Raw genomic sequence first — 54438 nt, forward strand, 5'->3', positions numbered from 1 at the left:
CTGTTTTGGAGGGTTTGGATGGATGACCGCCTTAGACGCGAACGAACACGGAAACGATTACGATAACGTGAACGATTACGATAGCAGGAACGAAAACGTTGTTGTGGGGGTGTCGATAGGCGACTTTCCACTTTCACCATATCCGTTAGTGTTTACGTATGCGATTATGATAACGAAAACGTAAACGATGGCACGAACGATTTCATACACGGTCTACAGCGAGGCCGGCGGCGTCGGCAAAACGACGCTCGCAGCGAACCTCGCACATGGCCACGAAGAGAACGGTGACGACGTCCTCGCTATCGACCTCGACCCGCAGGAAGGATCCCTGACGCACCTGCTGGACGTCGGAGAGAACCGCGCGGACCCGGACGCAGACAACATCGTCCGACACCTCATCGGCCAGCCGAGAGGAGACGTTGAGGACCTCATCGAGGAGACCGAGGAAGGCATCGACGTCATCCCGAGTCATCACATGCTGGAGCGGCTCACCCGTCTCCTCTACGAGGCAGAGGACCGCGCTGACGGTGAGTTCCATCCGGAACGCCAGTTACATCGCGTGCTCGGCGAATCAGGCATCCCGAGCGAGTACGACGTGATTCTGGTCGACCCACCGGCGACGAGCGGCGACCATCTCTACAACGCGATTTACGCGACGCGCTCGCTCGTGCTGCCGCTAGAACTGTCCGGGAAGGGAGAGCAAAGCGTCGAAGGCCTCGGTGAGCTCGTCGACGGGCTTGAGCGGAACGTCGGCATCGACGTCGGCGTGCTCGCGGTCGTGCCGAACGGTGTCAAGCACACGACCGACCAGGAGGAGTACCGCGAGGAGATCGAGGACCTCGGCTACAACGTGCCCGTGGTCATCGACGACCGGACGTCGCTGATGCAGGGCATGTGGCGCGAGCAGTGTACGGCGTTCCGCTACGTCGAGGAGCACCGTTCGCGGCGCCGCGACTACGAGGTCGAGACGCTTGAGGAGATTCGAGAGCTCGTGCAGTTCATTACACGCGAAACGCGGGGTGTTGAGGTATGACTGGTATGAAGTCCGGTGCTGGCGAGGATCCATGGGACGACGAACCCGAGGAGCCGGAGTCTCAGAGCGAGGGCGAGGAGGCGCTGTTCGACGAGGAAGCTGAGGAAGACGTCTCCGAAACGACGCCGGCGGACATCATCGCGGAGAAGCTGGGAGAGATTGAGGCCGGCGAGCTGCGGACGAACGTGAATTTCCGGCACGAGAAGTCGAAGGCAATCCTCGCGGCGATGGATGAGTCCGAGGAGCTTCGTGAGGAGCTTGCAGCGCTCGGTGATGCTGTCGGCGTGGACCTCGACCCGGACGAGTTAGACCAGTCGTCCGTGGCGCGTGCGGCGTTCCTCGCTGGACTGGCGTCTGTGGCGCCGGAAGTGCTGGAGACGTTCGACGAGGCGGAAGACAAGCACGAAGGCGACTCGCTGCTCTAGGAAGCACCATCGCGAGTCGTCTGAGTGCGTCGACGGTGGATTTAGGGTGGTGTCGCCGACGGTGACGTCTTTTGCGGTGACTGTGAAAGACGGTTAGGCGTGCCAGAGACCAGGTGCGCGAACTTCGCGACGCACGTGATGCTGTATGCTGCGATAACGACCAGGGCAATGGCGACGAAGCCGGTGTTGGCGTAATCGAGTATGTCGCCTAACGAGACGTCTTCGAGGGCTCCGTCAAGCCGATCAACGACGCGGTCGTCGTGTAGGCGGCCGGCGTTTAATCGTCGCTGGATTCCTTGCTGTTCTCGTCTTCGCCGGACGCTGAGTGGTCTTGGGTGTTCGTGGAGAAACTAGCCGTATCGGCGTCTGACCGACTCCACTCGTCGGAGGATTCCGTGACGTCGCTGCTGTCCATCCGTGAGTCGTCTGGCTGGTTGTCCATAGCTGGCTCCGCGTCTTCCCGCGCCTCCGTGCTGTCGTTGGTGGCTGTGGTACCCTCGTATTCTTCGAGGTCCGTCTGCGCGTGGTTCTCGGACTCCGGTTCTCCGTTTCCATCATCATACTCGTCGATGGAAGCCTGCCGCCTCGCGTTGCCGCCGTCGTCGTCGTTCGACCAGTATTTCTCGCGGAGCTGTTCACTCCGGAGTGCCATATTCTCCTTCGCTCGCATGCGATACCGGTGCATTCCTTCGGCCGCTGAATTTGCCGTATTGACGGTTGCGTCCGTCGCGTCACTAGCAATGCCGCGGGCTGTGGACTCCTCTGCGCGCCGGTTTCGCGCAATTGTATCCGTGGCTCGTTCCGCCCCACTCTTTGTTTTCTTCCCAGCTGTCACCGCACCTTTCCCAGCTCCTTTTGCGGTCCCTTTGGCGGCGCGTTTACTCCCGCGTGCAGCTTTGCGTGCGCCTGACCCGACGCGTTCGGCACGCTGCTGACGACGACGTCGCTGCGACCGCATCCGCCGTGACGACGAGAAATCCGTCTTCGGGTCGTGCTTGTGTTCCTCGCTCGTCCCACTCGACGTTCCGCCACTACGGCTACCGCCACTTCTGTTGCCCGAAGCCTGTGACGAACCATTGCTTGCTGCCGCTGCGCCTGCCCCTGACGCCCGCATCCCACGAGACACCCCACGGCCTGTCCGCGACCCCGTCCGGACAGCACTTGACACCTGCGACGAGAACGAAAACACGTACTTCGGAACCAGCGCTGCACCCGCAATCGTCGCGAATCCAAGAACTGTTGACGTCATCCCTGCCCCAATTCCGCCGGTTCCTGTGGCAGCGGCCCCTCCGTTGCCTTGGAGGAGTAATGCGCCAATTCGGAGTAGTAAGGCGGTCGGGAGGGTCATTAAGACGAGCGGAATGAATTTCCCCATCATGCTCTTTGCCCATCCTCAGTACCTCACAAAGCATCGCCAGTTAGCCTGACCTGAGCCATCTGTTCTGTTGTGATGAGTCGTCAGTAACGGTCGAGCAACGCTGATCGAAGAGGGAGCTGTCGCTGTCGGCGGCAGTCAGCCGCCGACGCGACAGCGTTGCCACTCCTGAAGGGAGCTTGCTCGGTCGGTGACTACCGGTGGAACCGGTCGTCAGGTGGCCGATTCGCGGGGACGGCCCGACGCACCGCGAGGGCCGTCCACGCAGCCCGCCGAACCATATTCACGAACTCCTTGTACGGCCACCACCAGAGGCGACGCCCGCCTCGGCGCGGCGTCGCCACGTATTCGTAGTGCAGATACCGCCACGCATTCTGCAAGAGCAGACTCACCACAACGTACAGAAGTCTCACCGTCGCGTTTCGCGTCGTTGTCGTCGCTATCGCTTGCTCGGACAAGCGATAGCTTGACTCGATACCGAAGCGTTTCGAGTAATGGTATCGAGCCTGGCGTGGTGTCTCGATAAACGGCGCGTCAGCGGCGTAGCCGTGACGCGCCACACCGTGGTCGTCGTACCGTCCGTTCAGGTACGTACAGTCGATGTAGACGGGAAACTCGACGGTCCAGCTGTGACCGTCGAGTTTCCCCGTCAGATCGTGTTGAATGACGCGACTCCACCCTTCCGCAAGTTCCTGCTGAATCGTCTTCCCCCACTGAATGATCGGGACCACGTAGGCGTAGTTGTGCGCCTGCAACAGCGTGAGACACTTGCTGTCGTAGAATCCGCGATCAAGGTAGACGGCCTTGACATCGGCGTCAAGGCCGTCGAGTACACCAAGAAACTCAGCGAGGACACTGCTGGCGGTGTCGCCGTCTTCGAGACGGCGCACCGCCAGCGTATATCGTTTGTTCTTCACACGCGCGTAGAGTGTGGCGTAGGCGTGGAATGCGGTGGTTCCACGCTTGGCTTCCGAGTGATAGAGGTTCTCCGTGTCGTCTTCATCACCGTAGTAGGGCCGCAGGTGGAGGTCTGCGCAGACCTCCACCTGCTCAGGAAGCAGTTCGACGATATCTCGTCGAAGAAGCGTGTTAGCGACTCGTTCGAGCCGTTTGGGCTCGAACTTCGTCCGGAGATGGTAGAGGATCGTGTTGGCAGCGGGGCCGTTCTGACTCGACGCACAGAGCGTAGAGACAGAGGTCCCGTCGGCGCAAGCGCCGACGAGGACCTCATAGATGCCCTCAGTAGTGATTTCAGCGTTATTGGCTAAGGAAAGCGGAACTTCCTCCTCAAGGGTGTTGACGAGAAAGTTAAGAAGCTGGTCCTCGTGAATCTCACTGTCTGCTTGCTGGGTCGTAGACACACCTTCAGCAAGCAGACGTTCTAACTAAGCGGCTTTGTGATGTACTGATCCTTCAACGGGCTTGATGGGGACTATCCAGAACATCAACAGAATGGGCATCGCGACCATATAGGCGTAGATGCCGACTCGCCGGAGTAGGAAAACAGCAATAACTACCAGTAGGACGCTTGAACCAGCGATATAGATAAGCAGGGCGACGATGCCCGTGCCGGCTGCAGAAGTGGCAGATCCGGTGATTGCTGATGCAAATTGGTCTGCTGCACCTCCGAGAATGACGTCTGCGAGGTCGTTGTTGAATTTGAGGAACCAACCGCCAAACCACCACCATGAATAGGCGAGCGGATAGGCGAAGACAGCTCGACGAATGCTCGTCTGCTTCTGTTTTGGCGTGAAAATGTTGAAGAACATCGCGAGCCCGAGCGCTAGCCCGAATAGTGTGGGAAGAAGCAGGATGACGGTGTCGTTGTATATGTTCTGGAAGAGGGTCGCCCACGGATCCTTCGTCGGGCTGCCAAATGAATAGAGATTATCGGGGTAGGGGGTGCTGGTGAGGTAGTCCGCTGCGAGGCTGAATAACCACTTGACGAATCCACGGACTGGCTCGACGAGCCCACCAATAACGTCGTAGATGGCATTTTTAACTGTCTGTCCGATTCCCGGCATAGATTAGTTCACAATTTCTATCTCTATTATATTTTTGTCGATAAAACGTTCTAGAAAATGAGAATGGGCTACGACTCGCTAACAGTCCAATCCTGAATCGACGACTTTTGACAGCCAACACTCCCCACAGATTGCACTTGACTACCAAACAAGGTGAAATCGAGATCTACGGTCGCCACATGCTCATGTGCCGTCTCAAGAACGACATCTGCACTTCGCGACTCACCCGTACACAACTCGTCCGAATCCCCCGTTAACGGTGACCCACGAGACGTTACTGTCATCGATTCGCCCGGGTTAAATTCCGCAGTCGCCCTTCCGCTAATCCTTGGTCGTTCGAAGCGAGGCGGCGTCGGATTCGGGACGTCCCCCTCAACACGTAGTACCTCAATTTGCGTCGGGAGATCTCCCGTATTCGACAGTTCCAGAGCAATCTTATCAGTCACCTGCTTATCTGAGCCAACCCCGCTGGACTTGGCGAGAGTAATATTGTCGACCTCGAAACTCCGTTCAAGCGTAATCGACTGCTCTCCGACAACATTTCCGTTTTTGACGGCAACGACGTCGAACGCACCGGCTTTAAGCCCGGTAAGAGGCAGCTGTGTTGCGGTGCCGGTAGCGAGTTCACGGCGGGCAACCTCGGATCCGTTACTGTTGCGGAGGGTAACTGCGGAGATCGATGTGTCCGTGAGTGCGACGTCCAGGGCTGCGCCTTCCTCGTTCTCGGTGGGGAGGCTGCCAGTGGTCGGCTCGACCGCCTCGAAGACATCTGCGTTCGACGACTGCGTGGACGTCGACGTGTTTGTTGCGGCTGTGGCATCTCCGCTCTCGGAGTCGTTGGAATTGTTGGAGGTGGAGTTACAGCCGGCGAAGACCGTGACGGCGGCTGTACCGATGGAAGCGAGGGCCGCACGGCGGCGCTGGTCTGGCATAAATCGGATAATCTATGCGACCGGAAAATCACTTTCGGGTACTCGAGCGCTAACCAACATATTCCATGCGTTGACTACGTTTGTTGGTTAGGATGGTGGTCTGTTACTATAACGGGGACACCCCGTTCACCATGCCGTTAGGGCTAGCCCTAACGGTTATTATGTTAGGGATTATACTAACACTTGTGGATGAGCGATGAGGTCATCGTTCTCGAAGACGAAATCGAAGCCTACGCGGACAACACAGTCGCCCGAATCCGCATCCTCGACGTCCCCGAATCCGACAAATTCCCTGAAGGCGTCAAATACGCGTTCCACTACGGCGAAGCCGGCGGCGACACGCCCATCATTCGATTCGACAACCTCTACCGAGCGTGGCGGGCAGCACTCCCCGAAGAGAAACGCACCAACTGGTAGCCACTAACCAACACACCATGACTCAGACACTCCACGTCACGATTGGCTCCCCCGACCGTAGCGGCCTCGAAGACCATCTCAAAGCGATTGATGCTGGTGAGGACGTCACGGCCCACAATCCGACGCTTGCCATCGAAGACCTCGAAACGTTCGGGCGGGTGTTCCGCAGCACGAACCTTGAGCTCCTAGAAGCTATCGTCGAACACAATCCCAGCAGCATTCGGGAACTTGCGCGTCTCGTCGACCGGAACCCCCCGGAGGTCTTGGAGAACGTCAACGAGCTCGCAGACTACGGCCTCCTAGAACTCAAGGAAGATGGACAGGCGAAACGCCCGGTCGTCTGGTACGACAAGATCGACATCGACCTCCCGCTGACGTCGACGGGAGCCCAACGGGACCCGGCAAACGCCTAGCGCCCGGTTCTCGCCCTCAGTGTTAACCAACACCGGCCGAATCTGTCGGCAGGTGTTGGTTAGAGTAGTATTGGCCGAGCGACCCTGAACGAGCCGCGGTTGCCCGGTTGTGTGAACAAGAATGTCCTCAGGACACAGTGTCGCCGTGAATCAGCGTCTAAACGGATGAACCTTCTAATCTTCCCACGAATTCGTTCACAAAGGATTCCCGATCTCGTGTGCACATCTCGAAAATCAGTTATCTCGACGTGGAGCCCCGTGAGGAGACAGAAAGAAGACGGAACATGAGCTGACCAGCACACTTTTTATTCGCCTTCCTAGATTCGGAAGCATGGTTAACCGCCGTAGGCTACTTGCTTCAGGCGCGACTGCCGTTATCGCTGCCTCATCGGGCTGCTTAAGTAAGAATTCAGACGCCAGCAGCGCGATTAGTGAATATCGTCTCGGTCATGGTTACTTCCAAGACGCTGAGGAAACCTCTCCTAACGTTTCAGAAACGAAAGACCGCAAAGAGCCAGCATTATTCAGAGAATCGGCCAATTTGTTCAAGCAGGCTCAGCAGAAATTCTCGGAGGCGAAACAGTTAGCGAATACTGAGCGCGCGAAGAAGATTGCACAGATTGCTCTTGAAAAGTCTGCTCTCAAATCACAGGAGATGAATCAGCTTGCCCAAGATAATACCCAAATGGCAATCACGAAATCACAGTTAGCTGGTGACCGCCGACTCGCATCCGTTTCTGAATTCAAAGACGCGACGAATAATTCCTATTTCTCCTTCTAAACCACCTGGTCAATCTGGTAACTCTGGCCTGAAACCATACCAGATTTGATAGAATACCGCTATCGGCCTTGAATGGTTTCGCGCTCGCCAGCAGGGCTGGTTGCGGGTGCGGCTGCGGGGCGGTGGGGAGTGTTTTGGATTGGTGGCCTTAGGCACACGTTCTTTGGTTCCGTTTGGCGACTCAAGTTCTAACCAACAGGCTACTCTTCCGTCCTTAGATGTTGGTTAGGATTCGTCACGCAATTCCGTAACATCGGCTGGCGTGATATGAGACGAGCGACCCCACTGTTTCCGCTGTTCTTTGGTTCGGGTGGGATGTATATTTGACTACCCTCCCACCCCACTGCTTCCGCTGTTCTAGTGAAGAAGTGATGGGGATAATTCCAGCATCCCCATCATTTACCGAATAAAGATGGACTACGGATTAATTTTACATTCAACGTCATAAAGGTATCTTCTAGAAATAGACACAACCAGCACTAAACAGGAGACGACAACAGCAAGAAACCAACTAGGTGGCTGTCCTACGAGCAGCATCCTCAAGAAACTCGAAGAACAGCGGAAGCAGTGGGGTGGGGGTGTCCAGTACGACTCTTGCAAAACACCCCACCAAAACCGCGACCAGTACCTCAATCCCCAATACTCGCTAATGCGGATTGAATCGTCTTCACTTCATACACCAGCTCGTGTTTCGTGAACTTCCCACCACTCCGTCCCTGATTAATCTCGTTCCGAGACGCAATCCCAAGCTGGCTAAGAGCCGCAAGATTATCCCGAATCGACCGCACCGACACAGGGTCCTTCCCCGTCTCCTCACAGATCTTCCGGTAAATCGGAATAATCTCTTGAGTCCGTGCCGGCGTCGCACCCTCGTTAGTCATATTCATCAACGTCCGCAGGAGAACCCGTGCGTGCTCGGAAAGATCCGAAATCCCCTCCGCGATAATCTCCTTCTCAATCTCTTCTTTCCCCCGATTGACGTGCTCCTCTCGAATCATCTCATCGTGGTTCTTTCTCGCGAGATCGCCCGCCATCAAGAGCAGATCAAGCGCCCGTCGCGCATCACCCGACTCACGCGCTCCATGCGCAGCACAAAGCGGAATTACATCCTCACTCAGCGTGTCGTCGTAGAACGCCACTTCTTCACGCTGTTTGAGGACTTCTCGGAGCTGTCGCGCATCGTAGGCGGAGAAACTGACCACGCGCTCACAGAGGGATGAACGAACTTTTGACGAGAGATTCTCGCGGAACGTCAGGTCGTTCGAGATGCCGATAATACCGAGGTTGACGTCGGAGATGTTGCCGTTGTCTCGAGCTCGGGTGAGCTGGTAGAGAATTGAATCGTCGTTGAGATGGTCAACTTCGTCAAGGACGATGAGGACCGTCCCATCACAGGCGTCTAGTTCCTCCCAGAGGAACTGGTAGACCTTCGACTGGGGGTAGCCAGTCGAAGCAATCTGGTCTTCGTGTGGCCGGAGCTGGTTGACAATCTCGATGGCGGTCTGGTAGCTGGTGTTGAGGCCGTCGCAGTTCACTTCGACGACAGTGACGCTGACGCCGGGGACTTCTTCAACGTCTTCCTGGAGTTGGCCGAGAAGATATCGGGTGGCGGCTGTTTTCCCGACGCCGCTTTTCCCGTAGAGGAAGATGTTGGAGGGGTTTTCGTCGTTGATGACTGGTTGGAGGGCCGCGTGGAACTCCTCGAGTTCGTCGTCGCGCCCGACGAGTGTGTTCGGAGTGTAGTCCTCCGTGAGGGCGTCTCGATCCCGGAAGATCTGGGTGTCCTGTTCGAACGTGAAGTCGGCCATGGCTGCACGTGGAAAGGATGAGACAATAAATCCACCGACCACCCACTTCCGGTGTTTCCGTTGAAATGAATGTATATAAACAATCCCGGGTATCCCAACCCCAGTACTTCCGTTGTTCTCTATATTTCCCCTCCTTGCTATCTTAGCTACTTCTCTGGCGACCCTGAACGAGCCGCGGTTACCCAACCGGGTGAACACACGTACGCTCACCGCACGGTGTCTCTGTGAATCAGCGTCTGAGCGGGTGAATATTTTAATCTCCAATTTGTTTACTCAGAATCCCCAATCACGTGTGAACATCTCGGAAACGAATTCTCTTAGCGTGCAACCCGGTGGTTCACGCGGAAACTCGTTTCCTGGGGATTCGATGAATCGCTAAGTACACGTTATGTACTGATTGTTACCTGCCCATCGTTGTCGATGCCGATTGTGGTTGCAGAATCATCGCTTGGGAAGGTGTACGTCTTGACAGTCGTGTTCCCATCGACGGTCACCGCGACCTGGTACTCGCCGTTTTCGCCGAACGCTTCCAGCTGAGTATCCGATTCGGCGTCAAGCGTCCGACCGGCCGAATACACCAGCTCTCCGCCACTGGTAATTTCAACCATAACTGCGTGGCTGACATTATCTTGATTGACCAACTGCATCGTATCGGTCGGGGTACTACTGTTCTGGAACGCACTACAACCCGCCGTGACGACGAGCAGACCGACGAGCAGGCCGAGTGCTATTTGTTTCCGTGGAGGGCTCACAGGCTAACGTCGCAAACAAAACAGAAAAAATTTGCCAAGATACCGTAGTTAGACCCCCATTTTGCGCCCATTTCACGAGGACTGCTAAGGAATTTATACGTCAAGGTGGTCCGAGGTCACGTGCCCGCCGCAATTCTGGCATTCGTTTGGTCAGGTGGGTGCGGGTTCGTCGCTGGATTCGGCTCCGGCCAACTCAACATCCAGGTGCATTCGCTCGTAGGGAACGTACGGCCGCTTCGCCTGTCCATCGTCAGCGATGAACAACAGACCGTAGTCTGCGAGTCGGGTGACGTCGTCGTGGACGGTCCGGTAGTCGCGGTCAAGCGCCTCCGCGAGCGCAGAGATACTCTCTGCGGCACCCTCGGCCGCGACAAGCACGCGCAGCAGTTCGAGACGCCGGTTCATGAAGACGTTCCAGAGTTCACCCACCGTTGCGAACGAGACGACTGCCGGCTGCTCATCGCCATCGCTAACCGCATCAGCAGCGGCAAGCGTCTGCTCGCGTGTGTGGTCGAAGCCCTCGACGGTGACGCGAAGGACGTCAGGGTGAGGGCGGTCGCGAGGGTCGCGGTACTTCTCGGGCCAGCCGTCGCCAGACGTGTCAGTCATTGTTCCGTAGCAAAGACAGAAGAGGGGAGAGGCGGCTACTCGAGTTGGTTGAGGAGTTCGCGGTCCTCGTCGATAATTTCTCGAACCCGCTCCCGGTGCTTGTCGGATCCGTCTGGTTCGCGGTCTTCGTAACTCATGATATCATGTGTCTGACTTCGAGCACCGTGAATTTTCTCACGGTTCGGGGTCTTCGCCGATGTTACTGGCCCCTGCCACTTCACAATCGTTTCTGCATTATCTATAGCGAGGGTGTCATAGAACGATTACCACACCAAAGAGCAGGGTGAATGCTGAGATGGTATGGCCTCAGCGACCCTGCAAGATGATCCTTCGGTAGAGACGTTCTTCAATGTCGCGGAGACCGAGACGCTAGCGCTGTTTGAGCACCTCTCCTTCGAGTTTCTCGAAGAGTTCGACGTGTTCGCCCCGGCGCAGACGGGGCGAACACGAGAGCACGAACCACCAGAGCTGATGCGTGGCTTCCTCCACTGCTACTACAAGGACATCTATGGAATTCGTCCAGTTGAACGAGAGCTTCGGAACACGGTTGTCTGGCTGAGCTGTGGCTTCGATCGACCGCCGTCGAGAGACGCGGTCGATCGCTTTCTCACCGACCTCGAACACGTCGTCGACGAAGTCTTTGACCGACTCGTCGAGCAGGCCGCCGTCCGCGGCCTGCTCGACTTGACCTACTGTATCGATTCAACGGACGTGAGGGCGATGCCTGCCGATCAAGACGCGTCGAAGTGCTACGATCCAACCGACGACGAGTACTACTACGGCTACGGCTGTACGATCGTCTCGACCGGGCAAAAGATCCCAATCGCGGCGGAATTCACAGAGAGTAAACAAGCGCCAGAGGAGACGGCGATGCGCGTCACGCGTGACGCGCTCGCCGTCGCCAAGCCGATCTGGATGGTCGGTGACAGCGCCTACGACACGCTCGACTGGCACGACCACCTGCTGGCCGCAGGGGTCGTGCCAGTCGCGCCGTACAACGCGCGAAACACTGACGACCCGAAAGACATCGAGTACAGGGTCGAAGACCGCATCACCGAACACAGCGAGGACGTTCAGCTGAAGCAGTCCACGTTGGATGAGACGTACAACCGCCGTACTGGAGTCGAACGAACCAACGAATCAGTGAAGGACTGCGGCCTCGGGCGAACGCACGCCCGAGGCCGCGTCCACGCACGGGCGCAGGTGTTTGTTGCCCTGTGCCTTCGCCTCGTCGTCGCTATCACCAACTACGAACGTGGAGACAATCCGGGAAGTACGATCATCACGGTGTGAGAAGAGTTCTATGACACCCTCGTGCTATAGTAATCACAGTCAGCAGCGAAGAGCTAGGATAAGAGCTGATGTCCGTAATGAGGGCGTTTAGAGAGATTGAGAAGGGTCGGTTCGAGACGGGAAGTTTGTAACTCCCGAGTGGGGTGAGGTGGGATTGAAAAGGGATGTGACGGCCACGACCCAGCACGGTGTTGTCCTGGCGTGGTCGCCCCATCACCTCCCGCCTCTGAATCACATGCAATATCTTCCCCAGTGGCAACACACCGCCACCAAGTTGTATCAACCCCTGACCCAGCCCGTACTGTTTCGAGGGCCACGATGACGCGGCGGACGCGTCCCGAACAGGGACAGACCACACGCGAAGCACTCGAGATGCACCTCGCACAAGCACTCACTCGCTGTGAGTCAGCCGTCGTCCGTGCGCATCTGGAGGCTGCGTTACGGCAGTGTCGTGACCTCCCGCCGACGCCGCTCGTCGAGTGCCCGGTCTGTGGGCGAGTCGGATTGCCAGAGCGAATTCAAGCACACGACTGCTCGGAAGCGTCTCGCGACAGCTGACGACACAATCACAGCTCTCCACGCCTATTCTCTCATCGAAGAAGGCGAACCCGCACACCGCTGGAGAGAACGTCCCAATCCACCGTACCAGAGAACACGCGCCGAAGGCAAGTCGAAGCGTCTGTACTCCTCGCGACAAAGAATACGCTGACTATAGCCCATTCTCGAGCCGACGCCAGCACGAATACCGACAACGTCGGAGTCATTCTCGACGACGTGTAACAGCCAATTCAAAGCCTCTCTCGGATGATGGGTTTCGGTGTCTTCCACGGACGCGAGTTCATCACGCTTCGTGAGGACGGCCAGATTGCGCCGAACTCTACAGTCGGTGAACAGTACCTCGATGACAAGGAAGCCGTCATGCTCGCGTACAACGACAGTGGCAACGAGATCGCAATCATTCCCCTTGAGGAAAACTACGATCGGGGAGATGTCTACGCCCACCGCGCCGGTAAGACCCACACAATCTCGGCGCGAGGCTTCCTCAAGAACAACGACATCATGCCCGACGAAACCATCCGCTACACGCCAGAGTGGGACGACGACATCGGCGGCGACAACGTCGAAGGCGGCTTCCGACTTGACCTCGACCAAGAGGGCGAAGTCGTAACTATCGACTCATCCACGGAGGAAGTTACCGACGACACCAACGACGACGCCAGCGACGACACCGCAGCACCCGCTCAGTAACCGCCACCTGGACATCCCGAGTCGGTACCGCCCACCGCTAGCGCGCCATCCGACTCCTCACGTTGTTCTCTCCTCGCGCGGTCTCCTACCGGCACGATCGGTTACGAGCGCCACGGCGAGCACACGCTACGCTCAGGCGCACGACACAACGACACCACAGCCACGACGAATGAACGCCACCAGCACAGTCGATGGGTCTCCACACGACTTCGGGGGTGATGCACGGCGCAGTCCGCACAGGAGAATGCCGAACCCGTACTCCAGCAGCCACCACCGCGTGTTCGACACGATGCGGGTGGCGTGTACTGGTCGCGGGCGGTGGGGTCGAATCCGCTGAATCTGATCTGGCGTCTACACCGCCAGTACCGACAGTATACTGTTCGCACAACGAGCCCACACGCACGAAAGCCGAACGCAGTAACGTTTCTACAACGACGACGGACGTGAGAAACCTCAACGACACCCCGATCCCACAACCAGCACACCATCAACAACGAATCGTCCACAGTGACGCCCAGTACCGAACGCGAGTGCTCGGCAGTCGCCGCCCGAGCTCACCCCACGCTATCGCTGAGGTTGTCTTCCCCGTGATCATCGGCGGTGTTCTCCCACCGCTCTCGCCATACCTACCATATTCGATATAGTTTAGCCGGTGTTTTTCGGTTCTAAGTACACGACGGGGGCCGGATTCGGGGGTCTCATGTTTATGTCCGTAATTGCCAGATGGCAGTCGGATTCCGGGGGGTGCGTGTTTACTGCCACAGTAGAACTGCGGCGCAGACAGTAACTCGCGTAATTACCAGACGGCGTTGGGATTACGGGTGTCTGTGTTTACTCCCGTAAGTACCGGACGGCCCCAGAGTTTCACGGGGGTTGTATTTACTCGGTCAGAGCCCCCTCACAGAATCGCCCCGGCACCCTAATCACCAGACGGCGGCCGGATTCAGGGGGTGTATGTTTAGTACCGTAATCACCGGACGGCAGTAGGATTCGGCGTGTCTGTGTTTAACTCTTGAACCGGCTTCAAAACCCCGTGTAATCACCAGACGGCAATCGAATTGGGCGCTTCCATGTTTATTTATGCTTTCTACCTGTTAGTTTGTGTAATCACCAGATGGCGGTGCAATTCAGGGGGTAATCTGTTTAATTCGCCACCCCCAAATTCAGCCACATACGTTCAGCCACGGAACGAGACGCGATTATAGGGTCTATACAGAGTTCTCCACTTGTCTAATATGACCAGCGGAATTCACACAATTAGGGTTCAGGGAGGTTGAAGTTCCAGTTGGTAGTCGCGTGGCGGTTGATTCAGGCGGAGCCGGGTTGGAGGCGAGGAGGAGAGGGGGAGGGAAGGAGTGATGGGAGAGTGGACTACCAGATTGTTGATACTGGTGGGAACCCTCGGGGGAGCACACGAGTAGGAGGTGGAGTTCGGTCGTTACCGGCGAGGTATTTGAGCGAGAAGGCAGAGGGGGTCAGTGGTCGAGTGGCGAGGGTGGATGGCTGGCGGGGAGAGTAGCAGTGGTGGGGGTCAGACTGGACTCAGTAGAGACGGGGAACTACTGCGGTCGTGCGGCGGCGAGATGGGGACTGGCTGGACTGAGCGAAGTAGGGGATGCATCGCCGCAGCGAGAACGAGAGTTGGTGGGGTCGAGTAGCGAGATGGGAGTGGCGATGGTGAAGCGAGACGATGGGGTTCGGGGGTGGGTGCTGCAGGACTTGGGACTGTGGCGGCGACAGCGATGGAGGAGGGGTGAAGGGAGCGAGGACGACGACGATGTGGTGGGGCGGCAGCGACAACGACGACGACGACAGCGAAGCGGGAGCGGGGGGAGCGAGAGCGAGAACGAAGACGACGACGTCGGGGGTCGAGGGCGATGCGGGATGGGGGCGATAGCACGAGCAGGCAGCAACGACACAACACGGCTCGGGAACGCAACAGCAACAACGGACAGCGAACATCGACAGCGGACAACAGACAGCGAGGGGGACAGCTTGAGGGCCAACGCGGTTCGACGTCCGGGAACAAGACATCCCCTTCTAGGAGGGCTCTAGAAGGGGGATGAGAGTGGGGGTTGGTATTAGAGCAGGAGAAGATCTTGCCCGGCGTTGCCGTAGGCGGGACTCTCAGGGCGGAGCCAGCGTGTCAGTCGGGGCGGGGCCGGATGGTGGGCGCGGCGGCGGGGAGTAGCCGGGGCCGGCAAACAACAACTAGAACAAGACTAGGTCGGCAAAATGTGGGGGCCTCGACTCAGCGAACGGGATTGTCAACCCAGGTCCCACGGCCAAGTCAGGCACGTGGCTAATACGTGTGGCGTCGGCTCAGGCGCTTTTGCTCGCTGGGGACGCTGTTTGGATGGTCTGTGTTCTCCATATCGCTTACAACGCTCTGCGGACCGAGACGACAGCAAGGCCTCGGTCCGATGTGATGATTACGGGGAGCCGAACAGGGGGACGCTCGTGATGACTTTGACGATATTTCGGTACGACTCTGTGAAGTACCTCGGGGACAAGCCCCGAGGCACTCGCCCTGTTCAGCCTGTAGAGGCGTTATGCGTCTATCGTGGTTGTCCTGGTCTCTGAGTTGGTGCGACTGAAGTGTGGACGGACGAGATCTGTGACCCTCGTTCAACGAGTAGTCCCTCATCGAAGTTTTCAGTGGTATCAGAGATCACGGGTTCATGGCTAACGCGCCCAGCCTCGGTTGAGTGGAAGTCACGGTCACGGTCACGGTAGTTCTGTCTATTGGTGAATCATTCAGAGAAATGCGGATTGACGTTGAATTGTGGGCTCCTATATCCCTCTACCTCCTCTTCTAACTACCTATTAGATGCGACTCTAGGACCGCAATATCTAATAACTAATTAGTCATTAGTTCATAGTGAGGACGTTATCGTATGGACTTGAATGAGACAGACCAGCTGATTTTAGCGAAGCTCAGAGAGGGCAGGTGCACCCCGCGGTATTTAGCAGATGAACTCACCCGAAACAAATCGTATGTAAGTCAGCGGTTACGGCATCTCCAAGATGAAGGATACGTTGATCGCGTCCATCGAGGATTGTACCGACTTACCGCTGTTGACCCATCTCACGTTTCCGCCGATGAGCTAGTAGAATCGTGTGAGCCAGAGGAGTTAGTTTCCCCGTGTGAAGACTCCAGTCAATACGATTCCACAGCGAATGAAGTCCCGTCTGAGATATCCTCACTACGTATCGAATTCGGCACTGACGATATTGCGAGCGTGGCCTCACGTGTCTGTCAATCCGGGACGGACGAAGAGCAACTGGCCCTGGAGTCACTCATTCACGATATCCTGTGGGTACTCATTCAAGATGGGGAGCTACCGGGGAAGGCCCTTCGGACCAAAATAAAGCAGCTGAACGATCTCGACGTCGTTGATTTCAGGGATATCCACCAGTACAAGGTTGCAATCACGAACAGACTCACAAACCACCCTCAAATTAGCGTGCGACGTAATTCACGATCGAGAGACGTGGTCTATACTGGCGAATCACCTGTGGTCCGTTTGTAACGTCTCGGGTGCCGCGAGCGACGCGGTTTCTCGCCGGACAGGATGTTGACTGTCAGGATAGTTTCGCATTAATGGTTATCGTGGCATGATTCAAATCGTAATGGGGTGAGTCGAGTCTGTATTGGGTATTTGGTATTGTTGTCTAAGAAACCTAATTGCCGGGGATTTCATACCGCAAGGGGTGGATAATTAGGGAGAATATTTCTGTGTATTAATCTATTATAGCGATATCTCTTGTAGGGAACAGTCCAATTTCAATAGATAAAACACAACGAGACTCGCAACCCCCCACGAAGTACCGCGGGAGTGGGGGCTGTGAGAGACTTGTTTTTAACTACCGGAGGTAGTGGAGTGTGAATTAATAGGTCGATAACACTACAAGGAGATTCTTGCGGTACAGACGTTCAAAGACGCAAATACGCGATTCAGGGTTTGTGACAGCGATATAAAAGTCACAGCCAATCCAACACAGAACTAGCACGATTCTAGCGGAATCCCCCGGCGCAGGCACGCCGGAGGAATCGTGCTGCCACACCGATGACAGCAAGCCAAATTACCAGGGTCAACAGTGATAACTCTGTCTCACAGAGCGCCACGCTTGAACACGACCCACTGACACACCACGCCGTACAATTCGCACACCAACGAACTGCCACACCCGACGACGACAGCAGTCCCACAGGTATCCAGCTGCGTGAACTGATACCGCAGTATCTACCATGGCACCCGCACGGCACCGACGAACACCGCCCCGACGACACCTCCTCGAGAACCCGTCAGACGCATCGACGAACCACACTCACCTCGGGGGCGGTCTGAATGGACGATACAACCGACGACACGGCGTCGCTCGCCATCCCGATGGACCCCGACGTCGCGTTCAACGCAATCTCGAATAGTCGTCGTCGACGCGTCTTGTTATCGTTGTCACGCACCAGCGGCGAGCTCACCGCTAACGAACTCGCCTTCGAAATCGCGGCCATCGAAAATTCAGTCGACCCCAGCAAAGTCGGCAGTGACGAGCGGACGTCCGTCTACATCACGCTCACCCAATCACATCTCGAGACGCTCGCTGAGTGCGGTGCTATCGACTATGATGGCCGTTCGAAGACTGCGACTGCGGCGGATGCAACCGAACCGCTCGCCGAATACATCCGCCGACTCCAAACGGCGTGCTACAAGCCAGAATCGGAGGACCCCTCATGACGGACGCCCAGCAGCCAGCACTCGCAGTCCTTCAAGACATCGACGCCAACTTCCACCGGCTGTTTGAGAGCGTTGCTGAGACCGACGCCACAGAGTCCACACCGGCAGGCGATCCAATTGCCATGCTGCACAGAGCGCGGGCACAGATCGACGCTGCACTACTCGACCACCAGCGCCGAACGGACGACACCTCCCTCCCTGACTCTGAGTCGTGTCTCCTCCAGTGGAATCCATCCGGCACACCACCTCGTCGGCTCGTTCTCGAGCCCAGGGATGGCGACAGCTGGACGCGGCGTGAACTGGAGTGGACGGGAGACGGCTGGCGTGTCTGTCGTCGTGACACCGTCGACGACGTCGCGATCCGCGCACCCGCTGCACCACGGTATCCGAACCCGGTCGATCCGCCGTCGATCGACACGCTGCTTGCATGGGTCCGCGGCGCCTGGACGCATCCGGATCCACCAGCGCTCGTGTTCGAGGCTACCGCAACGACCGAACAGGGCGTCGTTGTCGCCGTCAACGACGAACTCCGGTATCGAGAGCGCGACAGCCAGCAGTGGTACACAGTCACCGAAGACGAACTCTACCACCATCTCCAACAGCAAGGCCAGCCGACGCTCCAGTCGCTCGCAGAGACGCCGCTAACGCGACAGCACTTCACCCAAAGTCCACTCACACAATGACGTCGGATACGCCTTCACTCCCGGACGGATACGACGACCACCTGAGCGTGCTCACGGATATGATTGCGTCCGTTCGTGACACGCTCAAGACTGACCACACGCTCTCTACTGACCAGCGGAGGTTCGCCCGCCGACTCCTGTTCTTGGCGAGCGAGCCAGTTAACGAAGCCGAACGCATTCTCCCCAAGTCAGACAGGACTGATGAACCGCGGGACGTCCAGACTCCAGACACGGGGGGCGACTACGAGGACGCACTCACCAATATCGAACGAGAGTTGTGTTGGCTGATTCAATCATTCCGAACTGAGCAGCCGGCAGCCTACCACTACGATGAAGCCCCGGCCGCGAAATTCACAACGGCACTTGAGTATGCGACGGCGCTGCGGGACATCCTGCCAGCGGTGCCGGCAGACAGTCCAGTACTCGCCGAGATGGACACGATCAGTGTCGACGATGTCGACCCGCACGTTGGTGGTCGTGGCGATAGCGATGGGCGGTGGCTCGAGTACCAGCTCCAGCGAGCACTCGAACGCTGGGGGTACGGTGCGGTGAGACGCCAACATCTCTTCAGTCTGGAGGTTGACGTCGTTGCCACGCGGAAAACGAAACAGCAGGACCCCAGTGATTGGATTGTCGCCCAATGTAAAGACTGGACGGACGACCCAATCACGCCAGTGGCTCTCTTCCGGTTGTGTACTGTGGCGTTTGCCTGCCGGGCGATGCCAGTGCTCTGCCATACGACCGAGCTAACGCCTCGAACGGAGCAACTTGCGCGTGAATTCGAGGTGAGGGTGCTTGAGCTACAAGATCTTGAACGTGCTGAGTTGCCTGCCCCGCAGGTTGCCAAACCAACGATGGAGCTCCAGGAGTGGCGGCCACAGTACCGCGCTCGCGATGATCGGGGCTCGCTCCCGTTGCTGTTCTACAACGAGCCGGGGAAACGGTTTAGCTACGTTCCAGGGTTCACCCCAGTAGGGAAAGACGCCGACTACGAACCGATTGAGAGTGATCGGGATGAGGATACACATCCCGCTGCTGGACGCTGACGTCTAAGTCAACACTTCGATCAGCAGGAGTCCCAGCAGTTACGGTGCGGAGGAGTCTCCGCTCCGGTGGAGTCTCGGCACTCGTTTCGAGATGTCGGGGCTTTGGTTAATTGGTGCGTGTACGGCTTACTCATCGATGCTCGGTAGTCTGGTCTCCCAATCCGTGTCAGCATACGCGTCATCAATTGGCGTGGATTCGAACAGTTGGACAGCCCCGTCAAGCCCCTCTAGTCGCTTCTGCAATTGACGGCCGCGCTCCGCGAGAGTGAACACGATGCTTGTTTCGGATGTCTGTCACTTGGGCTGCTCTGCCGGCCGATATTCGGAAACTTGTTCGGAGGGGAGATGGGCTATAACGCCTAAAATTCGCATATATACATATCGCAAACGGGGGGTGGAGACAGTTGTTCAGTACAGTTCGCAAAGAGGAGGTCTTACCCCGCCGAAACGGCCATCCAGGGCTCGCTCTTGTGTAGAGGTGCAGAAAACGGTCGATCTCCGATGAGAGTTTTGTGCTTGAGGAGCTGTTTGACGGTCGGCCTCGGCAGAATTCACTTCACCGAGAAAACACACTAATAGCCACTCTACTGCGCCTTTCCATGTTTCTACATAAGAGCGACAGGACTTAACCAACAGACAGCCGGATTTCCACCTGCTTCGTTGGTTAAGATTCTGCACCCGCTAAGAGTGGGAAATACATCTCGACTACCCGTCGAACCGAAACACCTGGCCAATAGGCCTCTGACACCCTCTCCGTGGGTTTTCTTGTATCTTAGGTTGTCAGGTTCGTTTCTCACGGATGCCATTGCGATCACGCGTGACGGTCTCACAGCTGGGGCAGGCGCGTGGGCTCGTCACGTCGTCCGGCGTAAACACACGGGCATAGGCATCGGTGACGTGACTCCCACAGTTCTGGCACTCCGGCATACACCGCCCACTCGACGCCGCTAGTATAGGCTTTCTGTGGCTGCCCACCTGTATCGTTGCCCGGTTCCTCACCCAAGAATCGGTAGCCAGAGCTCGCTTCCCGAATATCAACGTATTTTGGTGTGCTCAACATGACCGTCAACTATGGCTACGTGTACTGAGTGCGGCGATGACCTCCCGCCTGATACCGAAGTTGTCTGTGACCATTTTCAGACCGAACACGGATACTTCACCGAGAGTGGCAGCGACACCACTAACGAGTAGTCCCCATCCCAGAATCGGTATTCAGATTCACATGGCTTCGGTGTACCCTTAGTAGTGGACTCATGGGTGATTCGAACGACGAGAACCCGTATGTGGTCATTCCAGACACTGACGAGTACTATGCGCTGGGCTTTCTCGTCCCCAATCGCGGAGAGCAATTCACGCCGTCTGAGATTGCCGCCAGCACCGACATGAGTGAAGCGGACGCAGCAGACACGATGACCACCCTTTTCGAAGACGACCTCGTCGAACGGTCTCAGGGAGCCTATTACGTCCCGGTAGATCGCGCAGAAGAGCTTCAACGGCGGCTTGAGTCGGTTGATGCCGCCGCAAAGTTACATGATGCCACGCCCGATGATGCCTATGCTGTTGAAGGCTGGGAGGAGCAGGTGGACTCTCTATAAGTGGGTACCGTTCAGTTGGTGGGTGGCTATTCAACACATGCAGGACGGTGGTTGATCTCGGGTCTTCGGCTTGTTTCACGCTGAACCAACTCTATTAGGCGTGTTTTCGTAGCGGTAGTGTACCGTCGAGAAACCGTCTGTACAGATGGAGATGATACTTCGAAGACGGTGTGTCCTCGAGGAATGAATGGTAGTGTACAGATAGAGTAGGCCGAGTTTTCGGGGTTTGACCCTGAGGCGATCCCCCTATTGAGTTGGCCGATTTGATTACATTCCGCAAGCGGGGGGTGTCCGGACTTACCAAGTCGTTACAACGGTTCCGTCCGAATTACTTGGTAAGGTCTACGTCTGCGGTTCCGGCCCGTTCACGTACAGCGTGAGACTGTCGACCGAATTGATATCCGAGGATTGTGCCGTGGTCGTGAACGGATGGTCCTCGCCGGGACCGGGGCGCTCGACCGTCGTCTCGGGCTCTGCTACCGTCTCCCCGCCCTGCTTGAGTTCTCCCCGGATCTCAACGACTTGGCGAATCTGCTCGCTGACGATGAGCGTCCCACGCACTTCGAGAACATCCCCACGCACGTACGCCGTGACGCCCTCCACCTGAGCGGGCGGCTTCGACTCGTACGTGATTCGCTCGCCTTCCGGGAAGTTGAACTGAACCTCCTGACTGAGGTCCACTTCAGTCCACTCCCCGGACCCGGTGCTGCTGCCACCTCCGTTTCCGTTGTTGTTCTGACTGCCATCACCGCCGCCAGAGCAGCCCGCGAGAGCAGCTGTAGCTGTACCACCGATAGCCGTGAGCAGAGTGCGTCGATTTACCTTCATCGTTGGATTACGTCTTCGAGTGGACTCCTTAACTCCTCCCACCGGAGTTTAAAAAATGCCTTCTGGAATGTCGATTCACGAGGGGATGTCTTCATTCGGTATTCTCTCGGCGGGATCGAGCTTCCTTGTGGTGACTGGTGTGCCAAGACTGCGGTGAGACGCGATGGCCGCCGACTCTTGACAACTCGTGGGTGTGTCGTGGTACTCCGGGTGGCTGACCTATATGTGGCTGCAGACCCCCTAATCCCATAGCGGGAGCGATACACCCGCTGTCACACGCTCGCACCCCCGGATCCAGCCTTCTCTGTCGAAGGCTGTCTACCCTACCTTCGAGACACGATCTATGGCCTCGCAGAATCCCCGAGTTGGCGTCTGTCCCCGATGTGGCGACTCGATCAACCACTGGCATGTCCTCGTTGAGTACGAGACCGGCAACGACGCACGGTACTGGGCGGAATGCCCGGGCTGTGGCGGCGTTGTCGATCCGAACGCATGATCCGGCGACTCACCCGTCTGTTCGGTGGGCCAGATACTGACTTGATTGTCGAATGCCGGCGCTGTGGGACGACCTTGGAGTCTGGGGATGTCGACCGCTGCTCTGAATGTGGCAGTTCCGAAATCGCGACGTATCGGCTGTGAGCGGTCACCCTGTCGAACGTGGTATTCGAACAGTTACGAGGAGTGGGTTCGCGAACAACCGAATTGGAACAATCGCCAGTGAGACTGCGGATGTAACGATGGACTGATAGGGTCTGTCGACGCAAAACGAATCAATGGAGGACATCCCGCAACCGGCGAGTGATTCATATTCGGTCGGTGACCGGGTGCAAATCTACACCGGCTCTGACGATCCTGACTCTCAGTATCACGGTATCGTTTGTGTGATAGTTGAAGTTCTAACGGACGACCTTGGGACGGAAACCGGACGAGCCACAGATGGATACTCGTACATTCTGCAAGACGTAGAAACAGACGAAGAGCTCCCAATCTCGTTTCGTCATCAGGATTTAGTACCGGCTAAAGGCGCTCAGTAGGCCATCTACATTCGGCAAGCGGGGGGTGTCCGAGTTATTCTACATTCGGCAAGCGGGGGGTGTGTGGTCTGAACCCGCGCCATTTCGCACACGGAGGTGCGTTCACGAAACCCGCTATACGTATCGAAGCCACACACCACATCGAGGCGGGTTTTTCACAGCACCGATTCGGAGTGAAACAGCCGCTCAATAGGGATGCCAATTTAGCGGGTGCCCATTACAAGCCGTATTGAATGGGACAAGAGGGCCAATAATATGCGACAGCCGAAGACTCATACATTAGTAGAGAAACTGTCGTCTGTGGTGTCAAACGCAGATACTAGTGCGGTTCTTAGTGATGAACGCAAGTATCGGTATCAACTTCGACGTAGTTGGGATTCCGAGAAACCCACTCTCGCCTTTATCATGCTGAACCCGAGTACTGCTGATGAGGTTGAAGACGACCCCACTATTCGACGTTGTGTCGGATACGCTGAAGACTGGGGTTACGGGGAACTTGTCGTCGGGAATCTCTACGCATATCGCACCTCCGACCCGAACGAACTCAATAAAGTTGAGAATCCAGTCGGCCCAGAGAATGACGAACATCTAGAGGATATTTCCGATGAAGCAGACAAGGTGGTGGTTGCATGGGGAGCAAACGAGGCTGTGGGAGACCGTGAGGTAGAGGTGGCAGAGGCTCTTAATTCTGAACTACATGCACTGGATACAACAAAGCATGGGCATCCGAATCACCCACTGTATCAGCCTAAGGACGTAGAGCCTGAGATCTGGGAACCCAGGGTGAGCGACGAGTAGGAGGTTTGATTCATTCCTGTTCCAAACCTAAAAATAAGTCGAGCTGAGTCCTGTGGAGCAGAATCCCAAACCGATTACACCCAAATCACTCGCGGTAAGTGGTTCGTCTGTACTTAGCGGCCTATACTCGAATCTAGTAGCCGTTGAGGGTCTCACCAGCGCCACACATTTCCACCCGCTATTTAAGTGAGTTGTCCGAGAAATACTCTGTATGAGCACGCTGGCGGACACGATTCACATCGAGAACGTCGTTGCATCCAGCGATATCGGCCAAGAACTTGCCCTCGACCAACTCTCCACAGACCTTCCCGGCGCCGAGTACAACCCCGAGGACTTTCCTGGAATCGTCTACCGCCTCCAGGAGCCGAAGTCAGCCACGCTGATCTTCCGGTCGGGGAAAGTCGTCTGCACCGGCGCGAAAAGCGTCGATGACGTTCACGAAGCCCTCGAGATCGTGTTTGAGGACATCCGCGAGTTAGGCATCGATGTCGACAGTAATCCGCCGATTGAGGTGCAGAATATTGTCTCCAGCGCGAGTCTCGAGCAATCGTTGAACTTGAACGCAATCGCGATCGGGCTGGGCTTAGAGCAAATCGAGTACGAACCCGAGCAGTTCCCTGGCCTCGTCTACCGGCTTGACGACCCCGACGTCGTCGTTCTCCTCTTCGGCAGTGGGAAACTCGTGATTACCGGTGCAAATGAATCTGAGGACGCACAGTCCGCACTGAAACACGTCGAAGACCGCCTCACTGAACTCGGCCTGCTTGAGTGAGTCCACGGAGCTATCGAGCGACTACCACGCGAAGGGGGCAGTGTTGCTGGAGTGAGTGACACCCATCCCGGAACGCTGGAAACGGGCTGTTACTCGGTGAAGTCGACGTACTGGGTTTCCCAGTCGCGACGAGCAGTAATCTCGCGGCGGCCACGCCGGGTGAGAGTATAGGAGTTTGTGCGCTTGTCGAGTTTGCCCTTCTCGAGGAGGCCTTTGTCGACGAGGTCGTCGAGGTTCGGATAGAGTCGGCCGTGATTGATTTCTTGTTCGTAGTAGTCGTCGAGTTCATCCTTGACTGCGAGCCCATGCGGTTGCTCAAGTCCAGCAATTACATACAAGATGTCCCGCTGGAATCCAGTTAAATCATGCATCCGTCTATTTGCCTTCTACTGGGTTGAATAAGTCCCCTCTGATATCCTAATAGGTGTCGCAGGGCCAAAATCCCAGAGCGACTCGAAGATGGAAACGATGAGGTCATCGGAATCGAGTGATCGGCGCGGCAGTCAGAAAACCGCCCGAAGTTAACCAACAATCCACTGGAAGGCGCTATTCTGTTGGTTAACAGTCGTCGTCAATACGGTTTCTTTATTTAGTATCCTCTGAACCCCCAGAACAACCCGCGAGGAGAGACAGACTGCTCGCCCCAACGAGTCCGAGATAATCGCGCCGATTCATATCCAAGCGTTCGTGTTAGATGCCTAAAAATAGTGGCACAGCCTGCTTGTCGCTATGACTTCGCCAGAATGTATGAAGCCACAAGCAGGAACGTTGCAAGCGAGAAGAACACGCCTGCTACGGACAAGTGAACGGCATCCTGTATCCCGCCACCAACGAGTATCGCATCGAATGAGATTGCGAGATAGATCAATCCAATACCGGCGGCAACTACGGCAATCAGGTAACCGAGCTGTTGCAGCACGTGTTGGCTACCGGTCGCCTGGTTTTCCTGTTCTCCAGTGTCTTGGGTAAGCTGATGTTCTTCTTGCTCATCGAGCGGTTCTTCAACTGGGTCGCAGTCGTGGTCATGGTAGTGCTTTCGACAGTAATTCTTCCCACAGTCGTCGCACTCCAATAGCGTAGTCCCCGAAATTTCGGTCCCACATACTTCGCAGGTTGCCATAGTCCACTTGTGACATAACACCTAATTAACTGCTGCTCTTTCACGAGGTAAAAATCCGATCAGGACAAGAACTGTACTTAGCACCTCTGTCCGTTCACTCTAGTTGGAAACTGGCCAAGGGATGTGTGTTGAGTACGCAGCTAGAATCTAGTGATGACTTATAATAACCCGTCAGCAATCCCCTGCCTCCCAACCAGCAACCCGGGGTTCACGGCCGCACAACTCGCCAACACGTATCGACTCACCAAGACGTCTTACCGACTCCTCTATACCCATCGTGAGTAAGCACAGCCAAGGCATCTGGAGTTCCTCAACCCGAACAGCGGCGGCAACGGACGCATCGAAGAAGGCACGCAGGATGCCCCTGGGAAGACGACGGTCGGGCCGACCAGCGACTTCGAGGGGTTCGGCGGACCAGTCAACCTCCCGGATCGCGAAGACGCACCGGACTACGTCTCAGACATGAGTCCCGCAGAAAAACAACAGTGGGCGTCGGACAACTCAAAGTCGACGTCCGCGGCGTCGTCGGGCCAGGAGGCTCGGGTGGATGTCGTCGTCCAGGAGGTTGCGGCGCGGATTGATAGTGGCCGTGCGCTTGAGGATGCGCTCCGCGGTGAACTGGAGAACATGACGCCGGAGCTCAAGCAGAAAGTCGTTGATGAGCTGCGCGATGAACTGCCGAACCGGCTTTAGTCCTCGTTGATGAGCTGCGCGTCAACCATCGTGATCCGTGGAATCGTGCGGACGTCGTCGTTGACGGTTGTATATTCGTAGAGGTCTACGGGGCGCCCCCAGAGTTCGAGGACATCATTCTCGAGGTAGCGCTTGTCGCCACCCCACATCGCGACAATATCACCTTGCCACGCTTGATCGTTTGTGGAGACTTGGAGTTGGAGGTGGTCGATTCCGCCCTCGTATTCGTCGTAGAGCGTCTGGTAGATGCCGCCGTACGGATAGTATATTGGCGTGTTTTCTTCGGCGTACTGTTCGAAGTTTCGGAAGAGTTCGTCGTACTCGACTTCGACGGCGTCGTCTTTGAGTTCGTCGACGCTTCGGGTTGTTGGCTGCGTGGTTGTCGGGTCGGGGGTCGATTCCGCCGTCCGTGTGGGTGTCGACTCTGCCGAGGTGGCCGTCGGCGGGTCCGTGCTGGAGTCTCCGCTGCTACTGCAGCCGGCGAGTCCGAGGATGCTAGCGGTTCCGGCGGCGGTGAGGAAGCGGCGTCGTTGCATACGCGGTCGGTTCGAATCGCTTACAAATAGTCGTTCTCCTCACCGCGTTCTACGAGAGGACAGAGCTTGCCATCCCAGAGTTTATGATGCAATACTGCATAGGGTCAGGTAATGGCGACCAACGATAAGGGTGGTGTCCGAGAGCCCAACGAGGGCGATATGCTCCCGGACGAGCGCGCTGTCATCGCCGAGCGCGTCGACGAACTCGACGAACTCGACGAGGACGACTACCTTTCGGTCGAGGACGTTGCCGACGACTTAGGCATCGATCTCGGCTAAGCCGTGCCGCACGCGCCCAGCTATCTCGAAATTCTCCCGTCTGCCCGAGACGACATCGCCGGTATTCAGGAGTACAATCCCGAGCACGCCGAGCGCATCCTCAAGAAAATTCAGGACTGGCAGGAGAAAATCCAGTGGGGGCGGGTTCCCCAAGAGCACATGACGTATCTCACCGATGCAGGGCCGTACAACTTCTATCGAGACTACGTTGGCAAAAGCGGGTATCGAGTGATCTACGAGATCTCCAGCGATACGATGCGCGTTGTGGCAGTCCTCCCGAAGGGCGACGATACATACGACGTAGACGAGCTCACACGCCGTATGAACCGCCACACGTAGCCTCTTATTTCTCTCACTCCCACGAAACGGTCGTCTTACCACGACAACGGCGACCGCTGGAGGTTCAATCACTGCCGATGGGGATCGCACGGGACTGACACCGCCACCAATCACAGACCATGATCCGTGAGACACACCCCCAACAGCGCGCGTGAACGAACGCGTTCGGAGCAAGAAGCTGTCCGTGAGAAGATCGATGCCTACGACCAGTTCATCTCGCAAGTCCAAGACTTCTCACCAGAATCAGAGCGCTCCAGCCAACGAGCACCGGTAGTTTCGGCCGGCGGGACACAGTCCGCTGTATCTGCAACCGGAACGGAGACAGGCTGTGCCAGAGTCCGATCCGCGTTTCGGGACACCGTTCGACCTCACAGTGTCGACAACCTTGATTCCGATGAGCCACTGCTCGAGACGATTCACTCGGAACTCTCTGAATCGATTGCCGTTGCCCTTGCACCGGCGACGGAGTCCCGATTGACGAGCACTCTCCAAGAGACCATTGTGGCAGCATCACAGACCCGACGCGCCGAGGCCCAAGCGATGGAGGCAGCGGTGGGCCGAGAAATCAAGCAGCTAGAGACGGCTACAGAGACTATCAAACCGATTCTGGAATGGCTGGTCGACGCCGACGAAACACCGCTCACCGAGCTCGGATTCGACAAACTGCAGGCCCGACACTCGACGCTCGATACGTATCGCGAGCACTGTACACAGCTACTGACGGACCGACAAGCCTTCCTCGACCAGTCGACGAACCATGGCGGCCAAGCCGGGATCACTCATCGCACGCTCATTGAGTACCTCTACCACGACCTTCCCATCAGTCATCCTGTCCTTTCGACGAACGTGCGGGTTGAGACGCTGTGCGCCGACAGCCAACGAAGAATACGTGAGCACCTCACCCGACGCATCTGAGTCTGGCTCGTAGTAGTGGGTGGCCGGTGAATTCAAGACACTACGTAAGAAATCCTTCCGCTGAACGATCTAATGAGCACCGACGATCCTGAAGTAACTACTGTGACCTCGAAGGGGCAGATCACAATCCCGAGCCAGTTGCGCAAGCAGTTCGGGATCGAGAAGGGGACGAAGCTGATGGTCGTCCCAACCGACTACGGGCTTGTCCTGAAGAAACTCGAGCTCCCATCGGTCGAAGAGTTCCAACAGCGGGTCGAAGAGCGAGCCGAAACAGTCGAATTGTCGATGGAGAAAGTTGATGAGTTAGTGCACGAGGCGCGAGGATCTGGTGAATGAATGGTTTTCCCTGCGCCGTCGTTCCGCTCACCCAGAGGTGTCGGCGGAGCGCTGGGAACCGAATCGGTGCCTCACGGAAGCCGTTGCGGGCGGTGTCGTCGTAGCCAATCCAGAGTGGACGTTCGGGGTCTTCGACAGCACGTTCGAACATTCGGCGAGCCTTCTTCCCGGCCACTGGCCCCTCTGCCTCGGTTTGGGAGACAACTTCGTACTGGCCGGCCCGCTCGACGTCCACCATGGAGACGTCGTACTGGTCGCCGGTCAGCGACTCTTGTTGGGGGTTTGGGCCATCCGAACCGTCCTGTTGCTGGGCTTCGTACTGGCTGGTGTCTTCGTCTCCCTCTTCGTCTTCAGGTTGGTCGATGAACTTCGACTCGTCATCATTACTCCCGAATCCAAGCATCGTCAGTCCTCTCCACTATCGGCAGCCGCGTCAGTTGGCCACCCGTCGTCACTGCTGGCCTCCTGGTCGGTTGCAACATCGGTTGTATTGGCTTCGTCTTTCGAGGCTTCAGCAGCAATCTGGGAGCCGGACTGCGTCGATTTCCACGGAATCTGTGGGACTTCAATGTCCTTGTTAGGGATGTGTGCAAGGCCGGCGACCTCGTCGATGCTGAGTATCATTCCACGGTCGATCCACCGCCGTTCGAACATTTTGACGAGTAACTGCTGCATTTCCTCGTCGGTTGCCTTAACGGGGTGGTGGTCGAGGCCCTGCTCAGAGGTGGCGTTGTAGTATTTCGCGAACATCGAGGCGATGCCACGGGCGCGTTCACGGGCCTCACGCGGCTGTGGTGACGCCGCAAGCACACGAACGTTGACGTGGAAGCCCTGCTCGCCGCGCTGCTGCTCAACGATTTTCGCGGCTTCCTTGTCCTTGCTACTGCTGTCGCGTTCCTCGAGCTCGCGAATCCCCAGCCAGAAGAGTGGATCCTTGAAGCCCGCGACCTCCCCATTTCGCAGATCCGTAGCGACGTCCCCAACTGATTCCCCATTTGGGCCGTTCTCCGTCCAGTCTTTCGGTGCTGGCTTGAAGACGACTTGGACGACCGCGAGTGAGTCGTCAAGGGTGAGCATTTCACCCATAATATCGCTGTACGGGTCGCCGTGCTCGAACCCCTCGGCGTTGTGGTGGCGGATCGGCAGAAACGTGTGGCGTTCCTCTGCGAGGGTGGCGGCGGCGACGTGATCCGTCGGCCGCAGTTCCGGGAACGCTGGACCTGTGGTCCGTGGCGTCACCTCCGAATTGGTGTAGGTGTTGGTAGTGCGGCGTTGGAAGCGGTCACTGGCTCGGTCGTTGGCAGCGTAGAGGCGAAATGAGAATTGGCCGCGGTCAAACCAGATTTCGAAGGCGTGGGCGTCACTCGCGTTCCTACCGTCCCGGATACGGACGTCGTGGAGGGCTTGGAGGAGATTCGCGCCGGCTTCGATACCGTCGTTATCTCGGTAGGGATGGATATCGAGTAGTTGGCCGGGGACGCTTTCGACAGGGACGTCATATCGCGTCTGTATCGGATAGGTGCCGTATTCTTTGGCTTCGCGCGAGTTGTCGTCGAACAGGAGGCCCATGCCGTACGGATGGGGCGTAACCTACTTATTAATTGTTGGCTACTAGAGGGGATTCTATTATTTGAGAATGACTGGTGGGTGCTGCTGCTATCGGATCGTAGTGCGCGAAAGAAAATACGGGTAGGGGATTTGGGATGACCGCCTTACGGGCGGTCAGATCGTGTTGCGTTAATTCTGGCGGAGGGCCAGCAGGGCAGCACCGAGCACGGCGATGAGCGCGATGCCCATGCCGAAGCCGGGGATGCCGCTACCGGATTCGCCAGACGTGGTCTCTTCAGCCGAGGTGGTGGACGGAGCTTCCGTCGTGGACGGACCTTCCGTCGTACTCGGACCTTCCGTCGTGGACGGACCTTCCGTCGTGGACGGACCTTCCGTCGTCGACGGAGTGGTGGTCTCCTCGACTTCTTCGACGATTTCGATGTCCTGACGGTCAGTCGTCTCACCGTCGTCGGACTCGACCGAGTACTCGCCAGGCTCGACGTTCGCGAGGCTCATCTCGACGGACCACTGCCCGTCGGTGCCCCACTCTTCGGTGCTGGTCAGCGTCACCGAGTCACCATCCTGGTCGAGCAGTTCGACCGTGATGGTGTTGTCGTCAGGCTGGCGGTTGGTCTGGCCCTCGACCGTGAGCGTGCCGCCGGCTTCAACGCCGTCGACAGACTCGATGGTCGTGAGCGCGCTCGCAAGGCGGAGTTCTTCGGTGACGATCAGGTCGTCGCTTGCCGTGTCGTCAACCGTGTTCGAGAGAATCTGCTCGCGAACCTGCTCCCCGCTACTGGACCCGCTCGCCCAGCCAGTATCATTTTCAATCTGTTCTTCGAGGACGGAAGCCGTATCGTAGGTGCCGCTCTCGCCGAACGTACCGTCACGGCCGGACGACAAGATGTGGGCGGAAACGGTGCCCTCATTCAGCTCGCCGAGGCTGAGGCCGTCGTTGTCGAACGTGCCGTCGTTGTCGACGGAGATCGTGTGCGCGACCGCGTCGCCGCGCTCGTCGACGAACGCGACAACGAGGTTGTTCTTGCCGGGCGCGGTACCTTCAACGGCAGCCTCGCCGTCTTCAATTGCGATCTGGCCGTTGTAGGTCTGGAATGAGCCGTTGAGCTCCGTGTCCGTCACCGTGATCGACGAGACACTGCTCACACCACTGTTGAACTCGGACGTGGTGAGATTCGAGTCAGGGGTGTTTTCGTTGTCGACGGCAGCGTCTTCAGCACTGATGAGGCCGAGCCGGTACGAACCCGGCAGCGAGAGCAGGTCGTTACCCTCGTTACCGGCATCGTCGGTGAGGGTTACGCCGTCCTCACTGAACGTGTCGTCGCTGTCGACTTCGATCGAGCGATCGCCGTCGATTTCGACGAGCTGGAAGTCATTGTTACTGCGAGCGTACACCGAGACCTCGTCGATCCCAGCGCTCGCCGTCCCGTTCACAGTCGCTTCGGAGCCCACGACGTATGCACCAGTCGGACTGTCAAGGGAGACAGTGCCCTGGTTCACGTCGAAGGACTGGTCGTCGTCGGTTTCAGCATCGGTCAGGTTCCCCACGTTGTTGAGTTCGCCGTTGTCCACGTTCACGTAGGTGTCGGCGTTCTCGCTGCCGGACGCGGGGTAGAGGTCGATGTCGATGGACGAGTCGTCGAGGTACTGCGTGTTGATGGAGCCAACACCGTTGCCGTCATCAATCTCGACGATTCCGTACACGGAGTCAACCTCGCTCAGGGTTGTGTCATTAGACTCGAGGTCGTCGGCCGTGCGTGGTTTGTTGGCGTCACCGTCGATGACACCGGTTTCGCTGGTGTCACCGACGTTCCGGAGGATGTTCGTCGCGTTGCTCGCGGAGATCCCATCACGGAAGTCACTCGAGTCGATGGTGACTGCGTGGAAGTTGCCTTCCGGGCTGTTTTCGATGGTGTATCCGAGGTTCTCACCCTGCACGACCTCGTCGGCCGCCAGGCTCAGCGACGCCGTCTGCGAGGACGAAATCGTCACGGAAACTGTCTCCGTGGCGCTGCCCTCGTCGAGGTGTTCGGCACCCTCGACGGTGAAGGTGTATTCACCAGAGTCGACGGCAGTCGGGTCAATGTTGAATTCGACATTGCCGTTCTGGTTCGTGATCTCGTCATCGGTGACGATTTCGTCGGTGACGTCGAGGCCGTCCTCGTCTTCGACGATCAGCTCGATGTCTTCAGCGTTGTAGTAGTTGTAGTCGGTTTCGACAGTTGCCGTGTCCGAATCCGTGGTGAGGATGCCACCGCTAACGTCGGATTCGTCAGCGTTCCACACTTCGAGCATCGTCACACGCGGCGTCGACACCGTCAGATTAAAGCCATCCGGTCCCTCGTAGGAACCGGTGGTCTGGTCGTCCGGAATCGGCATCTCAAGCGGGACGCCCTGGTCGGAGCCGCTGGCCCGCTCGAACTCGTTCGCGTTGGGCTCCGCGGTACCATCCTTGAAGGTCAGGTCCTCCTCACCCTGGTAGACGACTTGACCGGGGTAGACCGTCTCGTACTGGTTCGGCGTATCGTCATCGTTGTTCTGCCGATTGTCCGCGTTCTCCGTGCTGCTCACTGTGATCGACGTGATTGAACCGGATGCAGCGTCGCCGCCGGTATCATCCACATCTGCCGAGAACTCAACAGGTGTGGTACCACTGTCGATAGTCGGGTACTGGACAGTCGGATCATTCAGGGTAACTGTAACATCAGTTCCTGCCGTATCAACGTCAAAGGCCCCTTCAATGACGCCGTTGTCGTTGGGGCTGGCAGTTCCACTAACTTCGGCGCTACCTTCAGTTGCCTCAACGTCCATACTGCTGAGGCTCGTGAATTCACCACCGTTGTTAGCACTGATGTCCAGATTTACCGTCTGATCGGTTGCAGCGATGTCGGTGACGGTAAAGCTAATTGAGCTATACTCTACTGTTTCGCCGGAAGAGACATCCGAATCGTCGCTAATGTCTCCGGGAATAACTTCATTAGCTGCGGCGGCGGTTCCTGTAAAGGCGATGCCGGCTGCGAATACGGAGCCGATCATCAGCGCAGTCAGGAAGACCGCGCGGAGCTTATTTGTTGTATCTGTCATGGTTTGCGTTTGCATGCTCGCTGATTTGCCAGGTCTCCCAGCCCATCCGTCATGGGTCGGATACTGTGACGCCCTCAGCGCGGCGTGAGGGGCTTGGGTAGGGGTAGATACCACTTCTCTCCCCTTACATATATGCCTTGTGTGAAATATCGGCGTGTCACGGCCGCTACCCCCCGTATGCGACACACTCACACACTGGAAGCAATACTCTTATGTACCGTATCCATACCAATCACGTGAATGCAGCACTCGGACGAGGAGCTCCTGACGGATCTCCACCAACTCGCCGACAAACTCGGCCACCCACCAACAAGCACAGACTACCGCGAACACGGGACGTACAGCCTCTCGGCGTACTACAACCACTTCGACTCATGGGACCAATCGCTGCAAGCAGCTGACCTCGAACCACCATCTCATCACGCGAAAATCCCCCACAACGACCTCATCCAAGAACTCACCCAGCTTGCTGACGAGCTTGGTGACTCCCCAACTGCGGCACAAATGGCCGAACAGGGCGCGTACTCGCCACAGACCTACCGGCAGCGCTTCGACTCCTGGACCAGTGCTCTCCGCGCCGCCAACCTCGATCCGACAACACACCCCAACAAAATCCCCGACGACGATCTTCTCGACGAACTCACCCAGCTTGCTGACAAGCTTGGTGAGACCCCAACAGTCGCCCAAATGGCCGAACAGGGCGCGTACTCGACACATCCCTACCAGCAGCGCTTCGGCTCGTGGACCGGTGCTCTCGAAGAAGCTGGGTTTGAACGGCCGTTTAGCGCAACCTCGAAAATCCCTCGTAGCGATCTTCTCGACGAACTCAAGCGTGTCGGCGAAGCGGTTGCTGATCCACCGCCATCCAAAGCCGATATCGACGACCAGGGCGTATACGCGGCATCGACGTATGCACATCGGTTTGGCTCATGGGGGAACGCTCTTGAAGAAGCTGGCTTCGAGCCAACACCACCCACGTCCAAGATTCCACGCGACGAATTACTCACGGAACTCACCCGCGTTGCCGACGAGATCGATGACCCGCCACCATCCCAGTCAGACATGACTGAACACGGCGCCTATTCGGTCTGGACGTACAAGAACCGATTTGGCTCATGGACGAATGCTCGCGAAGCCGCCGGCCTTGATGAGTAATGCACGCGCGCACGAAGAGTAGCGACAAGCACGTACGAGAGTCGCTTCGACTCGTGGACAGACGCACTCGAAGCAGCAGGGCATAGTCCAAACACATACGCGACCCGGTTCGGATCATGGTCAAAGGCACTCCAAGAAGCATTCGAACACACTACTACTACTACCATCTTCCCGGGAAACTAGGACTGCAGCGCGCGTGTTGGTTTAACCAACACACTCCCATACTCATCCCAAATTGTTGGTTAAGGCTGAACGCGAGGGTGCTCAGCAACTCGCGCTCGCCAGAACGCTGCTAGTCCGCTCCGTGTCGGCACGTACTGCTGTGCCGCACCTTTCGCGTCGAACTGGTGGAGATAACCGTAGTCGTTGAGATCGCTGAGTGCGCGGTAAATCGTCTGCTGGCTCGAAGACTGTCCGAGCTGCTTCACGCGGCTAACGACGTCCATTCCGGTGGCGTCGTTGTCACTGTCTGCAAGTTGGATAACAGCGACGAATGTGTCACGCTGGACGGCTGTGAGCGACCGGAAGACGGGGATGATGGCCTGCGTGCCGACGGGGAAGCCCTCACGGCTGGGGCATTCCTGGTGGATGCCGACTGGCCGGTTGTGTTGATTGGATTCTTTTGAGTGCATCCTGAATTATCCTTTTAGTGAGCGTTCGGCGTGGTGTCGGGTTCGACCCAGACGTCGACCGCCTTGAGGCGGTGTTCGAAACTCTCCATCTCCACTCGAAGATCGTCTAGAAAGGCTTTGAGGTCGTCCGTCCACTCTTTGCCCTCGACTTGTCCATCGGCGAGCAGGGTGTTGAGTTCGGCGTCCCCGTTCTCGCGGAGGCGTTCGCAGAGAGCTTCGAGGTCGCCGTATTCGTCGATGAGTGCTGCGGCGAGAGTATCGTCGACACCGTCCGCGAGAGCGAGTAACGCTTCGTCCGTGTAGAAGGTTGCTTTGTCGCCTTTGCCTGCGATGACGCCAAGTCGGGTGTCGACGACTTCACGACCGGGTTTGGTGTGATGGTCTGCGAGCTCGTCGACGTCCTCGACGTCGTAGGCATCGAGGATCTGCTGGCGTGTCTCCTCGTTGTGGATGTTTAATTCGTAGACAACGTCTTGGGGGCCTTCGCGGTGGGTGGTTAGTCGGACGGGCGTTTCAGGACGGCTGCGGTTACGGGCATCTTCTGCCATGTCCCTGTATAGTGTCTAACACCCCATATATTTTCCTGCATGATGTGAATTAGGTCCTGTATACTGGGAAAATTCTTGTATACGGGAAACACCGGACAGTATATGGGCATCCCTAGAGAATCCTCCGCTCATATGGACCGGCGGGCTCTACTGACCGACCGCGAACGCGAAGTCCTCAGTGGCGAGGTCGACGACGTCGAAAACCCTGCAGAATACCGTAGCAAGATTCGTAGTCGCATCAAGAAGCGACTCAAGCGTCTCGAAGCCGACGTCGACCTACTCAACGAACACGAACCCGACCTCTCAGAAGACCTCTATGAACGCATCTGTGGAGATGAGCAGCGCCGACTCGCGAAAGTCGAACGTGAAATTGCAGACCTCCGTGAGGAAATCCACGGCAACGAATAATGTGTGAGGCCCGTCAACCGCCTCGGGGTCAAACCCCTGTGAATTTCCAGCAGCGTAGCCACCGTGCTTACCAGATTCCTTCCCACGGCGGCCAGATATCTAAGTCCAGCATCTTATCAGCCATATAGACGGGTATCCAAAGGATAAACGACGACAAGATCAACGAGAACAGCAGCCACATGTTCCCGCCGAACGACGACGGCGGATAGAATGCCGTCGTCGACGACGTATACGCGGGATTCCGCTTCCAGAACGGCGCCGGCTCGTAGCGCGCACTCAACCGCTTCTCCGTCCGTTCAATCGTCACAATCGCCGTCCCCGCTGCATTCGTCTCTACCGGCGTTCCCTCAACGACCACTCGGCTATCGTAGCCGGCTGTCATCACCGGCTGCCCCGCCTCGTCAGTCAACTCAACACGAACTCGGAGCGTTGACGACGTCGAATTGATGACCTCCGAATCTAGCGACGTGCCCCGTGTTTCCACGGTCGTATAGAACGCCGGGCTTAGCTCTCGCGACGTCCCTGCCACCAGGCCCCGGACTTCCACCTTATCGGGCGCGTAGTCCGTGTGGCGGACTGCAAGCTGCGAGGAGACGTTATATGACTGGTTCGCCACGTCGACGTTCACTGATGCCGGTAGCTTCGGAACGGTCCGCTGCTCGCCCTGCGTCTGCAGCAGCTCGCCTTCTGGCTGGCTGAACCCACTCTCGTTTGTTGTGAGCTCTGCCTGACTCGTCGATGGATACGCGTACACTTGCAACGGCTGAGCCGGCGAGGACACCGTCTCCGTCCCTTCTGGGTTCGTTTTCGTGAGTGAATCCCAGTCTGTCTCTCGCCCGCTGTAGAACCCCCACACGCCGTTTGCGGTATCGTTTCCGGGGAGCGAGAGTCCCGCCCACGGGTGGTTTTGCTTCGTGACAACTCCCATATCGTCGTTCGGATACTGGGTTACGTATCCCGTCGACAGCAAACTATACTGTTCGACGAGTCGGGTGTCCTCGACCGTGACCGACTCGTCGATGTCTTCAGTCTCAGTCTCCCAGTGGCAGTTTTCGTTCCCGTCTTCATCCACGCTGCAAACCTCTGTCCTCGTGGTCTTGGTGACGTCAATCCTAATCTGGGCCTCAACACCAACCGAGTGGGGGCCGGACTGCAAGCCACTATAGTTGATCTGGACGGTCTGACTCGGCGCCGTGGTTCCGATAGTTCGCGCCCCAGAGACCGCTCGAACCGACTCGATTTCCGCACTATTCAAATCATAGAAAACGCGAACGCTACCCGACGTATCATCTTCCGGGAGGTCGACACGGAAGTCTGTCGTCCCAAGAATCGACCCCTCACTCGGCACGTACAAGGGCTGACGGCTCTCACTCACAAACACGCGCGTACTCGGCTGCACCGCGAACAGGCGAGTATAGGCGTCCGTAATCCAGCCCCGTTCACTGGACGTCGTTTCTGTTCCCTCGGGGTATACCGACGTCTGCCGTCCTGTGTTGGGGAATTCTTCGAGGTCCTGCTGGTTCCACTGCTGTACCTCTCGGGGTGGCTCCGAGTACGAAATATCGGTGCCGTTCGCGAGCGCTCGGATCGCTGTCGCGTTCAACGACACGTTGGCGTCTTCGTCGTGCGACCAGAGGGGATAGAACTCGCTTGCGTTCAGCCCATGATCTGGTTCCTCTGGTGGGTCTGCTGCGACTGGCAGGACACCGACCGCAAGACAACTCCCTACAAGAACGGATACAACCAGAACGAACCGAATATGGCTACTTGTCGCCATCCTCAGACTGGTTCCTATTCCGGATGTTATCGAACAACCCGCTCAGCGACTCGTCCTCTTTACCGCTGCTATTGTCGTTGTTACCGTCTTCGCCGTCCTCTGAGCGGTCTAACGCCTCTGAGACTATTCGGTCAAGGTTTGGTCCGGACTGCCGGATTTCATCCTGGTCGACAATCACCTCGTCACCGCTCTCGCCGATACTCCGAATTTCGGGAACCAGCTTCTCAGGCTTCACCTCGACTTCAATCTCGTCGCCGTACTTCTCAAGGAGTTGCTCACGAATCTCCTGCACCTCCTTAGGCACTATCTCGTCGTCTTTCATCCCCGGAAGTGCGGCTCGAACATCCTCGTCCGGATCAAGGTCAACGACGGCCGCTTCTTTCGGGTTCGCGCTGATATGAACAGGGAACCAGCCCTCGTCAGCCACCCCAAACGCTGCCTCCGAGTACCCACGTTCCTCGTCACCGGGCGTGGCGGTCCGCACGAATTCGGCTTCCGTCTCGTTCATCCCGACCTTTTGCGCGACCTCGTTGTCTAGGCCTTCCGTATGGAAGAAGAGCTTGTGGTCGCACTGGTCGGCAATCGCCTCTGCTTCGGAGTGCTGGAAGAACTCATCAACAGTCTGCGTAATGAACTGAATCGAGAGGTCGTAGTGCCGAGAGTGGCGGACCGCCTGCTCAAGGAACTCCAGTGCGGCTTTATCCCGCATGATATACCGCGCTTCGTCTATCGCGAAAATAACCTGCTTGTCCGTCTGCTTCGCCCGCTCGTAGACCGCAGAGAACAAGAGGTTCATCATCAGGCCGAGGCCGCCGCGAGATTCCTGCTGCTGGAGATCCAACCACACGACGTCCTCGTCTTCGATATCGAAATCTGAGGATTCCCCGAGATTTGCGAGTGCGCCGCCCTCCAGGAACGGCTCCATCGCTAGCAGCAACTCAGCGGCGCGCTTCCGCTCCTTGTCGGTCACTTCCTCCGCTGCATCCAAGATATTCTCGATAGTCGCCTCGTCATCGATGATATCTTGGATGATAGAGTGTTCTTCGACGTCGGTCACCATCTCTAAAAGAATCGGGATGACGTCTTCGCGAATCGTCGGGGATTGCTGGCCGTGCGTCGCGGGTTCATCGAGATCAATCCCACGGTCAGCGTAAGCCGCCCGAAGCGCACGCTGAAGCGTCGTCCACTTCTCCCCCAGCTCCTCGCCGCGCATGTCGAAGAACGATTCGAAGAACGATTTCAGGTCCTTCATCTTCGCCGCTCCTGGATTCACCTGCGGGTTCGACTTCACGTCCTCCGGTGGCTCCTTGATCTCCAAGGGGTTCAACGCGAAATTCCCGCCAACGACGACTTGCTGGCCGTCCAGCGCGGCATTAAGGCCGGCGAACCCCCGGAGCGGGTCCAACATAATAATAATTCTATCGTCGTCGTAGAGTTTGTGCCGGTTTAAGTGGAGTTTCGTGGAGAATGACTTACCGGCCCCGATGTTCCCGATGGTGAGCATGTTGTACCCGCGGTCGTGGCTGAAGCGGTCATAGATAATCGGGCTAGAATTTTCGGCGTGGATGCCGATTGGGATGCCCTCATCCTGAATCAGCGTCCCGCTACTAAACGGTAACATCGCACCGACCGCCCCACCCATCATTGAGTGCTTCTTCTCGAGCTCGTCCTTTGCAATAGGCGACGTCGACCGCAGGGTTCGCTCTTGGTCTTTGGTCTTCAGAATCGGCCGGAGGCCGTTCTCTTGTAGTGTGTCCTCGAGTTGGTCGCTGACGCGATCCAGTTCCTCTTGGCTGTCTGCGGCGACGGTGACGTACATCGAGACGTCGACGAACTCAGCGTTGGTGTCTCGAATTGCGTCCCGCATTCCCTGATAGTCCTGGAGTTTTCGGTCGACGTCGCGTGCTTCGATGGTCTGGCCGTCGTCAGCGAGGAGTTCGTATTCGGATTCCAGTTCTCGGATCCGCTCTTTTAGGTCTTCGAGCGCGTGCGGGGAATCAAGCGGGTCGATATGGAGGGTAATATCGAAATCGAGGCCGGGCTGGCTGAATAGGCCACGGAACTGGCCGTCTGAGACGCTATCCGGCCACCCATCGATGAAATATGAACGCGTGTAGGCGTCACCAACGCGGAGGTGTTCGTGGTAGTTCTCGTCCTCGATGATGTGGCGTGGGGCTATCCCCGACAGTTGGCGTTCCTCCGAGTCGTCGACGACCTGCATCTCGCCATCACTGACGTCCTCGACCGTCTCCACCGAGAGATCGTCCTCCGTGCTCTCGTCGTCCGGCGACGTTTCCTCAGAAGCTTGGTGAGTCGGTTCTGCGTTTGGTTCACGGTCGTCGTCAGCGTTGGTGATTGCTGAGTCGTCGGTGAACGTCTGGTTGGATGACACCAGGCCGGCTTTCGTCGCGATGAATGCAACGAGCCCTAGCGCGATGATGAGACCGATTACGCCAGCAGCGAGGACAACTGGGCTGGCGGGGCCGATGATTGGGAGCGACACGGCGGCCGTAAATGCGGTATGACTGGTCATTAGTTCGTATTGGAGGTGGATGGCTGGTTGCGGGTGGTGATGCCGTTCGTCTCAAGCTGGTCCTGGAGGTCGACGTCCTCGCGCTGGTAGGCGTGCGCGATCAGTTCCGCGTGCTCGACAGCGTCAACACGGGCTGCGTCGATATCTGTAATTTCGCGGAAATGCCCGCGGACCATCGCGAGCCGGTCGTATAGCGTCTCTCGCTGGCGACCGCGTAGAACCGCCTTTGGCGCATCCTCTTCGTTGGAGCTGATGAACCGGCCGAATAGCGGCCACTCAGCTAGTTGATCTGTGAAGCCGGTCGTCCGTCGCGACGACTCAACTTCCCCAGGGCGGACGGGAACGATGACGTAGAATTCCGTGACACGCGTTCCACGGTTCGCGAGTTCTTCTGGATACCATGCGAGAAATTCGGTGAGTAAGTCGTTGAGGACAGGTTCGTCCTTGACGTCTTCGTCCGACCGGCGAGCGCGGTACGGCTGCAAGAACCCATCTGTATCGAAGTCCCGTGACGTCCGATAGATTTGGGTGGGGAAGTCCAGCGTGTTGATTGTGGAGCTAAGCTGGTTGACGGTCCGGCTCCAATCGTCGGGAGTTGACAGCGAGAGGTTCGCGGGTTCGATCTGGACAGCCCCAACGAGTGTGCTATCCGAAAGCTGGACGTATCCAGTATCGCTGCGCTGACTTGAACCGGGTTGGACGCGCTTGACGTCAAGAACGTCTTGTGTTCGTTGGTTCGTCGCCCAGACGGACTGCACCAGCGTCTGCTCGGCATGGTCTTTCTGGGTGCGTTGGACGTGGTCATAGTGGGTGGTGAGGTGGTCGTATGCGGATTGGCGGAGGCGGTGGGATGCGTGGAGTTTCACCCACTCAGTCGGTTTGTAGTAGTCCGGTGTGGTGGCTAGGGCGATGAATGCGCTAAGGAGTAAGAGGCCGGCGAGGAAGACGCCCTGAAGGCGGAACGTTGGCGGCACGAGAACGAATGTAAATAGGAGCGCTGTGACACCGGGTGCAAATAGGAACGCGTCGTTGAGCGTGTATCCCCGGAAGAGGGTCATCGAGTCGTCTGTTTGCTGTGGGATACGGCGTTGTGCGCGTTTCATTCTGGCCCGGGAATGTCGGGGTCACGTTTGGGGGAGTCGATTTTGTCGACGAGGTCGTCAATTTCGGTGTGTTCCAGCAGTTCGTCCGTGTCCGTGCGTTCAAGCATGTGCTGGGCGACGAGCTTGGGGTTGTCTTCTATGATTTCGTCGATGGTCTCCAGGTAGCGCTTGCCAAATTCGACCATTTCGCGCCACCTCACGTTATGGTCCTCTTTGGCGTCGCGGATGGCATCGAGGCGGTTCGGATCGTGAAACTGCATGTGAACGTATTCGGGGTCAGTTTCGGACATCGTAGTAGGAGATAGTAGGATGGTAGTTAGCAGGTGGACATGGGGCCCCACTGGGTGATGAGGTTGACAATCCCAGTGAGCATACCGAGACCGAAGCCGTACATGAGCGAGCTCCGGATGTTCTCCTTGTACTCTTTCTTGTTCCCGGATTTGTTGGTGCCGGAAGCTTTCATCATGTTGTAGCCAGCGTTGGCTGTGCCGACGACTGGACCGGCGACGGTGAGCCACGTCGTTGCGTTTTGGGCGGTCGTGAGCAGGGGTCCGTCGCAGGATTGGGCGGCGGCGGGGCCGATGAAGAGGGTGAAGGTGAGTGCGGCGACCCAGAGTATCGTGAGTGGGCGTGTGGTGGTTTGGTGAGTGAGGTACGTGCGGAGGACGTGAAGTTTTGTTTTGAGGGTGGGTCCGCGGTTATGGTCGGATTCTGTCATGCGATAATCCAGGGCAGGCGTGTTTGTGGCTTATTTGTTTCGTCGTATTATCGCGTTGTATTTCTAGAATTTGAGAATGACTTATTGGCGTAATATAGTGAATCTAATATAGGGCGTCTAACGTACGTCGGACTACGCGGCCATGGATCGCCCTGTAGCCCTCCCCCAAAACCACGATGACGGCTTCCCCAAAAGACAGCTGAGACCTGTTTCTTCAGGCGTCCTCCGAGGCGTCTCGCTCGCCACGGAGATATTCATGACCCCGTTCCGTAATTTCGATGAGAGTCGTGTTTTCGCCCTTCGGCCGACGAATGTAGTCACGGGCTTCGAGCTCGTCCAACGCGCGATAAACGCTGCTCCGATGAGGCGCATCGTTGGACGACTCGTTAAGTGCGTGTACGATAGCGTTGGGGCTAATCGCGATCTCGACGTCATCGAGCAATTCAAGAACGGGGTCTGTGGCTTTATTCATCCACTTGCCCCGTTTTCGCCGTGCCATCGTGCGTACGTTCCGCGGACCAGTCTAAATTGCACCGATTGGGTCGGTTGCGGGGACTACACAGACTCATATTGAAACAGTATCGTGCCAAGATTTAATAGGTTACGACCATGTCTTCGAAATATCCCATGCGCTCGGCTCACGACCTGAGTCCACTCACGAAAAACGCCCGGACTCCCGCCCATACCGGGAGCCGAGCGTATGGCCCACTAACGCATGATAGCCATAGACGACTACCGGGTTAAAATCTCCGGCGTGACCTCCGCGCAGTACACGCCCGCACCGCAGGGCCTCCTACAACACCACGGTGCGAGCGCGATAGTACCCAATCACACTCACACCACTAACCACCCACCGCAGACAACCACCAAGCCCAGTCAGGGTGATGGCGGTTGCATCGGTAATGGTGACGCTAGTGCAAGAGGTGATTGGCGTGTCTAGTTCTAGCCCCCAACCCCATAATGATATTGGGTGCTGCCCCTGCTGTAACGTCCGTCTGACAGGTTTCCGGACGTATGCTCCCGGTCAGGTTACTGCTGAACCCTGCGGCTGCCCAATCGACTCCTTCCCGGCTCGCGAGCTCGCAGCAAATGGAGGGGGTGACTGATGCCCGCCAACGACCTCAAGTGCGGGCACTGCGGCTATGACGACTTTGACACACCCCGCGTCCTCATCGCGCACGTCCGCACGTGCAGCCCTCCCGCCGACGACGTCGACAGTGATCCCGCTGACGCTGACCGTGACCCTCCACTCATCACTGACGGGGGCGCACTAACGCGAACCTGTGGCGAATGCGGGCTCGCCACCCGCCGACAACGCCTCATCCCCACCGAGGAGGGATACCTGGTCTGCCCAGCTTGCGGAAACGTGCTTGAGGCCCACACGGGCATCGACTTCACCGATCCCACCGCATACGTCCTCAAACTCGCTACAAACGGCGGTAGTGCATACAAATACCATGTCCCCAGCTTCACGAATCCAACCACGCCCCGCTGCCAGATTACCAATCGGAGAAGCGTCACGTACTCGCCCACCACCCGCGACGTCCTCCGGGACCGATACTCGCTCTGCGATAACTGTGCTGCGCTCTTGCCCTCGAATCAGCCCCAGCCCGATCCACCCGAGACCGATGCCGCTCAGGACACCCGTGAAGGCGACCTCTCGACGACCGTCTGGTACAGCACTACGGGCGAGGTCTATCACGAGGATCTTAGCGGCATCCCGGCTTGCCCTGAGGTCATGCCGAACGTCGACGAGCACACGCTTCGAGAGGCCCGGGACACGGGCAAACGCCCCTGTAAGGACTGCTGCCCGGTCCAATATCCGGAGGAAGCAGAGACAGAAGCTCACGCGACGAAACTCGGTGATTTCGCATGACGGAGACACCATCTGGCTCGAACCAACCGCGTGAACGCCCGCCGAACAAGTACGAACAGGCGCTTGCCGCGGCTCGCGACGACCCCAGTCTGCGCGAGCTCGCGAACAACATCTACGCGCTCCCGCACGTCGTCGAAGTCTTCGTCGACGGCGAGGATGACCCTGGCCGGCCGATAGTCCTCACCGTTGGCTTCGACGACGACGGACACCGCGCAGTCGGCAACGTCCTCGAAATCATGTGGGTCGCCGGCTGGCGGCCCAACGACGCAACATTCGCCTACCGACGTCTCCGCTTCCAGCGAGTGAACCCGGATGACTGAGAATCAAACGCGCGACAGTCCGGTGTATCGCATCCACGACGAGCCCGTGGTGGAGACGACCGACCAGGAGGCCGCTGCGGCCGCCCGCGATCTCGGCTACCGCGTCGAAGAGGTGACTGCCGATGGCGAGTGAGCGAGACGGCGGAGACCAGCGCCCAAGCCTCGGGGTACTGGCGTTCTACACGCTCGGGCTCGCCGGCTTTGGGGCATTCATCCACGCTGTCGCCGAGTACGGGTTTGGCGACCTAGCGGTCGTGATGCTACTGTGGGGCGTGGTGTGGATTGCTGGTGGCGAAGGGTTCCGGAGGCTGGAACATGCCAACTGACGCCGAGTCCTCGCAGCAGGTCAATCAGGATGACGTCTCGCGGTACCTTGGGGATGACTTCGACCCAAGCGACGTCGACGAGTTCGCGAGGACGGAGTGCGACCACTGTGGTCGGAAGGCGGCGACCGGCGCGCATGGGTGTTGCCGGTGGTGCCGCGGCTATCTCCACGGAGTTGCGGTCGGTATCCGGGGTGATGGGGCGTGAGCGCGCTCTGTTTAAGTAGTCTGTCGCGTCTCCGAGCGGCCGACAACGAACCAATAACCGACCAATACCGCCCGAAAGCGTCCGACACACGTTTATGGTGCTTGAGCAAAAAGGCCACTCTATCAGGTGACCGATACCCCACGCTAGGACACAGTAATTACCGCGACACCACGACCCTGAAGCCCACGAACGCGTGCCATCGCGTTCGCGGGATGCGGGCCGTGGTGCCGGAGAAGCCCACGTTCGTGCTTCTCCTTTCGCGGGCAATCGGTAAAATCGTTTCGCCCCTTCACCAGCGACGCGTATCTGCTGGATTGGGGCGCAACACGCGCTGAGAACCCGGTAGCCCCACGTATGCGTAGTCAGCCCCACCACGACCAGACGCCCTGCGTCCCCCAGCCGGAGGCCCACCGATGACCAACCACGTCATCGCGTGCTCCGAGTACAGCGGGTCCTGCATCGTCGAAGATAACCTCGAAGAGGTGACCCGATGAGCCAGACACCCGGCTTGACGTGGAGCCAACAGGCCCCCCTCACCGCGGACGTCGAGCTCGAAGACCCGCCAGTGTCCCGCCCGGAGCTCTGGCGCCGCATCGTCGTCCCCGAGGCCTTCTGGTCCGCCCTTGATGATGCGCTGCAGGCGTTCGTCGAGGACGCCTCAGACACGTGGGAGCTGGGTGAAAATCTCCGAGCGGCGACGACACGAGAGTTCGCAGATGTTGCTGTTCAGTACGTCACGGCAACGGCTGGTGACGAGCGTGGAGCAGAGAAGGAGCGAGAGTTTCGCCGGCAGGCTCGAAATCTCGGCGGCTACGGCGTCGACACGTCCCTTAAGGACGTGCGAGACGGGCCGCTGGCGTTACTCCAAGCTGCCGACGTCGTTCCAGACATCGTCCTCAACATCGACGCTGACTGGCTGGACGGCCTGACCGGGACGCAGCTGCGTCGGTGGCTGTCGTTCCTCCCAGTGCTCGCGACCGGCTGCGCCGTCCGCGTGGTTGTCTCGCCCATCGCAGCCCGCCGGCTCGTCCGGAGTCATGCCGGGAAGCTGCCGGCGGACAGCGTTCAGCAGCTCGCACAGCCGTCCGGTAACGCGTGCGACCACGCGCGCGTTGGCGACCGGACGCCACTCCCCGGCGACCGCGAGCTCGCACGCGACGCCCTCGATGCGCTGGACCGTGATGGGCCGCTGCTAGCTGTGCTGCGGGCGCTGGCGGCCTCGTCGGACCAAATGCTCACGTACGACGCGCTTGACCGCCACGTGCTCCTCGAGGACGCGCCACGGGCGACGTGGCGCTCACGTCTCTTACGGCTCCGCGATCTCGGCGTGGTCGACCGCCAAGAGTGGGCGGGCGTCGCCCATCATCGTCTCACGACCGCTGGTCTGCTTGTTGTCCAAGAGGACGCTGAGGAGCGCGGTGAGGAGCCACCAACTCCCGGGAGCGGTTGGGAGACCGACCGCACCGAACAGACACCCGAGCCGCACAGCACGGCAACTGACGCTGCTGACGCTGATGGCGCGCGCGAGGAACGCGTGCGCCGTGGTGACGACGGTGCGGACGAGGCGTTGTCCAGCCGTTCGGCACCCCCCAAATCTTCCAGCGAGGGCCGTGTACCCATACGCGGGCAAGACGGCCCCGGGGACGCCGAGGGCCGGGACGCGGCGGCTGAGGGGCGTGAGGTCGCCAAGAGCGGCCGCGAGACGGGCCGCCCCGGCAAGGAAGGCCGGATGCGACCTGATCGCCACGCCGCGCTCTACTCGGTCACGAACGGCGCCGACGTCGTCACCTGTAACCGGTCGGTAGACAGCGTGAGCGGCCGCCGCACCCGGTATGATGAGGACCGTGATGAGGTTTCGGTCTCGGTGGACTACTCCGACGACGTGGCGGTGCTGGCGGTGCGGCTGTGCGCCGCGTTGACCGAGGGAGATGCCTGGAATTCCGCACTGTCACAGGAACGTCTCGACGGTGCTGGCGGGGACTTAGCCGGCCTCGTGACGTCGAATCCGTACATTCTCCGGAAGGGTCGCTGCCTCGGCTACCTAGCGAACGAGGACGCGAACGGCCACGACTTCCGAGAACGCCTTCACAAGGAGCGACGGGCACTGCTCGCGATGCTCGACGACCTCCGCGGTGAGGACGGCGAGTTTCGGGCGGACATCGCCAGTGAAGTCGCCCGGCGAGCACATGGACTGCTTGGAACGCTCGCCCAGCTCTACGACCTCCTCGGCATCGACATTGTTCGCGAGATTCGCGTCAAGAACTACCGTCGCGACGTCCACGACCGCCGCCGAATTCTCGTAAAATTCCTTTCGTCGGCCATTCCGAAATCGGCGCGCTACGGCCATTACTCGGCGTATCGCGTCCTCTATGAGCCGCGGAGTGAGAAGCGGTGTAACGACAACACGCTCGGCCAGCCGGACACGAGAGGCGACAAAACAGGCGAACACATCGGGTCGTGGGTCATCTCGGGACCGGGCGCCGACGACTTGCTTCCCGACCTCGAAGGGTGTGCCGGCCGAGAGTACGACCTCCAGGAGGATGCCGAGAACTTCGCGGCGTTCGAGGTGCCGGTCGTCGTCGAGGACGGCTGGCGGCGGGAAGCCATCGCAACGGCGGTGAACCGCGTCGGTGTCGGGAAGAATCTCGAAGGGACACGGGCCACGATTTCGACGCTGGCCGCGCTCTTGGGGAGCGTCCATGACGTCGCGGCGGCGATCTGGGGGCTCGGCGCCGAGGACGAGTTCCGTGAGATAGACCTCGCGGAGCTGCGTCCAGCGCTCGGCCGGCTGCCGGCGGACCGAATCCTTCCCGATGTCGGCGGCAGCACGATCTCCCGAGTGGTCGCGGCGCTGCTGGAGGCCGATGAGCCGCTGTCGGCGTCGACGCTGTCGGAGCGGGCAGACGTCTCGACGCAGAGTCTTCGCGATAATCGGGACGTCTTGGAGGCGTTCGGCCTCGTCGACGTCACCGAGCAGGGTGCGGGTCGCGCCTCGCTGTGGCGGTTCCGGCTGCCGTTCAAGAGCGAACGCTTCGATGACGTGCCGGAACGGGAGCCCGAGGAGTACCCCGGCGAGGGGTCGGTACTGCGGCCCTCGGCGCTCCTGCAGGAGCGTGACCCTCGGGTGTCGGAGGCGGTTCTGGCGGTCTTGGAGGGGCCGCTGATGGAGCTCGGTATCGACGTGACGAGCACCGAGGAGTGGCTAGATCTCGTCACGGACTACCGACTGAGTGCTGAGAAAGCAGAGGCGACAGCGAAGCGGTGGCCGTGGATTCGGCCGTGGATGAACGTAGTTGCGGCGTTGCTCGGCTGGGATTGCAAGCTGTTCACGAACGGGTGGTTGGAGACGTCGTCGACGGAGTACCGCTTCGGGGCGGCACCGCGAGCAGACCAGACGACGCTGCGGAAGGCAACAGCGGATTAATGTCGAGAGTTCGGGTTTCGGATGCGGCTGTGGGATATAAGGGCCCGGACGGGGATATTCAAGTCAGTATCGACGATGTCACCTGACGGCCACCCCAGCCCGGAGGAGATGGCGGAGCATTCGCGCAAGAGGTTAGAGGCGGCTCGCGAGGAGCTCCAGCACATGAGCACCGAGGAGTTCGAGGAGATGTTCGAGGAGCTGCTTGAACGTCTTGAGGTCTTCGACGAGTCGACGGACTTGATGATTGTTCAGTTCGCGGTCGGTATCGACGAGGGCATCGAGAAGTGGCGGCTCCAGCACCTCGATAACTCTATCGAGGGCTCACTCTGGGACAAACAGAAGTACGTCCTCGATTTCGACGAGGTCGGGGCGAACGGCCTCGGTATTGACACGTTCACTGTTAATTTTGTCCAGGAGGGTGCACCAGCACCAGAAGATGCACGCAAGGCGTTGTACGCCGCGTTTCGTGAAGCGTCAGAAGTTGACTCGCCGGATGACCTCTTCATCTCTGATGTTCAGATGCGCGTCGACGTCACCGAGGACGGCTTTTCAATCTCCTATCTGTAGCAGTCGTCGCTAGCAAGTAGTTCTACCCGTTCCTTTTCTCTGTCATCGGGCTACTTTATCGAGGGTATCCCCTCGATGAAAGACCCGAAAGTCCGTGTGGATGGTGTGGTCTTGAACGGCGGCGCTAGAGGTCGCGGGGCTGGACCGTCTTGCGGTCGTTGGCCTCGGCGCGTTCGGCAGCGTCGGCAAGCAGTTCGGCGACCTCCTCGTTGAGGGCATCGTAGAAGTCGGCCGCGACGTTGTAGTCCTCGATTTCGTCCTTCACGGCTGCTTTGACGATTAGGTCAGACATTCCATCTGAGGGTTCTCTGGTCCCGTATATAAAGGTTCGAAGTTTCTCACCCCGGCTTTCGCGCGTCGTACTGCCGGTGTACGTCCGGAATATCGGAGCAGTCTTAATGAACCTATAAAAAGGAGTGAATTGGACGGATGCACGACTTCACGGGATTCCAACGCGACCTGTTGTATGTGATTGCTGACTTCGAGGAACCGCACGGCCTTGCCATCAAAGACGAACTCGAGGACTACTACGGGAACGAAATCAACCACGGGCGGCTGTACCCGAACCTCGATGAACTCGTGGACAAAGCCCTCGTGGAGAAAGGCGAACTCGACAGGCGAACAAACTCGTATACGCTCACGGAACGTGGCCGCCGCGAGCTCGCTGCGCGCCGCGAATGGGAGAAACAGTACGTCGACGTCGGCGAGTAGGCTACGCCCTCGTGCGCTGCTCACCGCCGCACTCGCCGTCGCGAACTTCATCGACTGAGACGAGCCCGGCAATCTCGCCGACGTCCTTCTTCCAGCCGTTCAACACGAGAAGACCGCCCTCCGTCGCTAACCAACAAATCTAATTTAAAGCGGGTTCTGTTGGTTAGCATGACCGATGCTAGCGCCGTCGACGACCACCGCCTCGAAATCGACGAGGACACGTGCCTCGCACTCACGGGCAGCGCCAACCAGTGCGGCAACGGCCTCAACACGGACGCAGCCGACGCGGACGCCGGTCTCTGCGGCATCCACGTTGATACCGATGCCGTGAGGCTCACGGACTTCGACGTTGCGGCGTGGGCTGGCCTCCTTGACGAGTTTATTGATCTGTTTCGAGACAACACTACAGCGTACGCTCTCGCGACGCTCTCACCCGATATTGAGGACGTCTGGGGCACCGTGACTGGTGTTCAAGAGCTTACGATTGGGCCGGTGGAGTTCAGCGTCTCCCAGGTCTGTGGGCTTGCTCGCGAGCTCGCCTCCCACCCGGACCTCGACGTCGACGACCACCCGCTCGGGACCGGCGGGTGCATCGCGTTACAGGACACAAGCGCGAAAAACCACTCCTGCCCGAACAGCGCGTACGGCCAAAGCCTCCTCTGTGGCGTGCATCAAGACGCAGACCTGCCGGGGACACTCCTCGATGACGACGAGCGCGGCAGCAACTATGAGGACGTCACCGTTGACGGCGACGACTACCTCCTTGTCGAACGGCGTGGCGAGGACCTGATCGTCGTCGACGTCGACGAGTGGATGATTCAGCGCCTCGACGGCGCCGCGTCTATCGCGAGCGATGGGGCGCGAATCGAGGAACCGGAGGCTCCGAGTCAGTTGCCGAAGTATCTCCGTGAGGGCCTGCAGAAGCAGGACGCGGATGATTTGCGGGTGGTTGCGGAGTTCGCGGAAGAGTTGGCGGCGTATCGCGAGCAACGCCAGCAGCGCGCGCTCGAAGCGAACGCGGACCGCGACGTCGACGACGTCCCCGACGAGTGGGAGGATGACGAGTGGGAAGATGAGCTCGAGGAAGCCCGCGAGAAAGCCGACCTCTCGGAGACGAAGGGGACGTTGACGACGAAAACCATCGAGAATCGGGACTACTACTACCTGCAGTGGCGGGAGGGAGACAAGATCCGGAGCCAGTACGTCGCCCCCGTGGTGCCCGCGAATTCCAGCTAACCAACACCGACCACCTTGTTTACCCTTCGTTGGTTAGCCTCTAAAGTCCTCAATACCAGTAGTTGCCAACGGTTTCTTTACCCGATGGATGTGGTGAAACGCCCGGTCATTACAACCAGTTGTCTGACTTTCTACGCAACCCTACCGGTCACCGTAGACCCGAGCGTGGATCGCTGAAGAACCACGTCCAGGGGTACGCGGGTTGAAAACCGTTCAGCACCGCCAAATACGGAAAAGTTTGAGCGAGGTTTAGGTCGCCTGGTTGTCCAGCGTGACTTCCTCTTGCGTGATAACCGTTCGCGTGCCTTCGCTGCCAATCCCGATAACAGTCACTTGCAGAGTCACCTCCTGGTTATTATCATCACCTGCAGTAATGGTGCCATCGGAGGAACCATCCTCCTCGTCACTATTATATTGGATTGTTGCGGAGTCACCGACCTGATTGAGAGTGACATTCTTGTTGACATCCTCAGCCGACACGTTCAGGCTGGATGCGGTGCCTTCGCTAATCCAGGTAACGGTTGCAGTGCCGTCATTTTCGCTCACGTCGACGCCGGCTTGGACGGACTCGTTGACGGAGCCACCGAAGCCGAGCACGAAGCTGGCGATGACGGCGGCGAGAATAACGGTGATAGCAACCATGAGGATAACTCCGATGACTGGCGACACACCGCGTTCGTCTCGGTCCGGAATCTCAAGTGTAACCTTCTTCATATATTTGGTGTGCACGCAACCCAAAGGGATACGGTGGCACCCCACGAACAAACTCGTGGAGCTCGCCCCTCCGTTTTCCCGGTTGGATTCGCGCGTAGAATGATGTATCAACCGCGCATACTTAAAGGACACCACCAATTAACGAGTTACGAACCAAAGCAATCACACCAGATTCCGACGGATGGCCCTCCCTACACCACAAGCGCTCGCCCGAACGTACCGCACACCTGGATACGAAGACCCGTGGGAGTGCGTTACGGACTACCAGCGCGTGCTCGAATACACGACCGAGCACCCGAACCATGGGAGCAGTGCAGTAGCCACTCGGCTCAACTTACCGCGCAGTCGCATCCGGCCATGGATGAACGATAGTCGCCCCGACGTCGTGCGGGGCATTCAAACAGCAGAAGCGAACGGCTGGCTTGCCGACCACGCCACCCCCGAAACAACAACGGCACTCGTTGCGCTCGCTGCGTGGGCGCTCAGCGGCGGCAGCATCAACCACGGTGAGGGTGGCGCGCACGTGTACTTCTCCCTCGACCATGACGACGATGACTACTTTGCCACGCTCGCCTCGACTGCTGGATTCGAATATCGTGTCGTCAACGAAACGGCGACTGAGCGAGCGACTGAAGCACGACCGGCAGCAGATGGCTCCGTGCTCGCGCGTGTGCTGATAGCTATGGGTGTGCCGCGTACGGCGACGGAGAAGCATACTGCAACCAGTCTGCCAGCGTTTGTCGACACGCTGAGTGCGGAGTTGCGACTGGCATTTGCTCGGGTGTACGTGTTGAATCGCGGCGCGAAGCATGCGGATAAGGATACGCTGACGATTCGTGTGGAGCGGCCTGCTGCGTATCTCGATGAACTCGTAGGGGTACTACGGGCTGTTTCGGGTGAGGCAGTGACGCGAACAGGGAAGACAGTGACAGTGTCGGCAGCAGCGGCGCGGGTGTTGCTTCCTGCGCAGCGGATGTAGTGTCCGTACTCGCATAGAGCTGGTGGGGTGGTTCTCAACTCCGTTTTCGACAGCTTCCCAAGCGATACTTCCGCATTCCCACTTACCGATTCAGCCGCCTCAGTTTCAGAACCCGTTCTGAATAAAGAAACCGCGCTAGCAACTACTGATACGGGTGTTTCACGCGTTATTCCTCGTCGGTGCTGCTATACCGGACCTTCTCGATATCTTTTGCTAAGTCCTCTGGGTGCCGGTCTCGATAGGAGGCATGCGTTGTCTCGATGGACTTGTGTCGAAGGACCTCCTGTGCGCTTTCGGCGGCGACCTCGCCGTAGAGTTCGTCGCCAAGCCCACGCCGGCCGCCGTGCGGCTTTAAATAATCGCCGTCCATATCGACGTCTGCCTCCTCGCAAAGCCGCTGTAAGAGCGTTCTCGCGCCCTCTGTCGTCAACGCAGGCGGCGCAACCTCATATTCACGCAGCACCTCGTCGATTTCGCAGTCTTCCAGGACACCCTCGATTTCCTCGTCTCCGTACCCGCGGTCGGCGAGCTCGTCGCGAACAGCGCCGTACTTTGATGCCGCATCGCCGGTCGGGATGACGGGCCACTCGTCGGGTGCGTCGATGAGCCGCCGATAGCGCGCCAGCTTCTCCGCAGTTACGCCCGGGAGCGACACCGCTTCTTGGTCGCCGGACTTCCCGAGGACCGTCATCATCCCCTTCTCGAGGTCGACGTCCTCCCACCGGAGGCCGTTGCGGCGGTCGTCGCGACTGACGCTACAGACCTCCGCACCACGAACGCCGGTATCAGCGAGGATGTAGACAAGGGAGCGGTCACGAAACGCGCTTGGGGCGTCGCTGGCGTCGTCCTCAAGGGCGGCATGGGCACGCTCGTCGACGTAGGCAAGCAACCGTTCGCGAGCATCGGCAGTCCAGAACTGTTGGTCGACGTCGTTGCTTTTCGATGGGAGTGGTTCTTCGGCGGTGGTCGTCGCGAGCGGGTTCTGGTCGATTTCGCCGCTGCGCTGCCACCAGCCGAAGGTGGCTCGCGCGAGCGCGAAATACGTCCGAATGGAGTTCGCGGCGAGCTCGTTTTTGCCTTCGATTTCGTCTCGCTGCTGGAGATTGACCGCCCAATCTCGGGCGTCCTGTTCGTCGACGTCCTGGACGCGGTCGACGACGTTGTTCTCGGCGAGGAACTGGAACAGATTGTTAACGGCGACCCTCGTGATTTGCTGGGTCTGCGGGCTTTCGAGGCTGACCATCCGGTCGTCGAGGAGGGTTTCGAGGCCGCGAACCCCAGGGGTAGCGTTGGTCTCAGACATCTAAATCACGCTTCCACGCGTTGAAACACTCCGCATCGTGGAGTACGAAGGATTTGTAGCGGACGCCTCGGCCACCGCCAGCGCCGAATCTGAGGGTGGTGTGGAGGTGGTAGTTGCTGGTGTCGAGGTCGTCGTCGCAGCCAGCACAGGCGACGATCTCGCTGTTGTTTACGACGGTGCGTTTGGCGATTGGGCCAGCTTTGACGTTTTGGTGGGGTATAGAGGCTCGCTGTGGGACTTCCATGGTTCGTGCTTACCGGAGGGCGGCCACCCCCTTAGTTCTGGTTTGTCTTATCGAACTAAACCAAACCAAACGAAAAACGACCTAATCACACGACTCAGGCGCTCTAAGACACGAGAACGCCCAATTAGCGGGGCTGTAAACTATATACCGCTATACAGAACTTCGGGGCGATTTCTCTCAAGGCTG

At 58.2% G+C, this 54438-nt stretch carries 57 protein-coding genes and 2 pseudogenes; 32 read left to right on the top strand and 27 right to left on the bottom strand.

Translation table 11 applies throughout. The features are described 5' to 3' along the window. Nucleotides 1-187: 187 nt before the first annotated feature. Nucleotides 188-1033 carry a ParA family protein gene (locus LT974_RS17425; RefSeq protein WP_232590785.1) on the top strand — a complete coding sequence of 282 codons (846 nt, stop codon included), beginning with the start codon at nt 188-190 and terminating at the stop codon, nt 1031-1033. Then, nucleotides 1030-1458, top strand: a complete 429-nt coding sequence (locus LT974_RS17430; protein WP_232590786.1) for a hypothetical protein — start codon at nt 1030-1032, stop codon at nt 1456-1458. Before LT974_RS17425 ends, LT974_RS17430 begins: the two co-directional genes overlap by 4 nt. Nucleotides 1459-1735: 277 nt before the next feature. On the opposite strand, the gene LT974_RS17435 is transcribed toward LT974_RS17430, so the two are convergent. The 4 genes from LT974_RS17435 to LT974_RS17450 all read right to left on the bottom strand — a co-directional run bounded on the left by LT974_RS17435 (nt 1736) and on the right by LT974_RS17450 (nt 5789). Then, nucleotides 1736-2110, bottom strand: coding sequence for a hypothetical protein (locus LT974_RS17435; RefSeq protein WP_232590787.1), 375 nt, complete (start codon nt 2108-2110; stop codon nt 1736-1738). Nucleotides 2111-3027: 917 nt separating this feature from the next. Beyond that, on the bottom strand, nt 3028-4194 hold the full coding sequence (locus LT974_RS17440) for an ISH3 family transposase (protein ID WP_136361172.1): 1167 nt from the start codon (nt 4192-4194) through the stop codon (nt 3028-3030). A gap of 24 nt (nt 4195-4218) precedes the next feature. After that, nucleotides 4219-4857, bottom strand: a complete 639-nt coding sequence (locus LT974_RS17445; RefSeq protein ID WP_232590788.1) for a hypothetical protein — start codon at nt 4855-4857, stop codon at nt 4219-4221. Nucleotides 4858-4925: 68 nt separating this feature from the next. Then, nucleotides 4926-5789 (bottom strand): hypothetical protein, encoded by an 864-nt coding sequence (locus tag LT974_RS17450; protein WP_232590789.1) that lies wholly within the window; start codon nt 5787-5789, stop codon nt 4926-4928. Between the two features lie 189 nt (nt 5790-5978). On the opposite strand from LT974_RS17450, the gene LT974_RS17455 reads away from it, so the two are divergent. From LT974_RS17455 to LT974_RS17465, 3 genes are all read left to right on the top strand, one after another. Beyond that, a complete protein-coding gene (locus LT974_RS17455; RefSeq protein ID WP_232590790.1) occupies nt 5979-6206 on the top strand; it encodes a toxin-antitoxin system TumE family protein in 228 nt (75 codons plus the stop codon). A 17-nt stretch (nt 6207-6223) separates the two neighbouring features. Beyond that, nucleotides 6224-6619: an HVO_A0114 family putative DNA-binding protein gene (locus LT974_RS17460; protein WP_232590791.1), complete on the top strand. Its 396-nt coding sequence runs from the start codon at nt 6224-6226 to the stop codon at nt 6617-6619. Between the two features lie 331 nt (nt 6620-6950). Continuing rightward, nucleotides 6951-7400: a hypothetical protein gene (locus tag LT974_RS17465; RefSeq protein WP_232590793.1), complete on the top strand. Its 450-nt coding sequence runs from the start codon at nt 6951-6953 to the stop codon at nt 7398-7400. 629 nt (nt 7401-8029) lie between these two features. On the opposite strand, the gene LT974_RS17470 is transcribed toward LT974_RS17465, so the two are convergent. From LT974_RS17470 to LT974_RS17480, 3 genes are all read right to left on the bottom strand, one after another. Continuing rightward, nucleotides 8030-9208: an orc1/cdc6 family replication initiation protein gene (locus LT974_RS17470; RefSeq protein WP_232590810.1), complete on the bottom strand. Its 1179-nt coding sequence runs from the start codon at nt 9206-9208 to the stop codon at nt 8030-8032. Nucleotides 9209-9594: 386 nt separating this feature from the next. After that, entirely contained in the window at nt 9595-9960 is a 366-nt protein-coding gene (locus tag LT974_RS17475) for a hypothetical protein (protein ID WP_232590794.1), read from the bottom strand. Between the two features lie 150 nt (nt 9961-10110). Then, a complete protein-coding gene (locus tag LT974_RS17480; RefSeq protein WP_232590795.1) occupies nt 10111-10569 on the bottom strand; it encodes an HVO_A0114 family putative DNA-binding protein in 459 nt (152 codons plus the stop codon). Nucleotides 10570-10869: 300 nt separating this feature from the next. Here LT974_RS17480 and LT974_RS17485 point away from each other — a divergent pair, with 300 nt between their 5' ends. The 6 genes from LT974_RS17485 (at nt 10870) to LT974_RS17510 (ending at nt 19578) form a co-directional block, all read left to right on the top strand. Beyond that, nucleotides 10870-11862, top strand: a complete 993-nt coding sequence (locus LT974_RS17485; protein WP_135830781.1) for a transposase — start codon at nt 10870-10872, stop codon at nt 11860-11862. 804 nt (nt 11863-12666) lie between these two features. Further along, complete coding sequence (locus LT974_RS17490) at nt 12667-13110, top strand: hypothetical protein (RefSeq protein ID WP_232590796.1); 444 nt, start codon at nt 12667-12669, stop codon at nt 13108-13110. Nucleotides 13111-16007: 2897 nt separating this feature from the next. Continuing rightward, nucleotides 16008-16643 carry a helix-turn-helix transcriptional regulator gene (locus tag LT974_RS17495; protein ID WP_232590797.1) on the top strand — a complete coding sequence of 212 codons (636 nt, stop codon included), beginning with the start codon at nt 16008-16010 and terminating at the stop codon, nt 16641-16643. Nucleotides 16644-17462: 819 nt separating this feature from the next. Further along, the gene (locus tag LT974_RS17500; protein WP_232590798.1) at nt 17463-17849 is read left to right on the top strand and encodes a DUF7344 domain-containing protein; all 387 of its coding nucleotides are present in this window, start codon (nt 17463-17465) and stop codon (nt 17847-17849) included. Next, on the top strand, nt 17846-18532 hold the full coding sequence (locus LT974_RS17505; protein ID WP_232590799.1) for a hypothetical protein: 687 nt from the start codon (nt 17846-17848) through the stop codon (nt 18530-18532). Before LT974_RS17500 ends, LT974_RS17505 begins: the two co-directional genes overlap by 4 nt. Beyond that, nucleotides 18529-19578: a hypothetical protein gene (locus LT974_RS17510; RefSeq protein WP_232590800.1), complete on the top strand. Its 1050-nt coding sequence runs from the start codon at nt 18529-18531 to the stop codon at nt 19576-19578. The genes LT974_RS17505 and LT974_RS17510 overlap by 4 nt, the downstream gene beginning before the upstream one ends. Nucleotides 19579-20358: 780 nt before the next feature. Here LT974_RS17510 and LT974_RS18045 read toward each other — a convergent pair. Then, complete coding sequence (locus LT974_RS18045; protein ID WP_230892641.1) at nt 20359-20505, bottom strand: DUF7563 family protein; 147 nt, start codon at nt 20503-20505, stop codon at nt 20359-20361. Between the two features lie 326 nt (nt 20506-20831). Here LT974_RS18045 and LT974_RS17515 point away from each other — a divergent pair, with 326 nt between their 5' ends. Continuing rightward, the gene (locus LT974_RS17515; protein ID WP_232590801.1) at nt 20832-21173 is read left to right on the top strand and encodes a MarR family transcriptional regulator; all 342 of its coding nucleotides are present in this window, start codon (nt 20832-20834) and stop codon (nt 21171-21173) included. Nucleotides 21174-21515: 342 nt separating this feature from the next. Here LT974_RS17515 and LT974_RS17520 read toward each other — a convergent pair whose 3' ends face one another. Then, nucleotides 21516-22001 (bottom strand): hypothetical protein, encoded by a 486-nt coding sequence (locus tag LT974_RS17520; protein WP_232590802.1) that lies wholly within the window; start codon nt 21999-22001, stop codon nt 21516-21518. Between the two features lie 343 nt (nt 22002-22344). On the opposite strand from LT974_RS17520, the gene LT974_RS18050 reads away from it, so the two are divergent. The 3 genes from LT974_RS18050 to LT974_RS17530 all read left to right on the top strand — a co-directional run bounded on the left by LT974_RS18050 (nt 22345) and on the right by LT974_RS17530 (nt 24605). Continuing rightward, on the top strand, nt 22345-22497 hold the full coding sequence (locus LT974_RS18050; protein WP_456298806.1) for a DUF7837 family putative zinc-binding protein: 153 nt from the start codon (nt 22345-22347) through the stop codon (nt 22495-22497). Between the two features lie 793 nt (nt 22498-23290). After that, nucleotides 23291-23833 carry a DUF1643 domain-containing protein gene (locus tag LT974_RS17525; RefSeq protein WP_232590804.1) on the top strand — a complete coding sequence of 181 codons (543 nt, stop codon included), beginning with the start codon at nt 23291-23293 and terminating at the stop codon, nt 23831-23833. A 211-nt stretch (nt 23834-24044) separates the two neighbouring features. Next, nucleotides 24045-24605: a TATA-box-binding protein gene (locus tag LT974_RS17530; protein ID WP_059059201.1), complete on the top strand. Its 561-nt coding sequence runs from the start codon at nt 24045-24047 to the stop codon at nt 24603-24605. 89 nt (nt 24606-24694) lie between these two features. On the opposite strand, the gene LT974_RS17535 is transcribed toward LT974_RS17530, so the two are convergent. Both LT974_RS17535 and LT974_RS17540 read right to left on the bottom strand, forming a co-directional pair. Continuing rightward, a complete protein-coding gene (locus LT974_RS17535; RefSeq protein ID WP_059059203.1) occupies nt 24695-24976 on the bottom strand; it encodes a PadR family transcriptional regulator in 282 nt (93 codons plus the stop codon). A 356-nt stretch (nt 24977-25332) separates the two neighbouring features. Continuing rightward, on the bottom strand, nt 25333-25725 hold the full coding sequence (locus tag LT974_RS17540; RefSeq protein WP_232590806.1) for an AN1-type zinc finger protein: 393 nt from the start codon (nt 25723-25725) through the stop codon (nt 25333-25335). A 462-nt stretch (nt 25726-26187) separates the two neighbouring features. On the opposite strand from LT974_RS17540, the gene LT974_RS17545 reads away from it, so the two are divergent. Next, the gene (locus tag LT974_RS17545; RefSeq protein WP_232590807.1) at nt 26188-26418 is read left to right on the top strand and encodes a hypothetical protein; all 231 of its coding nucleotides are present in this window, start codon (nt 26188-26190) and stop codon (nt 26416-26418) included. Here LT974_RS17545 and LT974_RS17550 read toward each other — a convergent pair. After that, nucleotides 26415-26954, bottom strand: coding sequence for a hypothetical protein (locus LT974_RS17550; protein ID WP_232590808.1), 540 nt, complete (start codon nt 26952-26954; stop codon nt 26415-26417). The two genes, LT974_RS17545 and LT974_RS17550, sit on opposite strands and share 4 nt — an antisense overlap. A gap of 111 nt (nt 26955-27065) precedes the next feature. Here LT974_RS17550 and LT974_RS17555 point away from each other — a divergent pair, with 111 nt between their 5' ends. The 4 genes from LT974_RS17555 (at nt 27066) to LT974_RS17570 (ending at nt 28823) form a co-directional block, all read left to right on the top strand. Continuing rightward, nucleotides 27066-27233 (top strand): hypothetical protein, encoded by a 168-nt coding sequence (locus LT974_RS17555; protein ID WP_232590809.1) that lies wholly within the window; start codon nt 27066-27068, stop codon nt 27231-27233. A 3-nt stretch (nt 27234-27236) separates the two neighbouring features. Continuing rightward, nucleotides 27237-27572 carry a type II toxin-antitoxin system RelE/ParE family toxin gene (locus LT974_RS17560; protein ID WP_232590739.1) on the top strand — a complete coding sequence of 112 codons (336 nt, stop codon included), beginning with the start codon at nt 27237-27239 and terminating at the stop codon, nt 27570-27572. Between the two features lie 126 nt (nt 27573-27698). Further along, nucleotides 27699-28487 carry a DUF7260 family protein gene (locus tag LT974_RS18055; protein ID WP_456298805.1) on the top strand — a complete coding sequence of 263 codons (789 nt, stop codon included), beginning with the start codon at nt 27699-27701 and terminating at the stop codon, nt 28485-28487. 72 nt (nt 28488-28559) lie between these two features. After that, nucleotides 28560-28823: an AbrB/MazE/SpoVT family DNA-binding domain-containing protein gene (locus LT974_RS17570; RefSeq protein ID WP_232590741.1), complete on the top strand. Its 264-nt coding sequence runs from the start codon at nt 28560-28562 to the stop codon at nt 28821-28823. A gap of 405 nt (nt 28824-29228) precedes the next feature. Here the strand turns inward: LT974_RS17570 and LT974_RS17575 are convergent, their stop codons facing one another. The 3 genes and pseudogenes from LT974_RS17575 to LT974_RS18000 all read right to left on the bottom strand — a co-directional run. Beyond that, the gene (locus tag LT974_RS17575; RefSeq protein WP_232590742.1) at nt 29229-30392 is read right to left on the bottom strand and encodes a hypothetical protein; all 1164 of its coding nucleotides are present in this window, start codon (nt 30390-30392) and stop codon (nt 29229-29231) included. 168 nt (nt 30393-30560) lie between these two features. After that, nucleotides 30561-32960: an HVO_2072 family ArtA-dependent S-layer glycoprotein gene (csg, locus tag LT974_RS17580; protein ID WP_232590744.1), complete on the bottom strand. Its 2400-nt coding sequence runs from the start codon at nt 32958-32960 to the stop codon at nt 30561-30563. A 417-nt stretch (nt 32961-33377) separates the two neighbouring features. Beyond that, nucleotides 33378-33488 (bottom strand): annotated as a pseudogene (locus tag LT974_RS18000) (surface glycoprotein); the annotation flags it as partial. Nucleotides 33489-33713: 225 nt separating this feature from the next. Here LT974_RS18000 and LT974_RS17585 point away from each other — a divergent pair. After that, a pseudogene (locus LT974_RS17585) lies at nt 33714-34811 on the top strand (homing endonuclease associated repeat-containing protein). Nucleotides 34812-34870: 59 nt separating this feature from the next. Here the strand turns inward: LT974_RS17585 and LT974_RS17590 are convergent. Next, nucleotides 34871-35260: a hypothetical protein gene (locus LT974_RS17590; protein WP_232590746.1), complete on the bottom strand. Its 390-nt coding sequence runs from the start codon at nt 35258-35260 to the stop codon at nt 34871-34873. 14 nt (nt 35261-35274) lie between these two features. Continuing rightward, nucleotides 35275-35808: a hypothetical protein gene (locus LT974_RS17595; protein WP_232590747.1), complete on the bottom strand. Its 534-nt coding sequence runs from the start codon at nt 35806-35808 to the stop codon at nt 35275-35277. Between the two features lie 132 nt (nt 35809-35940). On the opposite strand from LT974_RS17595, the gene LT974_RS17600 reads away from it, so the two are divergent. Then, complete coding sequence (locus LT974_RS17600; protein WP_232590748.1) at nt 35941-36216, top strand: hypothetical protein; 276 nt, start codon at nt 35941-35943, stop codon at nt 36214-36216. Between the two features lie 67 nt (nt 36217-36283). On the opposite strand, the gene LT974_RS17605 is transcribed toward LT974_RS17600, so the two are convergent. The 6 genes from LT974_RS17605 to LT974_RS17630 form a co-directional block, all read right to left on the bottom strand. Further along, on the bottom strand, nt 36284-37993 hold the full coding sequence (locus LT974_RS17605; RefSeq protein WP_232590749.1) for a hypothetical protein: 1710 nt from the start codon (nt 37991-37993) through the stop codon (nt 36284-36286). Beyond that, a complete protein-coding gene (locus LT974_RS17610) occupies nt 37980-40496 on the bottom strand; it encodes a VirB4 family type IV secretion system protein (RefSeq protein WP_232590750.1) in 2517 nt (838 codons plus the stop codon). The genes LT974_RS17605 and LT974_RS17610 overlap by 14 nt, the downstream gene beginning before the upstream one ends. Nucleotides 40497-40525: 29 nt before the next feature. Continuing rightward, complete coding sequence (locus LT974_RS17615; RefSeq protein WP_232590751.1) at nt 40526-41629, bottom strand: hypothetical protein; 1104 nt, start codon at nt 41627-41629, stop codon at nt 40526-40528. Next, nucleotides 41626-41919 (bottom strand): hypothetical protein, encoded by a 294-nt coding sequence (locus LT974_RS17620; protein ID WP_232590753.1) that lies wholly within the window; start codon nt 41917-41919, stop codon nt 41626-41628. Before LT974_RS17620 ends, LT974_RS17615 begins: the two co-directional genes overlap by 4 nt. Nucleotides 41920-41945: 26 nt before the next feature. Continuing rightward, on the bottom strand, nt 41946-42347 hold the full coding sequence (locus tag LT974_RS17625; RefSeq protein WP_232590756.1) for a hypothetical protein: 402 nt from the start codon (nt 42345-42347) through the stop codon (nt 41946-41948). A gap of 214 nt (nt 42348-42561) precedes the next feature. Continuing rightward, entirely contained in the window at nt 42562-42846 is a 285-nt protein-coding gene (locus tag LT974_RS17630) for a helix-turn-helix domain-containing protein (protein WP_232590759.1), read from the bottom strand. A 606-nt stretch (nt 42847-43452) separates the two neighbouring features. Between LT974_RS17630 and LT974_RS17635 the strand changes: the two genes are divergently transcribed. The 7 genes from LT974_RS17635 to LT974_RS17665 all read left to right on the top strand — a co-directional run bounded on the left by LT974_RS17635 (nt 43453) and on the right by LT974_RS17665 (nt 49065). Next, entirely contained in the window at nt 43453-44223 is a 771-nt protein-coding gene (locus tag LT974_RS17635; protein WP_232590761.1) for a hypothetical protein, read from the top strand. Further along, entirely contained in the window at nt 44220-44543 is a 324-nt protein-coding gene (locus tag LT974_RS17640) for a hypothetical protein (RefSeq protein ID WP_232590763.1), read from the top strand. Before LT974_RS17635 ends, LT974_RS17640 begins: the two co-directional genes overlap by 4 nt. After that, the gene (locus LT974_RS17645) at nt 44536-44676 is read left to right on the top strand and encodes a hypothetical protein (RefSeq protein WP_232590765.1); all 141 of its coding nucleotides are present in this window, start codon (nt 44536-44538) and stop codon (nt 44674-44676) included. The genes LT974_RS17640 and LT974_RS17645 overlap by 8 nt, the downstream gene beginning before the upstream one ends. After that, nucleotides 44666-44869: a hypothetical protein gene (locus tag LT974_RS17650; RefSeq protein WP_232590768.1), complete on the top strand. Its 204-nt coding sequence runs from the start codon at nt 44666-44668 to the stop codon at nt 44867-44869. The genes LT974_RS17645 and LT974_RS17650 overlap by 11 nt, the downstream gene beginning before the upstream one ends. Beyond that, entirely contained in the window at nt 44859-45074 is a 216-nt protein-coding gene (locus tag LT974_RS17655; RefSeq protein WP_232590770.1) for a hypothetical protein, read from the top strand. Before LT974_RS17650 ends, LT974_RS17655 begins: the two co-directional genes overlap by 11 nt. A gap of 490 nt (nt 45075-45564) precedes the next feature. Continuing rightward, nucleotides 45565-48498 carry a helix-turn-helix domain-containing protein gene (locus LT974_RS17660; RefSeq protein WP_232590772.1) on the top strand — a complete coding sequence of 978 codons (2934 nt, stop codon included), beginning with the start codon at nt 45565-45567 and terminating at the stop codon, nt 48496-48498. A gap of 21 nt (nt 48499-48519) precedes the next feature. Further along, nucleotides 48520-49065, top strand: a complete 546-nt coding sequence (locus LT974_RS17665) for a hypothetical protein (protein ID WP_232590774.1) — start codon at nt 48520-48522, stop codon at nt 49063-49065. Nucleotides 49066-49189: 124 nt separating this feature from the next. Here LT974_RS17665 and LT974_RS17670 read toward each other — a convergent pair whose 3' ends face one another. Further along, nucleotides 49190-49357, bottom strand: a complete 168-nt coding sequence (locus LT974_RS17670) for a DUF1931 domain-containing protein (protein ID WP_232590776.1) — start codon at nt 49355-49357, stop codon at nt 49190-49192. Between the two features lie 137 nt (nt 49358-49494). Here LT974_RS17670 and LT974_RS17675 point away from each other — a divergent pair, with 137 nt between their 5' ends. Together LT974_RS17675 and LT974_RS17680 are read left to right on the top strand one after the other, a co-directional pair. Then, entirely contained in the window at nt 49495-49776 is a 282-nt protein-coding gene (locus tag LT974_RS17675) for a PadR family transcriptional regulator (protein ID WP_232590778.1), read from the top strand. 168 nt (nt 49777-49944) lie between these two features. Continuing rightward, nucleotides 49945-51012: a hypothetical protein gene (locus LT974_RS17680; protein ID WP_232590780.1), complete on the top strand. Its 1068-nt coding sequence runs from the start codon at nt 49945-49947 to the stop codon at nt 51010-51012. A gap of 249 nt (nt 51013-51261) precedes the next feature. Here the strand turns inward: LT974_RS17680 and LT974_RS17685 are convergent, their stop codons facing one another. After that, complete coding sequence (locus LT974_RS17685; protein WP_232590781.1) at nt 51262-51654, bottom strand: type IV pilin; 393 nt, start codon at nt 51652-51654, stop codon at nt 51262-51264. 433 nt (nt 51655-52087) lie between these two features. Here LT974_RS17685 and LT974_RS17690 point away from each other — a divergent pair, with 433 nt between their 5' ends. Then, on the top strand, nt 52088-52705 hold the full coding sequence (locus LT974_RS17690; RefSeq protein ID WP_232590782.1) for a hypothetical protein: 618 nt from the start codon (nt 52088-52090) through the stop codon (nt 52703-52705). Between the two features lie 166 nt (nt 52706-52871). On the opposite strand, the gene LT974_RS17695 is transcribed toward LT974_RS17690, so the two are convergent. Then, nucleotides 52872-54008, bottom strand: a complete 1137-nt coding sequence (locus LT974_RS17695) for a tyrosine-type recombinase/integrase (protein ID WP_232590783.1) — start codon at nt 54006-54008, stop codon at nt 52872-52874. Next, a complete protein-coding gene (locus LT974_RS17700) occupies nt 54001-54252 on the bottom strand; it encodes a hypothetical protein (protein ID WP_232590784.1) in 252 nt (83 codons plus the stop codon). The genes LT974_RS17695 and LT974_RS17700 overlap by 8 nt, the downstream gene beginning before the upstream one ends. Between the last annotated feature and the right edge of the window lie 186 nt (nt 54253-54438).

Origin of the sequence: Halobacterium noricense (assembly GCF_021233435.1) — an archaeon.
GTDB lineage: Archaea > Halobacteriota > Halobacteria > Halobacteriales > Halobacteriaceae > Halobacterium > Halobacterium noricense.

What these genes read in the sequence shown, in the direction of transcription:
- LT974_RS17685 (WP_232590781.1), bottom strand. Translation starts at nt 51,654, where the DNA reads ATGGTTGCTATCACCGTTATTCTCGCCGCCGTCATCGCCAGCTTCGTG.
- LT974_RS17575 (WP_232590742.1), bottom strand. Translation starts at nt 30,392, where the DNA reads ATGGGCCTCCTGTTCGACGACAACTCGCGCGAAGCCAAAGAATACGGC.
- LT974_RS18050 (WP_456298806.1), top strand. Translation starts at nt 22,345, where the DNA reads ATGGCCTCGCAGAATCCCCGAGTTGGCGTCTGTCCCCGATGTGGCGAC.
- LT974_RS17425 (WP_232590785.1), top strand. Translation starts at nt 188, where the DNA reads ATGGCACGAACGATTTCATACACGGTCTACAGCGAGGCCGGCGGCGTC.
- LT974_RS17665 (WP_232590774.1), top strand. Translation starts at nt 48,520, where the DNA reads ATGCGGCTGTGGGATATAAGGGCCCGGACGGGGATATTCAAGTCAGTA.
- LT974_RS17455 (WP_232590790.1), top strand. Translation starts at nt 5,979, where the DNA reads ATGAGCGATGAGGTCATCGTTCTCGAAGACGAAATCGAAGCCTACGCG.
- LT974_RS17555 (WP_232590809.1), top strand. Translation starts at nt 27,066, where the DNA reads ATGGCGACCAACGATAAGGGTGGTGTCCGAGAGCCCAACGAGGGCGAT.
- LT974_RS17535 (WP_059059203.1), bottom strand. Translation starts at nt 24,976, where the DNA reads ATGCATGATTTAACTGGATTCCAGCGGGACATCTTGTATGTAATTGCT.
- LT974_RS17430 (WP_232590786.1), top strand. Translation starts at nt 1,030, where the DNA reads ATGACTGGTATGAAGTCCGGTGCTGGCGAGGATCCATGGGACGACGAA.
- LT974_RS17500 (WP_232590798.1), top strand. Translation starts at nt 17,463, where the DNA reads ATGGACGATACAACCGACGACACGGCGTCGCTCGCCATCCCGATGGAC.
- LT974_RS17550 (WP_232590808.1), bottom strand. Translation starts at nt 26,954, where the DNA reads ATGCAACGACGCCGCTTCCTCACCGCCGCCGGAACCGCTAGCATCCTC.
- LT974_RS17615 (WP_232590751.1), bottom strand. Translation starts at nt 41,629, where the DNA reads ATGAAACGCGCACAACGCCGTATCCCACAGCAAACAGACGACTCGATG.
- LT974_RS17505 (WP_232590799.1), top strand. Translation starts at nt 17,846, where the DNA reads ATGACGGACGCCCAGCAGCCAGCACTCGCAGTCCTTCAAGACATCGAC.
- LT974_RS17595 (WP_232590747.1), bottom strand. Translation starts at nt 35,808, where the DNA reads ATGGCAGAAGATGCCCGTAACCGCAGCCGTCCTGAAACGCCCGTCCGA.
- LT974_RS17655 (WP_232590770.1), top strand. Translation starts at nt 44,859, where the DNA reads ATGCCAACTGACGCCGAGTCCTCGCAGCAGGTCAATCAGGATGACGTC.
- LT974_RS17660 (WP_232590772.1), top strand. Translation starts at nt 45,565, where the DNA reads ATGAGCCAGACACCCGGCTTGACGTGGAGCCAACAGGCCCCCCTCACC.
- LT974_RS17495 (WP_232590797.1), top strand. Translation starts at nt 16,008, where the DNA reads ATGGACTTGAATGAGACAGACCAGCTGATTTTAGCGAAGCTCAGAGAG.
- LT974_RS17445 (WP_232590788.1), bottom strand. Translation starts at nt 4,857, where the DNA reads ATGCCGGGAATCGGACAGACAGTTAAAAATGCCATCTACGACGTTATT.
- LT974_RS17435 (WP_232590787.1), bottom strand. Translation starts at nt 2,110, where the DNA reads ATGGCACTCCGGAGTGAACAGCTCCGCGAGAAATACTGGTCGAACGAC.
- LT974_RS17675 (WP_232590778.1), top strand. Translation starts at nt 49,495, where the DNA reads ATGCACGACTTCACGGGATTCCAACGCGACCTGTTGTATGTGATTGCT.
- LT974_RS17630 (WP_232590759.1), bottom strand. Translation starts at nt 42,846, where the DNA reads ATGGCACGGCGAAAACGGGGCAAGTGGATGAATAAAGCCACAGACCCC.
- LT974_RS17695 (WP_232590783.1), bottom strand. Translation starts at nt 54,008, where the DNA reads ATGTCTGAGACCAACGCTACCCCTGGGGTTCGCGGCCTCGAAACCCTC.
- LT974_RS17600 (WP_232590748.1), top strand. Translation starts at nt 35,941, where the DNA reads ATGGACCGGCGGGCTCTACTGACCGACCGCGAACGCGAAGTCCTCAGT.
- LT974_RS17490 (WP_232590796.1), top strand. Translation starts at nt 12,667, where the DNA reads ATGATGGGTTTCGGTGTCTTCCACGGACGCGAGTTCATCACGCTTCGT.
- LT974_RS18045 (WP_230892641.1), bottom strand. Translation starts at nt 20,505, where the DNA reads ATGCCGGAGTGCCAGAACTGTGGGAGTCACGTCACCGATGCCTATGCC.
- LT974_RS17605 (WP_232590749.1), bottom strand. Translation starts at nt 37,993, where the DNA reads ATGGCGACAAGTAGCCATATTCGGTTCGTTCTGGTTGTATCCGTTCTT.
- LT974_RS17460 (WP_232590791.1), top strand. Translation starts at nt 6,224, where the DNA reads ATGACTCAGACACTCCACGTCACGATTGGCTCCCCCGACCGTAGCGGC.
- LT974_RS17470 (WP_232590810.1), bottom strand. Translation starts at nt 9,208, where the DNA reads ATGGCCGACTTCACGTTCGAACAGGACACCCAGATCTTCCGGGATCGA.
- LT974_RS17650 (WP_232590768.1), top strand. Translation starts at nt 44,666, where the DNA reads ATGGCGAGTGAGCGAGACGGCGGAGACCAGCGCCCAAGCCTCGGGGTA.
- LT974_RS17680 (WP_232590780.1), top strand. Translation starts at nt 49,945, where the DNA reads ATGACCGATGCTAGCGCCGTCGACGACCACCGCCTCGAAATCGACGAG.
- LT974_RS17545 (WP_232590807.1), top strand. Translation starts at nt 26,188, where the DNA reads ATGAGTCCCGCAGAAAAACAACAGTGGGCGTCGGACAACTCAAAGTCG.
- LT974_RS17590 (WP_232590746.1), bottom strand. Translation starts at nt 35,260, where the DNA reads ATGCACTCAAAAGAATCCAATCAACACAACCGGCCAGTCGGCATCCAC.
- LT974_RS17520 (WP_232590802.1), bottom strand. Translation starts at nt 22,001, where the DNA reads ATGAAGGTAAATCGACGCACTCTGCTCACGGCTATCGGTGGTACAGCT.
- LT974_RS17700 (WP_232590784.1), bottom strand. Translation starts at nt 54,252, where the DNA reads ATGGAAGTCCCACAGCGAGCCTCTATACCCCACCAAAACGTCAAAGCT.
- LT974_RS17515 (WP_232590801.1), top strand. Translation starts at nt 20,832, where the DNA reads ATGGGTGATTCGAACGACGAGAACCCGTATGTGGTCATTCCAGACACT.
- LT974_RS17640 (WP_232590763.1), top strand. Translation starts at nt 44,220, where the DNA reads ATGACGGAGACACCATCTGGCTCGAACCAACCGCGTGAACGCCCGCCG.
- LT974_RS17620 (WP_232590753.1), bottom strand. Translation starts at nt 41,919, where the DNA reads ATGTCCGAAACTGACCCCGAATACGTTCACATGCAGTTTCACGATCCG.
- LT974_RS17485 (WP_135830781.1), top strand. Translation starts at nt 10,870, where the DNA reads ATGGCCTCAGCGACCCTGCAAGATGATCCTTCGGTAGAGACGTTCTTC.
- LT974_RS17625 (WP_232590756.1), bottom strand. Translation starts at nt 42,347, where the DNA reads ATGACAGAATCCGACCATAACCGCGGACCCACCCTCAAAACAAAACTT.
- LT974_RS17570 (WP_232590741.1), top strand. Translation starts at nt 28,560, where the DNA reads ATGAGCACCGACGATCCTGAAGTAACTACTGTGACCTCGAAGGGGCAG.
- LT974_RS17690 (WP_232590782.1), top strand. Translation starts at nt 52,088, where the DNA reads ATGAACGATAGTCGCCCCGACGTCGTGCGGGGCATTCAAACAGCAGAA.
- LT974_RS17510 (WP_232590800.1), top strand. Translation starts at nt 18,529, where the DNA reads ATGACGTCGGATACGCCTTCACTCCCGGACGGATACGACGACCACCTG.
- LT974_RS17525 (WP_232590804.1), top strand. Translation starts at nt 23,291, where the DNA reads ATGCGACAGCCGAAGACTCATACATTAGTAGAGAAACTGTCGTCTGTG.
- LT974_RS17480 (WP_232590795.1), bottom strand. Translation starts at nt 10,569, where the DNA reads ATGACTGACACGTCTGGCGACGGCTGGCCCGAGAAGTACCGCGACCCT.
- LT974_RS17645 (WP_232590765.1), top strand. Translation starts at nt 44,536, where the DNA reads ATGACTGAGAATCAAACGCGCGACAGTCCGGTGTATCGCATCCACGAC.
- LT974_RS17540 (WP_232590806.1), bottom strand. Translation starts at nt 25,725, where the DNA reads ATGGCAACCTGCGAAGTATGTGGGACCGAAATTTCGGGGACTACGCTA.
- LT974_RS17450 (WP_232590789.1), bottom strand. Translation starts at nt 5,789, where the DNA reads ATGCCAGACCAGCGCCGCCGTGCGGCCCTCGCTTCCATCGGTACAGCC.
- LT974_RS17670 (WP_232590776.1), bottom strand. Translation starts at nt 49,357, where the DNA reads ATGTCTGACCTAATCGTCAAAGCAGCCGTGAAGGACGAAATCGAGGAC.
- LT974_RS17465 (WP_232590793.1), top strand. Translation starts at nt 6,951, where the DNA reads ATGGTTAACCGCCGTAGGCTACTTGCTTCAGGCGCGACTGCCGTTATC.
- LT974_RS17635 (WP_232590761.1), top strand. Translation starts at nt 43,453, where the DNA reads ATGCCCGCCAACGACCTCAAGTGCGGGCACTGCGGCTATGACGACTTT.
- LT974_RS17530 (WP_059059201.1), top strand. Translation starts at nt 24,045, where the DNA reads ATGAGCACGCTGGCGGACACGATTCACATCGAGAACGTCGTTGCATCC.